Genomic DNA, 57,671 nt, shown 5'->3' on the forward strand with positions numbered 1-57,671 from the left:
CGGCCCATGGCGAAATCGGCCAGACACAATTCATGCCGAAGAACGTCGTCAATTTCGGCGTCGACGGCGATGGCGACGGCAGGGTCGATCTGGTCGGATCCCGCGCCGACGCGCTGGCCTCAACTGCAAACTTCCTGAAGGGCCATGGCTGGCAGCCAGGTCTTGGCTACCAGCCCGGCGAACCCAATTTCGCGGCGATCGGCGGCTGGAACGATGCAGCGGTCTACCAGCAGGCGATCGCCTATATCGGCAAGCAGATCGACGGCCAATAACTACGGCAACAAATCGACAAAAGGCGCTCGGCCAAATGGCCCGGAGCGCCTTTTTCGTTTGTCCTTATCGTAGTCTCAGATTTCCGGCCGGATAAAATCGCGCGTCGTCGGGTCCATCACCCACAGCTCGCCGGTCGAGATATCGAACCATGCGCCGTGCAGGTTCAATTTCCCTTCCTCTTCCAGCGCCTTGATATCGGGAAAGCTGCGTAGATTGTCGAGCGAATTGCGGATGGAGATGCGCTCCAGCGCCGTCTGCCGCTCGGCCGGCGTCATAACGTCATTGCTCTGGATCTGCTCGGCGGCCGGCTTTACGAGGCCCATCCACCGGCCGATGAAATCGCCCGGCGACAGCGGCTCGGCATTCGGATCCAACGCTGCGCGGATGCCGCCGCAGCGACCATGTCCCATGACAACGATATCCGCGACCTTCAGGGACTGCACCGCGAATTCCAGAGCTGCGGACGTCGAGTGAAAATGGCCGTCCGGCTCATAGGGCGGCACCATATTGGCGACGTTGCGGATAACGAAAAGCTCTCCGGGACCAGCGTCGAAAATGGTCTCCGGCGCCGAACGGCTGTCGGAACAGGCAATCACCAGGGTTCCGGGCTTCTGCCCTTCCTCCGCCAAATTGCGATAGCGATCGCGTTCATCGACGTAACGCCCGCTCATGAAGTTGCGATAGCCGTTCAGAAGGGAGGTAGGAAAGCTCATGACATTGAATTACAGCGCACCGCCGCCAATGGCAACTATTGCAACGCAAAAAGCTATCGCATCGGCGACCGCTATTTTTTCCGTCGCTGCGCCGGATGCAGCAGGCGCCGCATCTGCACCATTGCCATGGGGGTCGAGAGGCTGGAAGCATCGGCGGCGAGCGTCAATTCGTCGCTGCCGCGCTTGACCGCCCGCGCCAGGACTTCATAGACGCTGGCCGTGGTCAATTGCAAAGCCCTCTCTTCGTCCATGCCCGACAGAAGCCGCGACAGGAACACGGCCGAGAGCAGGTCGCCAAGCCCGTTCGGCGCGTTGTCGATGCTGCGATGTTCGGCAAACAGCGCATTTCGGCCGCTGAGATAGAGATTGCCGGTGCCACCGGTCATCATCGGCACGGCCGACGTCACCAGCATGCGCGGCGGCCCCAGCGCCAGGGCAGCCTCCATGACGGCATTGTTGTCCTCCAGCGGCGCGCCGGCAAGCCAGGCAAGCTCGTAGCGGTTCGGCGTCGCCAGCGATGCGAGCGGGATGAGCTGATCGCGGATCGCTTCGGCGGTTGCGTCGGGCACATAGAGCCCACCGGCATCGCCGATAACGGGATCGCAGGCATAGAAGAGATCGGGGTTCTTTTCCCTGAGTGCCGTTACCAGCCGCGCGACGGAGCGTGCCTGCGCGGCATTGCCGAAATAACCCGACAGCACCGCCTTCACCTCCGCGAGCCAGGGCGCGGCGATAAGATCGTCGATCGCGTGGTCGAAATCCGCCTCGGCAAAGGTCAGCCGGGTCGAGCGGCCATGGCCGGGATGCCAGGGCAAAACGACTGTTGGCAGCGCCCAAACGGGGTGGCCCAGGGTTTCCAGCGCGAAGACGGCGGCACGATTGCCGACGGAACCTCTGACGACATGGCTGGAGATGACGATAACGGCGCCCGCCGCGATATCCGACATGATGCTTGCTTCCAGTTCCGATCTTCCGGCCTTGATTGCGCCGTTTGATGATCTTTTTATCGTCACTCTGTCAATCGCGCTTCACAGAGTCATGAAAACCTCTGTTGACTACGCAATATCGCCAATTCTGCGCCAATTTTTACACGGATTGCATCAAGATCATCGCAAATCAGCAAGATTCTTCAAAATTTGAGACCGAATTGGTCGAAAAGCGATGAAATTCGCATTCAATTTGCCAGTTTTTTCGATAAACCTTCTGATAAAGTGACCAAACTTGGAATAAGGGAGGAATTTCATGGCACCCAGGACCAATCCGAAACGGGAAAAACAGATCGAAGCGGCCCGCAAGATCGCCGCTGCAACCGGCGAGGCGCATCTCGATCCGGAAATCCTGTTCGGCCGGGCGAGCAATGACGATTTGGAGCGCTACAGCCCGGAAATGCTTGCCCTTGCCGCTGTGCATGCGGCTGGGGAACTGGCAGCCTGGAACGGCGATTCTCCCCGCGTCACCATCGAACAGGTCGCCAATATCGACCCCGAAGGCGTGCCGGTTTCGATCCTCTCGATCACCGATCATAACATGCCGTTCCTCTACGAATCGGCCATGGGCGAGGTGACCAGCAGCTACCGCGATCTTTTCATGGCGGTGCATCCGATCCTCGTCATCAAAGACGGCAAGCAGCCGACGCTTTACTCTGCCGATCATCCGAGCGATCCCGCCGATCGTGTCAGCCATATTCAACTACATCTGTCACCGCTGACCGCGGCGCAGGCGGCGGACCTGATCAAGCGCGTGCAAATCGTGCTCGATCAGACGCATTTGACCGTTTCCGACTGGAAGCCAATGCTGACGCGGCTCGATACAGTGATAACGGAGCTTTCCACTTATGAGACCGCCGCCCGCCGCAAGGCGGATCGTGATGAGGCGCTGGCCTTTCTCGCTTGGCTGCGCGACGGCAATTTCACCTTCCTCGGCATGCGCGAATATGTCTATTCCGGCAAGGGCGCCAGCGCCAAGGTGGAGCGCGACCGTGGCGCCGGCCTCGGCATCCTCTCCAATCCCGACGTCCTCGTCCTGCGCCAGGGAAAAGACGCCGTCACCACCACGCCGGAAATCCTGGCCTTCCTCGACGGGCCGGATTTCCTGATCGTCACCAAAGCCAATGTGAAGTCGGTCGTTCACCGTCGTGCCTATATGGATTATGTTGGCGTCAAGCGTTTCGATGCCGACGGCAATGTCACCGGCGAACTGCGCATCGTCGGCCTCTATACGTCCACAGCGTACACCAGCGCCGCCGGCGAGGTGCCGTTGCTGCGGTCCAAGGTGCAGAAGGTCAAGGACCATTTCGGCTTCGACCCGGCCAGCCATTCCGGGCGCATGCTGGACAATACGCTGGAATCCTATCCGCGCGACGATCTCTTCCAGATCGACACGACGCTGCTCGCAAGCTTTGCCGAACAGATCAACGACCTTGCCGACCGCCCGCGCGTGCGCGCGCTGCCGCGCATCGACCATTTCGACCGCTTCGTCTCGGTGATCGTCTATGTTCCGCGCGAGGAATATGATTCCGTCGTCCGCGAGAGGATCGGCAATTACCTGAAGACCGTCTATGACGGTCGCGTTTCCGCCTACTATCCGGCCTTCCCGGAAGGCGGCGTCGCGCGCGTGCATTTCATCATCGGCCGCAGCGGCGGCAAGACCCCGCATGTTCCGCAGGCGAAGCTTGAAGCGGCGATCCGCGCCATCACCGCCCGCTGGGACGACCGCTTCGAAATGCTGGCCGGACCCAAGGCCCCGCATATCTCCGTCAGCCAGGCCTTCCAGGAGGCCTTTTCGCCGGAGGACGCCGTTGCCGACCTGCCCGATATCACCGCCACCGCTGGCCCCGATCAGATCCGAATCGCCTTCTACATCCGCAAGGAGGAAGCGGGCGATATCCTGTCGTTGAAGATCTTCCACGCCGAAGACAATCTGGCGCTGTCGCGCCGCGTGCCGCTGCTCGAAAATCTCGGCTTCAATGTCCTCAGCGAGCGGACCTTCGACATTTACGTCACCGGCAAGAACGGCGCGAACGGCCGTGTCGTTCTCCACGATATGGAACTCGAAGCCCGCGGCGGCGTGACGATCGATCTCGCGCGCCACGGCGCGGCGCTGGAGGAAGCCTTCCTCGCAGCCTTCGGCGGCACGATCGATAACGATGCTTTCAACCGGCTGATCATCTCCGCCGGTCTTTCGGCTCGCGAAACCAACGTCCTGCGCGCCTATGCCCGCTATCTTCGCCAGGCTGGTATCGCCTATTCGCAGGATTATATCGCCGCGACGCTGGACAAATATCCGCGCATCGCAGCCTCGATCTTCCGCCTGTTCCACGACACGCTCGCCCCCAAGCTCAACGACAAGAACCGCACGAAAAAACTCAGCGAATTGCATGCGACGATCGAGACCGAACTCGCCGATGTTCCAAGCCTCGACGACGACCGGATTCTCCGCCGCTATGTCAACGCCGTCGATGCGACGCTACGCACCAACTATTTCCAGAAAAACCCGGACGGCACACCGAAAGCCATGCTTGCCTTCAAGCTCGATCCGAAACTCCTGGATGGCCTGCCGGAGCCGCGGCCTTTCCGCGAGATCTTCGTCTATGGCGTCGAGGTAGAGGGCGTGCACCTGCGCTTCGGCAAGGTCGCTCGCGGCGGCTTGCGCTGGTCGGATCGCGCCGAAGACTACCGCACCGAGGTTCTGGGCCTTGTGAAGGCGCAGCAGGTTAAAAATGCCGTCATCGTGCCCGTCGGCGCCAAGGGCGGCTTCTATCCGAAGAAACTCCCGGTCGGCGGCAGCCGCGACGAGATCTTCAATGCCGGCCGCGAGGCCTACAAGACCTATATCCGCACCCTGCTGTCGATCACCGACAATATCTCCGGCGCCGATATCATTGCGCCACCGGACACGGTGCGGCAGGATGGAGACGACCCCTATTTCGTCGTCGCCGCCGACAAGGGCACCGCGACGTTCTCCGACACTGCCAATGCCCTGGCGCAGGAAGCCGGCTTCTGGCTCGACGACGCCTTCGCCTCGGGCGGCTCGGCCGGCTATGACCACAAGAAGATGGGTATCACGGCCCGCGGCGCCTGGGAGACCGTCAAGCGGCATTTCCGCGAAATGGACATCGATATCCAGACGACGCCCTTCACTGTCGCCGGCGTCGGCGACATGTCGGGCGACGTCTTCGGCAACGGCATGCTGCTGTCGCCGAAAATCCGCCTTCTCGCCGCCTTCGATCACCGCGACATCTTTATCGATCCCGATCCGGACATGAAAAAGACGCTCGCCGAGCGGCAGCGGCTTTTCAATCTCGCCCGCTCGAGCTGGCAGGATTTCGACAAGAGCGTCCTGTCGAAGGGCGCAATGATCATCTCACGTTCGGCAAAATCGGTGACGCTGACTCATGAGGCCGCTGCCACTATCGGCATCGACAAGACCGTGGCGACACCCTTCGAGATCATGACGGCGATCCTGAAGAGCCCGGTGGACCTGCTCTGGTTCGGCGGTATCGGCACCTATGTGAAGGCACCGGCCGAAACGGATTCGGAAGTCGGCGACCGTGCCAACGATCCGATCCGTATCACCGCGGAAGAGGTTCGTGCCAGAGTGATCGGCGAAGGCGCCAATCTCGGCGTTACCCAGAAGGGCCGCATCGCCTATGGCCTCAAGGGCGGGCGCTGCAATTCCGACGCCATCGACAATTCGGCAGGCGTCAATACCTCCGACGTCGAGGTCAATATCAAGATCGCCCTGGCATCCGCCATGTTCGACGGCCGCCTGACACGCGCCAAACGCGATACGCTGTTGGCCTCGATGACCGACGAGGTGGCGGCGCTGGTGCTGCGCAACAACTATCTGCAGTCTCTGGCGATTTCCCTGACGGAACGCAAAGGCACCAGCAACGGTCTGGAACTCAGCCGTTTCATGAGCGTGCTGGAGGGGGCGAAGCAGCTCAACCGCAAGGTTGAGACGCTGCCCGACGACCAGACCTTTGCCGAACGCTACGCCAATGGCCGGCCCCTCAGCCGCGCCGAGATCGGTGTCCTGCTCTCCTACGCCAAGATCGTCCTGTTCGATGCCCTGGCGGCGAGCGACCTACCGGACGATCCCTATTTTGCCGCGACGCTCAGCCAATATTTCCCGGTAAAAATGCAGCGCTCGCATGCCGCCGATATCGCCGGCCATCGTCTGCGCCGCGAAATCATCGCGACGGTACTGGCAAACGAAGCGATCAACCGCGGCGGACCGGGCTTTGCCGTCAGCATGATGGATGCGACGGCCGCGTCTGCCGCCGAAGTGGTCAAGGCTGCCGTGCTCGCCCGCGACGGCTTCGATCTCGATCGCCTCTGGAACGAGACCGATGCGCTGGATGGTAAGGTCGGCGGCCAGACGCAGAACCGCGTCTATGGCGAAATCACCGAAGTCTATACGGTGCTGACCCGCCTGTTGCTGAAAACCGGAGCGGCGAAGGGCGATATCGAGGAAACCGTTAGCCGGCTTCAGGCGGCATTGAAAAAGCTGAGACCGGTCTTCCTCAGCCAGATCCCGGCGGATTTCGCCGCCGAGATCGCGACCCGCCAGGCGGATTATCAGGCCGCCGGTCTGCCTGAAAAGCTCGCTTCCGAGATCGCGACGATCTACGCGCTCGTCCTCGTGCCGGAAATCATGCAGATCGCCGAACGGACAGGCGATACGCTCAACCGCGCCGCCGAAAGCTACTTCACGGTGTCGCAGACCTTCCGGGTCGGCCGTCTGCTGCTCGCCGGCAGCCGGATCATCACCGGCGATCACTATGAAAGCCTGGCGCTGGCCCGCAGCCTCGACCAGATCGCTGGGGCCCGCCGTGATATCGTCATCTCGGCGCTCAGCAATCATCCGAAGGACAAGCAGCCGATCCTTGCATGGCACGCCGAAGACCGCATCCGCATCAACCGCATTGCCGAAGAGCTTGCGGGCCTCAGCGAAAGCGGCGATCCGAACCTTGCCCGGATCACCGTCGCCGCCGGCCTCCTGACCGACCTTGCGCACGATCGGGCGAGATGAGACAGTCCGCCCCGCGTGATAGACGCACTATCGAATCAGGGGCAGGAATTTGGTGGCCACAGAGATAAGGGACGACGCGCCGGCGAAAGTGCCGGCGCGGGGCATCTGGGGATGGATGTTCTTCGACTGGGCGGCGCAGCCGTTCTTCACCGTCGTCACCACCTTCATCTTCGGTCCTTATTTCGTCGCGCGCCTGACGGCGGATCCGGTGGCCGCGCAGGCAATGTGGAGCAATATGGCGACGATCTCCTCGGTGATCATCGCCGTCTTGTCGCCGGTGCTCGGTTCGATCGCCGATCAGTCCGGCGCCCGTAAACCCTGGATCGCCTTCTTTGCCGTCATCAAGATCGCCAGCCTGTTCTGCCTTTGGGGTGCGGCACCCGGTTCGCCGGTGATCTACCCCGTCATCTTCATGATCCTTGCCTCGATCTCGGCAGAGTTTTCAATCGTCTTCAACGATTCGATGATGCCGCGGCTCGTCAGCAAGGACGATATCGGCCGGTTGTCGAATGCCGCCTGGGGACTCGGCTATCTCGGCGGCATGATCGTGCTTATCGCCGTGGTGGCGCTTTTGGCCGGCAACCCGCAAACTGGCAAGACCATCCTCGGCCTGACACCGCTCTTCGGCCTGGACGCCAGTCTCGGCGAAGATGCGCGCATCACCGGACCGATTTCCGCCGTCTGGTATTTTCTCTTCATTCTGCCGATGTTTTTCTTCACGCCGGATGCCGCCCGCGGTCTGCCGCTCGGTACGGCGGTTCGCTCCGGCCTGCATGAGCTGAGAATGACACTCGGCGAACTGAAACGCCGCCGGGGCATCAGTCTTTTCCTCATTGCCCGCATGGTCTACCAGGACGGCGTTAACGGCCTGCTGATCCTCGGCGGCACCTTCGCCGCGGGAATGTTTGGCTGGGCGACCATCGAGATCGGCATCTACGGCATCATCCTCAACGTCGTCGCTATTTTCGGCTGCTTTATCGCCGGCTATGTCGATCGCTGGCTGGGTTCGAAGATAACCGTCGTCATCAGCCTGACCATGCTGCTCCTCGCGGCCCTCGGCATCATCTCCACCGGACCGGGTTTTACGCTTTTCGGCCTCGTGCCGCTCTCGACCGCCGATTCTGGCGGCCTGTTCGGCACAGCGGCGGAGAAGGCCTATATTGCCTATGGCCTGCTCGTCGGCCTCGCCTTCGGCCCGGTCCAGGCCTCCTCGCGCTCCTATCTCGCCCGCAGTGTCAGCCTCGCCGAAGCAGGCCGCTATTTCGGCATCTACGCACTCTCCGGCCGCGCCACCAGCTTCATGGCGACACTGTTTTTCTCGCTGATGACCTATTGGAGCGGCTCCGCCCGCCTCGGCATGGCGACCTTGATCATCTTCCTTGCAGGCGGATTGCTGCTCCTGCTGCCGACGCCCTATCCGGCCGATAAGGCGAAGTGAGATATCCCTCCATTTAATTAGGGATATACCAGCAAGCGAGAGGATCAGCCCTCATGGTGAGGCGCGGAGGCCTGAAAGGCCGAAGCCTCGAACCACAAGGGCGGGTGGTTGCTTATGGGCCACCCTCGTCCTTCGATAAGCTCAGGATGAGGGTGGACGAAACGACGACGAAGCGAGCTATGGCTCAATGCCGGAAATGACGTACGCCCGTGAAGACCATCGCAACACCATGCTCGTCGGCGGCATCGATGACTTCCTGGTCCCGCATCGAACCGCCCGGCTGGATGACCGCCGTCGCGCCGGCGGCAATCGCCGACAGCAGGCCGTCGGCAAACGGCAGGAAGGCTTCGGAGGCCACGGCAGAGCCGCGCGTCAGCGGCTCGGCGAGCCCCATGGCCTTGGCGGCCTCTTCGGCCTTGATCGCGGCGATGCGGGCCGAATCGACGCGGCTCATCTGGCCGGCGCCGATACCGGCCGTCTGGCCGTCCTTGGCGTAAACAACGGCGTTCGACTTCACATGCTTGGCGACGCGGAAGGCAAACTTCATGTCTTCCAGCTCCTGTGCCGTCGGTGCACGCTTGGTGACGACCTTCAGCTCCATATCTTCGACCAGCGCATTGTCGCGGTTCTGGACGAGCAAACCGCCAGAGACGGTTTTGGCAGTCAGGCCGGCCGCACGCGGATCGGGCAGGGCGCCGACCGACAGCAGGCGAAGGTTCGGCTTGCGGGCGATGATCGCCTTGGCTTCCTCGCTGACCTCTGGCGCGACGATGACCTCGGTAAAGAGCTTGACGATCTCCTCGGCGGTTTCCGCATCGAGCAGGCTGTTCAGCGCAATGATGCCGCCGAAGGCCGAAACGGAATCGCAAGCCAGCGCCCGCTTATAGGCCTCAACCAGGGTAGGGCCGGTGGCAACACCGCACGGGTTGGCATGCTTGATGATCGCGCATGCCGGACCCTTTTCCGGCAGGAACTCGGCAACAAGTTCGTAGGCCGCATCGGTATCGTTGATGTTGTTGTAGGAAAGCTGCTTGCCCTGGATCAGTGTCGCGGTCGAGACACCAGGACGGTTTTCACCGGTGACGTAGAAAGCCGCCTTCTGATGCGGGTTTTCGCCATAGCGCATCTCCTCGCGCAAGACGCCGCCGATGACGCGATGGCGCGGCGTCGCGATATCCAGAGCCTCGGCGAACCAGTTGGAGATCATCGCATCATAGGCCGCGGTGCGGGCGAAAGCCTTGGCGGCCATGCGCTGGCGGAAGGCATAGGCGGTCTGGCCGGCATCGGCCGAAAGCTGCTCTAGCAGCTCCGGATAGTCGGCCGGATCGGTCAGAATCGTGACATAGGCATGGTTCTTGGCCGAAGCGCGGATCATCGCAGGGCCGCCAATGTCGATATTCTCGACCGTCGTCGGATAATCGCCCCCGGCCTTGCGGACATCTTCGAAGGGGTAGAGATTGATGACGACCAGGTCGATACCCTCGATGCCATGCTCCTTCATCGCCGCCTGATGTTCGGCGTCATCGCGAATAGCGAGCAGGCCGCCATGCACCTTCGGATGCAGCGTCTTGACGCGGCCATCCATGATTTCGGGAAACTCCGTCACTTCGGATACATCGGTCACGGCAAGACCCGCCGCCGCAATGGCCTTGTGCGTGCCGCCGGTCGACAGCAGCCGCACGCCCTTTTCGCTGAGCGCACGCGCCAGCTCGACGATGCCGGTCTTGTCGGAGACGGACAGAAGCGCGGTCTTCACCTTCACTTTGTCGGGGGCGGGGATTTTTTTGGAAACGACGGCCATGGCTTTCTCCAATCGAGCGTGAGGAGATGTCCGGCAAAACGGCGCGGGACAATATGCCCGCCCCGTTAACACAGCTTAAGCACTTAGCCTATGGCCGATGGGATAAAAACCAGCGGATTTCCGGCTTTTCGGTGATCGGGAAAACGATCTCGAGCTGGTCGGAGGAGCGCATGCCGGAAGCGTCGGCAAAAAAGATATCCTCAGTCACCAGCACCTCATTGCCCGGCGAGGAGAACACCCAGGTCTCGCCATCCGGCGCGATCAACAGCGCGGCGTCGGTCTCGGTCTGCAATAGGCTGATGGAGGGATGAACATGAAAGCGGGCGGAGGCAAGACCGTCGCTCTTCAGTAGCGATTTCTTGCCCTCCGGCACAAAAAAACGGTCGCGGCCGGCAAGAATGGTGCCGGCGGCATTGAGGCTCACCTCGCGCTCATGGGCATAACCGAAGGTCGAGAGATAGCCGTCATGCACCGCCCGGACATAGTCGCGGCCATCTTCGGTCTCCGCGCGCTCAACAATGACCTTCTTGACGCCGCCGACCATCACAGGCCCGAGCGCTTTGGACCTCGAAAACAGGCTCGACGAAGTGTCATCGAGCGTCACGGTCGAATGCGCCGCGGTGGCGCGCGCCGCCTGGACGTAGCGGTCGCCGGCAAAATTCGGCGAGCCGGAATTGACGATGAAGCGGGATTTGCCCGAAGACATTTCGAAGGACAGGCAGCCGGCATGCGCCGTGCGGCTGAGGTCGGCGGAAGCGGGCGCCCCGGTATCGATGATGACCACGGCCTGTCCGGCCGCCAGCCGATGGTATTTGGTATGCGGCAGCGCCTTGAACACCTGGCCGGCGGTTTCGTCATAACGCAGGACGGACATCAGCTCGTTGGCCAGCGTCGACGTCGCGCCATTGAACAGCGCGAGATCGCCATCCTGATGCCGGAAGAAGCGCAAGGCCGGATACATGCGGTCGATGCCAGGAATCAGACGCGCCGGCGCGTCGTGGCCAAGATTGACGTAGGTCTGGCGCAGCGGCAGCAAGTCGAGCAGCAGTTCCAGCGCCACGCGGGGATTACGCGAGATATGCCCACCGTCGGGGAGAATCTGCCGGTCGATTTCGCGATCGAGCGCCTGGCCGGCACGCTTCAGTGTCGAGCTGCCGTTCGGCATGGCAACCGAGGACATGGCGAGCGCGATCCGCACCCGGAACCGCGTCTCGCCGTCACGCGTCGTTGCCGCCACACGGCGGAGATAGCAGACGTGGAAAACCAGCATGCGCATGAAACGGCGATAAAAGCCGCCATCCGTGCCCTGCAGGACCACGGGCGAATGCGACAACCAGGCGATCAGCCGCTGTGCCGCAATATCGGGCGACCAGGCTATCCCATGCAGCCGACGGCCATGCACGGCCATCCAGTCATTGAGGATGGCGCGCGCCAGCGCCGAAGCCTGATCGCTTTTTTCCGCCCGCAAATGCCGCAGCCAGCGGAAGCTATGCAGGCGGGCCGCAAAGGCCTGCGACGGCAGCTCCAGCGCGAAGGGAGATTTCCCCTCCGTTTCCAGCACCCGGCCTGCCAACAGGATACGGCCGTTCAAAAGCTCTTCGACAAAAAACGGATCGATGCTGCGCAGGTCCGTCGGAGCCACGATCAATCGTTCCGGCACACGCATCGTGTGGCGGGTGAGACGCAATCGCGTCAGTGCCGCGCGGCGCGACATTCGCCGCCATGCTTCCCGCATGTGTAAACTCACCGAACCCTGCCGGAAAACTGCATATTTGCTTATGCTTACTCTCTATATCGGTGGTTAAGAAGAGGTTAGGAATATGCCAAATAAGGACATTGTGCCCGATTTTTGAACAAGTCGAGCGTAACCCCTCGGAGCCGCTACTATCGCGTGCGGCGCAGCACCACTGCGAAGAACCCATCCAGTCCGGATGCGAAACCGCCGGAAAGCGGCAGCATGTCGGGCGTGGTGCGGAAAGCACCGAGAGGCGAGATTGCGGCCTCGAGACCCGGCCAATCCTCAGGCTTGATCGGCACGCGCTCGACCGTCTCCGTCTCGGCCAGAACGCGCGCGACAAGATCCTCGCCCTCTTCCGGATCAAGCGAACAGTTGGAGAAGACCACGAGCCCGCCAGGCTTGACCAGGGTCAAAGCATGGCGAAGCAAACGCTCCTGCAGGCCGGCAAGCTTGGCGATGTCCTCCGGACCCTTGGTCCACAGCACATCGGGATGGCGACGCGTCGTGCCCGTTGACGAGCAGGGAGCATCGAGAAGGGCCGCGTCGAAAAGATCGTCGGGTTGGAACTTTGCCATGTCGGCGGCGATGGTTTCCGCCTCCATCCCAAGTCTTGCCTGATTGGCGGAGAGCCGCTTGAGGCGATTGGCGGATTGGTCGAGCGCGGTCACCTTGCCGCCGGCGAGAATGAGCTGCGCGGTTTTGCCGCCCGGCGCGGCGCAGAGATCCACCACCTTACGGCCAGAAAGCGAACCGAACAATTTTGCCGGAATGCTGGCGGCGGCATCCTGGACCCACCATTCGCCGTCCGAAAACCCATCGAGCGAAGGAATGGAGCCTTCGAAAGCGGCAAGCCGCACGCCGCCGGTCGGCAAGACGACGCCATTCAAGCGTTTCGCCCAGCCCTCGGCATCGGATTTCACCGTAACGTCAATCGCCGCCGGCTCCAGTTGCGTATCGGAAATCCTTGCCGCAGCCTCCGTGCCATAGGCAGCCTCGAGACGCGCCAGGAACCAGGCCGGCATGGCTGGCACATTGGCAACCCGGCTCAGAATCTCTTGCTTCTCCCGCCCTATCCGCCTGAGAATCGCGTTGACCAGCTTGGCGAAGCGGCGGTTGCGCGGGTCTTGGTTGGCCTGCTCGACGGCAATATCGACCGCGGAATGATCCGGCACGTCGAGATAGAGCATCTGTGCCGCACCCACCACCAGGACATGATGCAGGGCGCGGGCGCCCTCCGGCAGTGGTGAGTCCAGCAGGGAAGCGATCGCCGCCTCGATGCGCGGCAAATGCCTAAGCGCCGAATTCAGAATGGCGCGCACCAGCGCCCGGTCGCTCTCGCCAAGCGCTCTATAGGCAGGATTGCCGCCTTCGGCATCCAGCATGCCGTCGAGCGGCGTCTTGCGATCGATGACCGCCGCCAGAATCTTCGTCGCAGCGGCGCGCGCCGCAAATCCTGGCTTGGCGGGAGCCGAATCACGCGGCGGGCGATTGCCCGATTGCCTTCCGTCTTTGTTGAAAGGCTTCTTATTGTTGGAATTCAAGACCAGGGTCCCTTCGGCGGTTGCGAACCACCGCGACCCGTATTCGGTACGGAGCGCGATTTGCGCACCGGATTATCAGTCAAGATCGGTCCCGTCGAGCCAAAGCCGGCCTGCATGTCGGCAGCAGGGCCGCCGTCACCGCCGTAGCGCGCCATCTCGTGAAGTGCGGCGATCCGGTTTTCCGTATCCGGGTGCGTGGAGAACAGATTGTCCATGCGCGCGCCCGAAAGCGGATTGATGATGAACATATGCGCCGTCGCCGGATGCCCTTCGGCCTCTTCATTGGGGATATGCTCCGCCCCGCGGGCGATCTTGCCGAGCGCCGAGGCGAGCCAGAGAGGATTGCCGCAGATTTCAGCGCCGCGACGGTCCGCCGAATATTCACGCGTACGGCTGATCGCCATCTGCACCAGCATGGCGGCGAGAGGGGCGACGATCATCGCCACCAGCACGCCGACGACACCGAGGGGATTGTTATTGTCGCGGCGCCCGCCAAAGAAGAAGGCGAAATTGCCGAGCATGGAGATGGCGCCGGCGAGCGTCGCCGTGATCGTCATCGTGAGCGTGTCGCGGTTTTGCACATGCGCCAGCTCATGCGCCATGACACCAGCCACTTCCTCCGGTGTCAGCGCATTGAGCAGGCCCGTCGATGCCGCGACAGCAGCATTTTCGGGATTGCGGCCGGTGGCAAACGCGTTCGGTTGCGGGCTGTCATAGAGATAGACCTTCGGCATCGGCAGGCCTGCATTCCGGGCAAGGTCGCGGATGATGCGATAGAATTCCGGCGCGCTGCGCTCGTCTACCTCCTGTGCGTGATAGGTGGAAAGCACCATGCGATCGGAATTCCAATAGGAAAAGAAATTCATCCCCGCCGCGACGACAAGCGCGATCATCATGCCGGCTTGACCACCGATCAAATAGCCGACGCCCATGAAAAGGGCGGTCATGAAGGCAAGCAACATGGCAGTGCGCATGAGGTTCATCTGATGTCTCCATCACATCGTCAGTCCGAACCTTTCTCTTTGCGGCCGGACGCTCTATGATTTGGCTATTCACCCGCCTATTTCAACGGTTCCAGGCCGCATCACGCCATGCAGATTGCAGATAACGATAATAAAAATGACATCGACGCCGGCACGGCGCCTCACAAACCGCTCTCGCCAGCCGCCAAACGGGCGCTCGCGGAAGCGGAGGAGCGCCGCAAGGCCCAGGCGCAACCCGATCTCCCCCCCGAAACCGGCGGCCGCGGCGGCGCCGAGCCCTCGCGCTTCGGCGATTGGGAGATCAATGGGCGTGCGATCGATTTTTGAGCCGATACATATTTCGGCAAACTCAATGAGAATCACTTAAATTGGAATCTCTGATTTGAAGGGAGATGCCAATGCCGAAACCTTCGAGCTGGAATAACTCTGTTTGGCCGAAGGCCGCTAAACCGTTTAAGCCGAAGAATTCATCACAAGCGGAATCGAATAAACTGTTAGCCCTATCAGCTTTAGGAGCGGGCGTTTCACTTAGTCTGACTTACGATGGGTTTCCCCGCACAGTTGAGGTTCATACTGTAGGAGTAACTACTGCTGGCCGCCCCGCTATGTGCGTCTACCAAGTAGACGGTCAAAGTAGCACGCCTCCTATACCTGATTGGCGACTCTTTTGTTTTGACGAATGTTTTGACGTAGCTCTTACCACCATTAAGGCGAATTCACCGCGCGCCGGCTACAAAAGGGGCTCAAAGCAATTTCGCAGGATTGACGCCGAAATTTAGATTCCGGCGCCAAAAAAATTCTGCTTCGTTCCGTCGATTGAAGTGAATTATCACTCGGTCATGTGTGGCGGCTTTTTGATCAAGCCGCATCCGCCCTGTTCTGCCGGTTGGCGATCAGATCATCGACAACAGCGGGATCGGCCAGCGTTGAGGTATCGCCGAGTGCGCCGAAATCGTCTTCGGCGATCTTGCGCAGGATGCGGCGCATGATCTTGCCGGAGCGGGTTTTCGGCAGGCCCGGGGCGAACTGGATCTTGTCGGGCGAGGCGATCGGGCCGATTTGGGCACGAACATGTTTGACGAGCTCCTGGCGCAACGCATCCGAACCCTCCTGACCCGCCATCAGCGTCACGTAGCAATAGATGCCCTGACCCTTGATCGCATGCGGATAGCCGACAACGGCGGCCTCCGAGACATGCTGGTGCGAGACGAGGGCCGATTCGACCTCGGCCGTGCCGAGGCGGTGACCGGAGACGTTCAGCACGTCGTCGACGCGGCCGGTGATCCAATAATAGCCGTCCTCGTCGCGCCGGCAGCCGTCGCCGGTGAAATATTTGCCCTTGTAGGTGGAGAAATAGGTCTGGATGAAGCGTTCGTGATCGCCGTAGACCGTGCGCATCTGGCCGGGCCAGCTATCGGCGATGACGAGATTGCCGTCGGCCGCCCCTTCCAGCAGATTGCCCTCATTGTCCACCAATTGCGGCTGGACGCCGAAGAACGGGGTCGTCGCCGAACCCGGCTTCAGGTCGGTCGCACCCGGCAATGGCGTGATCATGTGGCCGCCGGTCTCCGTCTGCCACCAGGTATCGACGATCGGGCAGCGGCCATCGCCGACGACGTTATAGTACCATTCCCAGACTTCCGGATTGATCGGCTCGCCGACCGTGCCGAGCAGGCGCAGGCTGGAGCGCGACGAGCGCTTGACGAACTGATCGCCGGCACCCATCAGCGAGCGGATCGCCGTCGGCGCCGTATAGAAGATATTGACCTTGTGCTTGTCGATGACCTCCCAGAAGCGGCCCTGATCCGGGAAATTCGGCACGCCTTCGAACATCAGCGAGGTCGCGCCGTTCGCCAGCGGCCCGTAGACGATATAGGAATGGCCGGTCACCCAGCCGACATCGGCCGTGCACCAGTAGATGTCGCCGGGATGATAATCGAAGACATATTCATGCGTCATCGCCGCATAGACAAGATAGCCGCCCGTCGTGTGCAGCACGCCCTTCGGCTTGCCGGTCGAACCCGACGTATAGAGGATGAACAGCGGGTCTTCCGCCTTCATCTTCGCCGGCGGGCAGTCCGGTTTCACCTTGGCGACCTCCTCGTGATACCAGAGATCGCGACCCGGCGCCCAACCGGTCTTGCCGCCGGTGCGGCGCACGACCAGCACCTTTTCCACGGTGACATAGTGCCGGCCGGCAATGTGGATCGCCGTATCGGTATTGTCCTTGAGCGGCACCGGCTTGCCACCGCGCAGGCCCTCGTCGCAGGTAATGACGAAGGTCGACTGGCAATCGATGATGCGGCCGGCCAGCGCCTCCGGGGAGAAACCACCGAAGACGACGGAGTGCACGGCGCCAATACGGGCGCAGGCAAGCATCGCATAGGCGGCCTCGGGGATCATCGGCATGTAGATGGTGACGCGATCGCCCTTCTTGACGCCCTGCTTCTTCAGGACATTCGCCAGCCGGCAGACATGCTCGTAGAGCTCGTTATAGGTGATCTTCTTGTCGATATAGGGATTGTCGCCCTCCCAGATGAAGGCCACGTCATCGCCGTGCTTCTTCAGGTGGCGGTCGATGCAATTGTAAGAGACGTTGGTCAGTCCGTCTTCGAACCATTTGATTGAGACCTTGCCCGTGAAAGACGTGTTCTTGACCTTGGTGTAGGGCTTGAACCAGTCGATGCGTTCGCCGTGCTTGCCCCAGAACCTGTCGGGATCCTCGACGCTTTGCTTGTACCATTTCTGATATTTCGCCGCGTCGATCAAAGCGCGCGCTTGAACCGGCTTCGTCACCGGATGAATCTTTTCCGACATCATTTCCTCCTCAACCTTGGCACCCTCTATCGAGACTATGGGTGCTCATTCCGTGCCATCAATAGCAGCTCAAGTTACGACAGCAATTAGACAAAGCGCATTTCATCGGCAAAGAATTGCAATTCTGCAACGCTGCGGTTATATAGGGCCATATTTCCCGGACAATGTGGTGTTACACCCCGGACCGCGACACCGGCGCGGACTGACAGAAGGACTATATCCATGGCTCAACAATTGCTCATGCCGAAGGCAACAGCCATCTGGCTTGTCGACAATACGGCCTTGTCGTTCGACCAGATTGCACAGTTCTGCAAGCTGCATCCGCTCGAAGTCAAGGCTATCGCCGATGGCGAAGCGGCACAGGGCATCAAGGGCCTCGACCCAATCGCCACCGGCCAGCTCTCGCGCGACGAAATTGCCCGCGCCGAAGCCAATCCGAACCACAAGCTGAAAATTTCCGAACCGAAGGTTCGCGTGCCGGAATCCAAGCGTCGTGGCCCGCGCTACACGCCGGTTTCCAAGCGCCAGGATCGCCCGAACGCCATTCTCTGGCTGGTGCGCAACCATCCGGAACTGAAGGACGCACAGATTTCCCGCCTCGTCGGAACCACCAAGTCGACCATCGAGCAGATCCGTGACCGCACGCACTGGAACTCGACGAACTTGACGCCGATGGATCCGGTAACGCTCGGCCTCTGCAGCCAGATCGACCTCGACATGGAAGTCGAAAAGGCCGCCAAGGGCCGTCCGCTGCCGACAGCCGCCGAACTCGGCGCGACGCTGCAGCCGGCGCAGGAAACCGAGAAGCTCGGCTTCAGCTATGATCGCGATGAAGAGAAGGAAAAGGAAATCGACGCCGACGCCGTCTTCGCCAAGTTGAAGTCGCTGAAGTCCACCACGCCGGACGATGACGACGACGACCGTTATTGAGACGCGATCAGCTCTCTAGCGAGTTCGAAGCCCCGGTTTTCACCGGGGCTTTCTTTTGGGCCTCACCGAGCTCCGAAAATCGCCGACCCAATGCGAACGCTCGTAGCGCCGAAAGCCACGGCAATCTCATAGTCGCTCGACATGCCCATGGAGAGTTTCTCGACCCCGCTCTTCTTGGCTAGCTTGGCGAGCAACGCGAAATGCGGCCCAGGATTCTCATCCGCTGGCGGTATGCACATCAGTCCCTCGATCGAAAGTCCAAGCTCCTTCCGGCAGAAATCGACGAAGGCGGTCGTATCGTCCGGCGCAATCCCGGCCTTTTGCGGCTCCAGCCCGGTATTGACCTGCACATAAAGCCTCAGCACCTTGCCCTGCCGTTTCATTTCATCGGCGAGGGCGCGGGCGATCTTTTCGCGATCCACCGTTTCGATGACGTCGAACAAGGCCACGGCATCCGCCGCCTTGTTCGATTGCAGCGGCCCGATCAGATGCAGCTCGATCTCGGGCGTTTCCGCCTTGAGCAGCGGCCACTTGCCTTGGCTTTCCTGCACACGGTTTTCCCCGAACACCCGCTGGCCGGCCGAAATGGCAGGGCGAATCGCTTCGGCATCGAAGGTCTTGGAAACGGCGACGAGCTGCACGGCACCCGCCGGTCGACCGGCTTGATGCTCCGCTGCAGCGATATGGGCACGAACCGCGTTCAACCGCTCTTGAAGTTCCATCTTTTCACCTCGATATTGACGCCTGTTCCTTGAGACTTTGCAGTAATGAGGCAGGCGGCCTTTGCCAAGGGCCGATGCCACAGAATCCGGCTTTGCTTTGCAAGATAAAGCACTTGCCGCACCCGCTAAACTTGACGCTTGGTTGGTTTCGTGATGAAGGTCACGGCCAACTCCCCATGATTTTCTGGAATACAAGATCAGATGGCTACCGAACGTTATAATCCGCGCGATGCCGAGCCTCGCTGGCAGCAGAAATGGAACGAGGAAAAGGTCTTCCTCACTGACAACGCCGATCCGCGCGAGAAATATTACGTCCTCGAGATGTTCCCCTATCCGTCGGGCCGCATCCATATGGGCCATGTGCGCAACTATGCCATGGGTGACGTCGTCGCCCGCTACAAGCGCGCCCGTGGCTACAACGTCTTGCATCCGATGGGCTGGGACGCCTTCGGCATGCCGGCGGAAAACGCCGCCCGCGACAACAAAGTGCATCCGAAGGAATGGACCTACCAGAACATCGCCTCGATGAAGGCGCAGTTGAAGGCCATGGGCCTGTCGCTGGACTGGAGCCGCGAATTCGCCACCTGCGACGTCGACTATTACCATCGCCAGCAGATGCTCTTCATCGACATGATGGAGAAGGGCCTGGTTTACCGCAAGAAGTCCAAGGTCAACTGGGACCCGGTCGACAACACAGTGCTCGCCAACGAGCAGGTCATCGACGGCCGCGGCTGGCGCTCCGGCGCGCTGGTCGAACAGCGCGAGCTGACGCAATGGTTCTTCAAGATCACCGAATTCAGCCAGGACCTGCTGGACGCGCTGGATACGCTCGACCATTGGCCGGAAAAAGTGCGGCTGATGCAGAAGAACTGGATCGGCCGTTCCGAAGGCCTGACGATTCGTTGGGAAATCGTGCTAGAAACCTCGCCCAACTCTGAACGCGAAATTACCGTCTATACCACGCGTCCGGACACCTTGTTCGGCGCCTCATTCCTGGCGATTTCGGCCGACCACCCGCTGGCGAAGGAAGCGGCAGCGGTGAATCCGGCTATCGATGCCTTCTGCGAAGAATGCCGCCGCGCCGGCACCTCGCTTGCCGCATTGGAAACCACCGAGAAGAAGGGCATGGACATGGGTATCCGCGTCCGCCATCCGCTCGACCCGTCCTGGGAGCTGCCGGTCTATATCGCCAATTTCGTGCTGATGGATTATGGCACCGGCGCCATCTTCGGCTGCCCCTCCGGTGACCAGCGCGACCTGGATTTCGCCCGTAAATACGGCCTGCCGGTCGTGCCCGTCGTCATGCCGAGGGATGGTGACGCCGCAAGCTTCAGCATCGACGATGTCGCCTATGATGGCGACGGCGTCATGATCAATTCGCGCTTCCTCGACGGCATGAGCATTGAAGAAGCTTTTGAGACGGTGGCGACGAAATTGTCGGCGACAAGCCTCGGCAATGCGCCGCAGGCCGAGCGCAAGGTGAATTTCCGCCTGCGCGACTGGGGCATCTCGCGCCAGCGCTATTGGGGCTGCCCGATCCCGGTCATCCATTGCGAGGATTGCGGCGTCCTGCCAGTGCCGAAGCAGGATCTGCCGGTGAAGCTGCCGGACGATGTCACCTTCGACCAGCCGGGCAATCCGCTCGACCGCCATCCGACATGGCGGCATGTCGCCTGCCCGCAGTGCGGCAAGGATGCCCGCCGGGAAACCGACACCATGGATACCTTCGTCGATTCTAGCTGGTACTACACTCGCTTCACGGCACCTTGGGAAAATGAGCCCACCGACAAAGCGGCCGCTGATCGCTGGCTGCCCGTCGATCAATATATTGGCGGCATCGAGCATGCGATCCTGCATCTGCTCTATTCCCGCTTCTTCACCCGCGCCATGCGCGAAACCGGTCATGTCGCGGCCAAGGAACCTTTCAAGGGCCTGTTCACCCAGGGTATGGTCGTTCACGAGACCTATAGCCGTGGCAATGGCCTGACGCGCGAATGGGTATCGCCAGCCGACATCCGCATCGAGGAAACCGACGGTCAGCGCCGCGCGACATTGCTGTCGAGCGGCGAAGAGATAACCATCGGCGCAATCGAGAAAATGTCGAAATCGAAGAAGAACGTCGTCGACCCCGACGATATCATCGCCTCCTACGGCGCCGATACGGCTCGTTTCTTCGTGCTGTCCGATTCGCCGCCCGACCGTGACGTTATCTGGTCGGAAGCGGGTGTCGAGGGCGCGCATCGTTTCACGCAGCGCATGTGGCGCTTGGTGTCGGAGGCCGCTGACGCGCTGAAGACCGTCAGCGCGACTCCGGCTAAAGAAGGCAGCGCGCTGGCGATCTCACAGGTCGCCCATCGCACGCTGAAAGCGGTTCAGGGCGATTATGATAAGCTCGCCTTCAACAAGGCCGTCGCGCGCATCTATGAATTCGTCAACACATTGGCTGCTCCGCTGGCCAAGGTCGCCGCTGGCGACACGGATGCCAGCTATCGTTCCGCCGTTCGTGAAGCGGTCGAGATTCTCATCGCATTGGTCGCACCGATCACGCCGCATCTGGCCGAGGAATGCTCGACAGCGCTCGGCAATGCGCATCTGGTCGCCGTGAGCGCTTGGCCGCGCTACGACGAAGTGCTCGTCGTCGAGAATGAGATCGTGTATCCGGTGCAGATTAACGGCAAAAAGCGCGCCGAATTGACAATTGCGCGCGATGCAGATCAGAATGCCGTGCAAGAGGCTGTACTCGCCCTGGATGCCGTCGCAAGCGCATTGAATGGTCAGGCGCCAAAGAAGATCATCGTCGTTCCACAGAGGATCGTGAACATTGTCGTCTGATAGTCTTTTCAAGCTCGCTCGCGCTGCAGGCGTTGCGTCTCTGGTTGCCGTTGCCAGTCTTTTGTCCTCATGCCAGGTCAAGCCGCTTTACGCGGAGAGTACCGGCGTGACGCAGAAGCTCGCGGACGTTGCCTTTTCCGACGCCGGTTCGCGCGTCGGTCAGCAGGTTCGCAATCAATTGATCTTCATCGCCGGCCGCGGCGCCGGCGAAACGAAGACCCCGAAATATACGGTCGATCTGAGCGTTAGCTCCGGCACGGGCGGCGTTCTCTACCTGCCGTCCTCCGATACGTCGGCCGCAGGCCGCACGACGGTGACGGCATCGTTCACCCTCAAGGATGCCAGCGATGGCAAGGTTCTGAAATCCGGTAGCCGCTCAGTCACGTCGCTGGTGGACTTCCCAACTCAGGAATTCGCCAAGGCACGCGCCATCCGCGATTCTGAAGACCGCGCAGCCCGCGAAGTTGCCGAGCTGGTAGGCGCCGACATCGCTGCGGCGCTTAGCCGTTAATATGAGCGCGCGGCATGGCGGAAATCAAATCCCACGAGTTTGACGGATTTCTCCAAAACGCCGCGCGCAGCTACCGCCTCTTTGTCATCTACGGCCCTGACCGCGGCCTTGTCTCCGAGCGGGCAGGGCAGATCGCCGGCAAGACCGGCGTTGATCTGAACGACCCTTTTTCCCTGATCAAGCTCGATGTGAGCGATCTCCAAAACGATGCCGGCCGCCTGCTCGATGAGGTCAATGCTATCGGCCTTTTCGGCGGTGAAAAGCTGGTGTGGATCCGCGGTGCCGCCAACGAAAAGGCTCTCGTCGATTCGCTGCAGATTATTGCCAATAATCCGCCGGATGCCAGTTTTGTCATTGTCGAGGGCGGTGATCTGAAGAAGGGCTCCAGCCTTCGCAAGGTGGCAGAGACTTCCAAAGCTGTCGCAACTATTCCGTGCTATACCGACGACATTCGCGCGCTGAACAGCCTCATCGATGTGGAGCTGGCCAACGAAAATCTGCGCATCACACCGGCGGCGCGTCAAATCCTGTTAGAGTTTCTCGGCGGCGATCGCATCGCTTCGCGCAACGAAGTCCGTAAACTGGCGCTTTATTGCCGCGGGCAGGGGACAATTGAAGAGGATCACGTCACCGATATCATCGGCGATGCCAGCGCCATTTCGGCAGATGACGCGGTGGATGCCATTCTCAAAGGCGATTCCGAAGCTTTTCTGCATGCCATGCAAAAAATCGCGTCTTCCAAAACACCGATGTTTCTCGTGCTTCAGGGTTGTCTGAGACAATTTCAGTTGCTGGACATGATGCGGACGGAAATGGACGAAAAGCGCGTGCCGCCGGCACAGGTCATGCAGACACTCGGCCGGCACCTGCACTTCCGCCGTAAGCCGATCATCGAACAGGCCCTCAAGAGCTGGACGGCGCCGGCAATCGCGCGGGAAATGAACAGATTGCAGGCCGCCATTCTTCAAACGCGGCAACGCGCCAGTCTGGAAGACACAATCGCCACCCAGACGCTGCTGGCAACCACGCTGCAATCGGCCCGCAAGGGCTGACTGACGCGAAACCGCTCAACGCCGCTCCAGCAGCCGGCAAATCTCTTCGAGCTGCTCCAGGGTCTTGTAGGAGATCTTCACCTGACCGCCGCTGCCACGATGATTGATCGCGACGTCCAGCCCCAGCGTGTCGGATAATGTTCTTTCCAACGCCAGCGTATCGGAATCCTTCTCGTCCTTGCGAGCGCTTACGGGGCGGGGATCGTTCTGAGCCTTGATATCGTTCTGCGCCAGCCGCTCGGCATCACGCACCGACATTCCCTTGGAAACAATCGTCCGAGCAAGTGCTGCCGGATCGGAAGTCGAAACCAGCGCGCGTGCATGGCCGGCCGATAGACTACCGCCGGCGAGCATGTCGCGAACCGGTTCCGGCAGCTTCAGCAGGCGCAGCGAATTGGCGACATGACTGCGGCTTTTGCCAATGATCTCGCCAAGGTCATTCTGCGTATAGCCATGTTCGGCTATCAACTGCTCGTAGCCCAGCGCTTCTTCCAAAGGATTGAGATCGGCGCGCTGAACATTTTCAACGATGGCGATTTCCAGAGCGGTTTTGTCATCAACATCGCGCACGATAACGGGAATTTCGATCAGGCCGGCCAGTTGCGCCGCGCGCCAGCGTCTTTCTCCGGCTATGATTTCATAGCGATCGACCGAGACCGTACGCACGACCACGGGCTGAACGATGCCGTGCTGTCGGATTGAGCTGGCAAGATCGTGCAGCTCGGTTTCGTCGAAATAGCGACGCGGATTCTTTGGGTTGCGGCTGATGAATTCGATTGGCACCATGCGATCCGGATTGACGCCCGGCTTGCCGGCGTCCACCGGCGTCGGCTGATCCATCTCTCCGATGAGAGCGGCCAAGCCGCGGCCGAGACGCCGTTTCGAAACATCATCATTCATCGCAATTACTCACTTCAGAACAAACAATAGATCAGGCGGCTGCCTTACGCTGCCGCTCCCGCTGGATCACTTCCGACGCCAGTTGCAGATAGGCTTGACTGCCGGCGCATTTTAGATCGTAAAGGATCGCCGGCTTGCCATAAGAGGGCGCTTCAGATACGCGAACATTGCGCGGTATCAACGTATGGTAGACCTTCTCGCCCAAATGCGTGCGCACATCATTGACGACCTGCTGCGCAAGATTGTTGCGGGAATCAAACATGGTTAAGACAATACCCTGAATATCGAGCAGGGGATTGACGGTGCGGCGCACCTGATCGACGGTTTCCAGCAACTGGCTGAGACCTTCCAGCGCAAAGAATTCGCACTGCAGCGGCACCAGAACCGAATGGGCGGCCGCCATGGCGTTCATGGTCAGCAGGTTGAACGAGGGCGGGCAATCGACCAGGATGTAGGAAAAAGCGGTAGCCGCGCCATTCAGCGCGCGGCGCAGCCGGAAGACACGATCGGACTGTTGAGCGATTTCCATCTCAATCCCAAGCAAATCCATCGTCGAGGGAATGATGTAGAGATTGGGGACAGCCGTTTCCTGAACCGTATCAAGAATCGTATGGGTCCCGACCAGGAGATCATAGGACGACAGTTTTCGATCCCGCCGTTCGATGCCCAGGCCGGTGCTGGCGTTGCCTTGCGGATCGAGGTCGACGATCAAGACCCGCTCGCCGATAGCGGCTAGGGCCGTGGCTAAGTTGATCGCAGTGGTTGTCTTGCCGACGCCACCCTTTTGATTTGCGATAGTAATAATCCGGTTTCGCTCGCCGATCATTGCCGCATATCCAATTATGGTTAAATTCGATGTCGAGGGCGATTTAACTCCAAAATAACAGAATCTCGCTCGACCACACTGTTGTGTTTTACCAGATCGAATTCCCACCGACCACGGGCTTTCTCGACTTCACGCTCGTAATCCCGGCCTTTATGCAGCAGCAAACGGATATTTTCGTTGCGTTCCGCCCAAGGCGCTGCGTAGTCCAGCAACACATCCAGCTCGGCCAGCGCTCTTGCCGAGATCACCTCGCAGTGACGAATGACCTTCGGCGCTTCCTCGATACGGATGGCGTGGACGGCGCCGAGAGCCTCGCATTCCCTGAGGCAAACCCGCAGAAACGCAGCCTTTTTCTGATTGCTCTCCACCAGATCGACATGTCCATCGGCCTGTTCCGCCAGTAGAATGGCGGTAATGATGCCGGGAAAACCGCCGCCGCTACCGAGGTCAACCCATCGGGCTGGTTTCGGATGAAGTTGAAAGATCTGTGCGCTATCGGCAATATGTCTTTGCCAGAGATCGTTGATCGTCGAGGGCGCCACCAGATTAATGGTCTTCGCCCACTTCTGAAACAGCTCAGCAAAATGCTGCAAGCGTCCCTGTGTTTCACGTGAAACACGCACACCGTTTAATTCCATGGCAGGACTCTCACACCTTGCAATATCAGGAAACGAGCTTCTGCTCTTCCGCCTCGACGTGCTTCCGCAGATGGGCCAACAAAAGCGATATGGCCGCCGGCGTCATCCCGTCGACACGCGACGCTTGTGCAATATTCTTCGGGCGCGCAGCCGTCAACTTCTGCTTCAGCTCGTTCGATAGACCGGACAAGACGGAAAAATCGAAGCCCATCGGAATTACGCGCTCTTCTTCGCGTCGCACCTGCACGATGTCCGAAGTCTGGCGATCCATATAGACTGCATAGGCAGCTTCGATCTCGACAGCTTCAACGACGCGGCCCTCGATCGATCGCAACTCCGGCCACAGGCCAGACAGTGAGTCAACGGATTGACCCGGATAGGATAGAAGATCATATGCCGATCGGCGCTGACCATCCTTATTCAGATGCAGCCCGGCTTTTGCCGCTTCCGTCGGCGTGACACTCAAACTCTTCAATTGAGCCCGAGCTTGCTCGAGCTTCTCCATATAGATTTTGAACCGCTCGCCGCGATTCACATCGACGCAACCAATAGACATCCCCAGCGGTGTCAGCCGAACATCAGCGTTATCGGCTCGCAGGGACAAACGATATTCTGCGCGAGAGGTGAACATGCGATAGGGTTCGGCCACTCCACGAGAGGTGAGGTCGTCGATCATTACTCCAATATAGGATTCCGTGCGGCTGAGCTTCACAGCCTCTCCGCCGGAGGCTAAGCGAGCGGCGTTCAGGCCGGCAATCAAGCCCTGTGCTCCAGCTTCCTCGTAACCCGTGGTTCCATTGATTTGCCCAGCCAAAAACAGACCGGGAATCTTCATGACTTCGAGCGATGGCTTCAATTCGCGGGGATCGACATGATCATATTCGATCGCGTAGCCGCACTGCAGAATTCGGACTCGTTCCAGACCCGGAATGGTTCTGATAAATGCATCCTGTACGTCCTCGGGAAGCGAGGTCGATATGCCGTTGGGATAGACGGTCGTATCGTCGAGCCCCTCCGGCTCCAGAAAAATCTGGTGACCGTCGCGCTCGCCGAACTTAACGATCTTGTCTTCGATCGATGGACAATAACGCGGACCCACACCCTCGATCTGGCCGGAATACATCGCCGACCGCAGGAGGTTGTCCGCAATGATCTTGTGCGTTGCCGGCGTTGTCCGCGTCACCCCGCATTCGATTTGCGGAGTCGTAATGGCATCCGTCATGAAAGAGAAGGGCACGGGCTCGTCATCAGCGCCTTGGCGGCCCACGGAATCCCAGTCAATGGTCGTGCTATCCAAGCGCGCCGGCGTCCCGGTCTTCAAACGGCCGAGCGCCAGACCATAACGATGAAGCGTGGCGGATAGGCCCATCGAGGGTTCCTCGCCAACTCGGCCGGCCGGGATCTTTCTATCACCAATATGGATCAAGCCACGGAGAAAGGTCCCGGTCGTCAGAACGACAGCACCACATCGAAGGATGCGGCCATTCTTTAGAATCACCGCGGAAACGCGGTCACTTTCTATGGCGAGATCAAAGGCATCCCCTTCGATCACGTCCAGGTTTTCGATCGCGTCGATCTCACGCTGCATGGCGAGACGATAGAGCTTCCGGTCTGCCTGGGTGCGCGGACCGCGAACGGCCGGACCCTTCTTCCGGTTCAGCATGCGGAACTGAATACCTGCCGCATCCGCGACGCGGCCCATTAGACCATCGAGGGCGTCGATCTCGCGAACCAGGTGACCCTTGCCCAGGCCGCCGATCGCGGGATTGCACGACATCACACCAATCGTATCGCGTTTATGGGTGACGAGCCCGGTCTGCGCGCCCAGACGGGCGGCTGCGGCCGCAGCTTCACTGCCCGCATGTCCACCACCAACAATAATCACATCATATATTTTATCGAGCATCGTAAAGCCCTCGGTATTGCCGTCTGTTTGGCACACCAAAATCAGGAGTCAAGAAGGTTTCACGTGAAACGTTTTCCACAGCGTACCTAACGCCGTGTTTCACGTGAATCATTTGCCGATACAGAATTCGGAAAAGATAACATCAAGCAAATCCTCGACATCTACCCTTCCGGTGATGCGGCCTAAACTGTGCGCAGCCTGCCGCAGGAACTCCGCGCGTATATCCAAGCCTGCAGCATTGAAGGTCACGGCCTGGTTCAGTGCCTCCAGACTTTCCGCTAACAGCGTCCGATGCCGCAAGCGGCTTGGCAAAGCCAATGAAAGTGCTGATGACCGCGTTAGCAAATCGTTAACCAACAATTGATGCAGTTCGGCCAAGCCTGCGCCAGTCGTGGAAGAAATGCGAAGATCGTAATCTTCACCACCAATCGGATGTATGTCCGATTTAGTGCCTATTCGAAAGACTTTTCCGTCAAATCCGTCGAATTTGGTTTGCGGGGCAGACCCTATCTCAGCCAACGACAGAATAATATCCGCCTCCGACGCTGTCTTCAGCGCCCGCCGGATCCCCTCGCGTTCAATGACTTCCTCCGTGTCCCGCAAGCCGGCAGTGTCATAGAGCCTGACCGCATATCCCTCGATATTGAGATCGACATGGAGAACGTCACGCGTGGTTCCAGCAATATCCGTCACGATCGCCACCTCGCGGCGCGCCAGTGCGTTCATCAAGCTCGACTTGCCGGCGTTCGGCGCGCCGGCGATAACGACTTTTAACCCATCCCGGACAATCTCGCCCAAATCGGCCCCAGCAAGATGTGTTGACAATTCGGATTGCAGCTTTGCCATATCCGTCCAGACCAGATCGGATACCGAACCTGGCACATCATCCTCATCCGCAAAATCCAGCTCCGCCTCGATAAGAGCCCGAGCGCGTGTCAAACGATCCGCCCATCCCTCATAAAGCTTTGAAAGACCGCCCGCCGCGTGTTCCACAGCCAACCGGCGCTGCATTTCCGTCTCGGCTGCGATGAGATCGGCCAAGCCTTCGATTTCCACCAGATCCATCTTGCCATTTTCAAGGGCGCGACGCGAAAATTCGCCATGTTCCGCCAAGCGGCAGCCTTTAATGCCGGCGAGCTCCTTGAGAAGCGCAGCCACAACCGCTTTGCCGCCATGAACGTGAATCTCGGCACAATCCTCCCCGGTAAAGGAAGCTGGAGCGGGGAAAATAAGGACTAAGCCTCGGTCAATCACGAGACCATTTCGAGTCCGAATCGTTTTCAGCGCCGCTTGCCGCGGCTTCGGCAACGCTCCGACGAGCGCCTTGGTCGCCGCCAGAGCCTCCGAACCGCTGATGCGGACGACTCCGACGCCCGCCGGGAGACCGCCGCTGGAAAGCGCAAAGATCGTATCGCTGGAGTGCTGCATAGAATTGATCCGCATCCGAATCGAATTGGCCGAGATCGACTTTCAAAGCCTACGGCACATGCTTACAAACAAAATCGGGCCGCATAAAGCGACCCGATCAAATTCACAGGATACCCGGCGCTCAGATGAACGATGAATCCGGCTAAGGATTACGTGTTCATTGAATCGAAGAAGTCCGGATTGTTCTTCGTCTGCTTCAGCTTGTCGATCAAGAATTCGATCGCATCCGTAGTGCCCATAGGCGCAAGGATACGGCGGAGAACAAAGATCTTCTGCAGATCCTGGCGCGGAACCAGCAAGTCTTCCTTACGGGTGCCGGACTTCAGAATATCCATCGCCGGGAAGATGCGCTTATCGGCAACCTTGCGGTCGAGGACGATTTCCGAGTTGCCGGTTCCCTTGAATTCTTCGAAGATCACTTCGTCCATGCGGCTGCCGGTGTCGATCAGCGCCGTCGCAATGATCGTCAGCGAACCACCCTCTTCGATGTTACGGGCGGCACCAAAGAAACGCTTCGGACGCTGCAGGGCGTTGGCGTCAACACCACCGGTCAGAACCTTACCGGATGAGGGGACGACCGTGTTATAAGCGCGGCCAAGACGGGTGATCGAATCGAGCAGGATGACGACGTCGCGACCATGTTCGACAAGGCGCTTAGCCTTTTCGATGACCATTTCGGCGACCTGTACGTGGCGAACGGCGGGTTCATCGAAGGTCGACGAAATGACTTCGCCGCGCACGGAACGCTGCATATCCGTCACTTCTTCCGGACGTTCGTCGATCAGAAGAACGATCAGATAGCAATCCGGATGATTGGCGGTGATCGAATGCGCGATGTTCTGCAGCAGCACCGTCTTACCGGTGCGCGGCGGTGCTACGATCAGGCCGCGCTGACCCTTGCCGAGCGGCGCCACGAGATCGATGACGCGCGGCGACAAGTCCTTCGAGGTCGGAACGTCGAGCTCCATGCGGAAGCGCTCGTTCGGATAAAGCGGCGTCAGGTTATCGAAATGCACCTTGTGACGAATCTTTTCCGGATCGTCGAAATTGATGGTGTTGACCTTGAGCAGCGCGAAATAGCGCTCGCCTTCCTTCGGTCCGCGGATCGGCCCCTCGACCGTATCGCCCGTCTTCAGCGAGAAGCGGCGGATCTGCGATGGAGAGATATAGATATCGTCCGGACCCGGCAAATAATTGGCATTGGCGGAACGCAGGAAGCCGAACCCGTCCTGCAGGACCTCGACAACGCCTTCGCCGATAATTTCCACGTCCTGGCTGGCAAGCACCTTCAAAATGGCAAACATCAGTTCCTGTTTGCGCATCGTGCTTGCATTTTCGACCTCGAGCGATTCGGCAAAGGCCAAGAGATCGGTCGGGGATTTGTTCTTAAGTTCTTGAAGCTTCATTTCAGCCATGAAGGGATTTACTCTGTTTTAGAAGGGGAAAGGCAATGTTGGTCGTATTCAGAACCGCGATGAGGGTGTTCGCGGGCGACAGAACTGATACATGCCACGAAGAAGAGATGGCGGGAAAATAGCGATTCACTTTCGGCCCCGCAAGGGGGGCTGGCAAAATGAAGGAAATTTAAGTTTCGCGTTAAGTTCTGCGTCTTATATCACGCAAACGGCTTCACCACGACCAGAATGACGATCAGGATCATCAGCACCGTCGGCGCCTCGTTCATGAACCGCCAATAGCGAGCCGAATGCCGGTTTTCATCGCGCGCAAAGGCGCGAACGGCGCGGCTGAAGAACATATGGACGATGGTCAGCAGCACGACAAGGCCAATCTTGGCATGCAGCCAACCGCCGTGGAAATCGTAAACCGACCAGGCGAGATAGAGCCCGAAAATCCAGGTCAGCATCATTGCCGGCGTCATGATCACCCGCAAAAGCCGGCGCTCCATCACCTTGAAGGTTTCCGACTGCTGCGAACCGGGCTCGGCATCGGTGTGATAGATGAAAAGCCTCGGCATATAGAAGAGCCCGGCCATCCACGAGATCACCGCGATGATATGAAAGGCCTTGATCCAGAGATAGAGATTGTCCGGATGCCAGGCAAACAGGCCGATCGCCAATGCCGCGAACAGCAGGATCATGAAATAGGCGCGCCGGCTGGCGTATGCGCCGGCGCGAGGATCTATCTGCTTTTCTCCCGATTGCTCGTTCATCTCGTCAGCCCTTCCATCCACGCACGCGCTCGACCAAGGCGGCGACATCGGATGGATCGGCCTGCGGCGTGATGCCGTGGCCAAGATTGAAGATCAGCGGACCATGGCCGAGATGCTGCAGAATATCGTCAATCCCATCGCTAAGAGCCTTACCGCCGGCAACGACACGCATCGGATCGAGATTGCCCTGCACCGGTCCTTCCTGTTGCAGCTCCCTCGCAAAGCTTAGCGGCACCGACCAGTCGAGACCGATCGCATCGGCTCCTGTCTTCTGCCGGTAGGTTTTCAGCAGATAGCCCGCGCCCTTGGCAAAGGCGATGATCCGCGCCTGCGGCCGCCGTGCCTTGACCGAAGCGATCATTCTGGCAACCGGCTTGATGGCAAAAGCCTCGAACTCCGTTTCACCGAGCACGCCCGCCCAGGAATCAAAGATCTGCACCGCATCCGCGCCAGCATCGATCTGCGCCACCAGGTAGTCAGCGGAAATATCGGCAAGCAGCATCAACAGATGCTCGAATGCCTTTGGATGCCGGTAGGCGAAAAGCCGGGCAGGGGCCTGATCCGGTGTGCCATGGCCGGCGATCATGTAGGTCGCGACCGTCCAGGGCGCACCGCAGAACCCGAGCAGCGTCGTCTCCTCGGGCAGTTCGCTCCGCAGCCGCCGTACCGTCTCCATCACCGGAGCCAGATGATCAATGACGCCGTCGGTCTTCAACGCCGCAATACCGGCTTCGTCGATCGGATCCATCTCGGGACCATGCCCCTCGGTAAAACGCACATTGCGTTTCAGCGCATCAGGGATCACCAAGATATCGGAGAACAGGATTGCAGCGTCAAAGCCATACCGCCGGATCGGCTGCAACGTCACTTCGACCGCATGTTCAGGGGTATAACAGAGCTCGAGAAAGCTCCCGGCCTTTGCCCTTGTCTCCCGATACTCCGGAAGATAGCGGCCAGCTTGGCGCATCAGCCAGAGAGGGGGAGGGGTCAGCGTTTCACCACTGAGCACTCTCATGATCTTCCGGCGTTCATCGCTCAAAGACGTCATCCCATTTAAAAACCAAACATATATCTAAGGTTTCTATTTCTTAGAGTCGGTGACTATCAAGGATTAAAATCCATCCACGGCCGATCCAAAATGTCGCGCATCCATCAAGATCCGGCAAAGAGATCGGCTGGAGCGCCGGATATGTGGAAAAAGTAAAACTTAGATCAATCTTTTGAAGGGTTTGGCTTGCCTTTTATTTCAGGCCTGTCTGGGGATAAAATGGGGAGGCTGGCTGAAAGCCGCAAATTATCCACATTGCCCACAATCTCCGGCGAAGCGTCCCCGGCCAAATTCGAAATGTGGAAAAGTCGGCGGTTTTCCACTTGCCCCCGACCGGCCGCTTCCCGTACCTCTCTTCTCTCCCGACATATCAACAGGCAATGGAAAGTAGCGTGGAAAACCGGACAAGCTTCTTTCATCTGCATCTGATTTCTGACTCAACCGGCGAGACTCTGATCTCCGCGGGCCGCGCCGCCTCGGTGCAATTCCATGCCAGCCAGCCGATCGAACATGTCTATCCCCTGATCAGGAACCGCAAGCAGCTCCTGCCGGTTCTGGAAGCGATCGACCATAGTCCCGGGATAGTCCTTTATACGATCGTCGACCGTGAACTTGCCGATTTCATCGCCGAGCGCTGCCGCGAGATGGGTGTGCCCTGCGTCAATGTCCTCGAGCCGGTAATGAATGTCTTCCAGACCTATCTCGGAGCGGCGTCCCGTCGCCGGGTCGGTGCCCAGCATGTGATGAATGCCGATTATTTCGCCCGCATCGAAGCGCTGAACTTCACTATGGATCATGATGATGGACAGATGCAGGATGATTATAATGACGCCGATGTCGTCATCATCGGCATCAGCCGGACATCGAAGACGCCGACCAGCATCTATCTTGCCAATAGAGGCATCAAGACGGCCAATATTCCGATCGTCCATGGTGTGCCTCTGCCCGAGAGTTTGATCCGGGCGACCAAACCGCTGATCGTCGGGCTGGTGGCGACCACTGATCGTATTTCGCAGGTTCGCGAAAACCGTATCCTCGGGGCGACGGCCGGTTTCGATCGTGGCGACTATGTCGATCGCGCGGCGATCTCCGAGGAGCTGAAATATGCCCGCTCGCTCTGCGCCCGGCACAATTGGCCTGTCATCGATGTCACCCGCCGCTCGATCGAAGAGACCGCGGCCGCCATTGTTGCCCTGCGCCCGAAGCTGCGCTAAGCGCTGGATACCAAGATTCCCCGAGGTTTATCCGATATGACAGCACCGCTCATTCTTGCCTCTTCCAGCCCGTTCCGGCGGATGCTGATGCAAAATGCCGGTCTGCATTTCCAGGCGGTGGCGGCTCAGATCGATGAACGCGCAATCGAAGCACCGCTGGAGAAGGATGGCGCCGGGCCGGATGCCGTGGCCCTGGTGCTGGCCAAAGCCAAGGCGAAAGAGGTGAGCGATCGTTTCCCCGACTCGCTCGTCATTGGTTCGGACCAGACGATGTCGCTCGGCGATGAAGTTTTTCATAAACCGAAAACGATGGCGGACGCCGAGAACCATCTGCGAAAACTGTCTGGCAAGACTCATCGTTTGAACAGTGCCATCGCACTGGCGCGCAATGGAGACATCATCTGGGAACATGTGTCCCATGCGGAATTGACCATGCGCGATCTTTCGGCCGATTTTGTCCACCGTCATCTGAGCCGTGTCGGCGACAAGGCGCTGTCGAGCGTCGGCGCCTATCAGCTTGAGGCTGAGGGGATACAGCTTTTCTCGAAAATCGACGGCGATTACTTTACCATCGTCGGATTGCCGATGCTGCCGCTCCTTCAGCAGCTTCGCGAATTGGGAGTGATCGATGGGTGATTCACGTGAAACATTCGGCCCCAACGCCTTCGTTACGGGCTATCCCATCAAGCATTCTCGCTCGCCTTTGATCCATGGCCATTGGCTTCGCACACTCGGTCTCGCCGGCAATTATCGTGCGCACGAGGTCTCGCCGGATGATTTCCCGGCCTTCATCGCTTCCTTGAAGGACGGTTCGAGCGGCTTTGTCGGCGGCAATGTGACGATCCCGCACAAGGAGACGGCATTCAAGCTGGCGGATCGCCCGGATGAATTGTCCGAGGAGCTCGGTGCTTCGAACACGCTCTGGCTTCAGGATGGCTTGCTGCATGCGACCAACACGGACGGCCGCGGTTTCACGGCCAATCTGGATGAGCGCCATCCCGGTTGGGATCGTACCGGACGAGTGGTGATCCTGGGTGCGGGCGGCGCGAGCCGCGCCGTCATCCAGGCGGTGCGCAATCGCGGCATTCCGGAAATTCACGTCGTTAATCGCACTGTCGAGCGGGCAAGGGAACTGGCCGATCGCTTCGGCGAGTGTGTCCATGCCCATCCGATGGCGGCGCTGGATGAGGTGATGCGAGGTGCCGGTCTTCTTGTCAATACCACCTCGCTTGGCATGGACGGTGAGGCGGCGCCGCAGATTGATTTTTCGCCGCTGGCCGAAAATGCCGTTGTCACCGATATTGTTTATGTGCCGCTGAAAACGCCGTTGCTTGCCCAGGCGGAAGAACAAGGCTTCGCCACAGTCGACGGGCTTGGCATGTTGCTGCATCAGGCTGTGCCGGGTTTTGAAAAATGGTTCGGCGAGCGTCCGGTGGTCGATGAGGCGCTCCGGGCGCTGATCATCGCCGATATGGAAAAACACTGATGATCCGCATTGGACTGACCGGATCGATCGGTATGGGAAAATCGACGTCGGGCAAGCTCTTCGCCGAAGCGGGCATCCCCGTGAATGATGCCGACGCAGTCGTGCATGATCTCTATAGTGGCGAAGCCGTTCCCCTGGTCGAAGCCGCTTTCCCCGGAACGACGAAGGATGGGGCCGTCGACCGGCAGGAGCTTGGCCGCAAACTCGCCTCCGATCCCTCCGGGTTCAAGCGACTTGAGGCCATTGTTCATCCGCTGGTGCGGCAGCGCGAACGAACGTTTCTCAAACGTCAGCGTGCCGCCGGTGCCGATATCGTCGTGCTCGATATCCCCCTGCTGTTCGAGACCGGCGCCAATGAACGGGTGGACAAGATCGTCGTCGTCAGTTGCGATCCACAGATTCAACGGGAAAGAGTGCTTGCCAGGCCGGGCATGACTGAGGAAAAATTCGCCATGATTCTCTCCCGCCAGACGCCGGATGCGGAGAAGCGGGCGCGGGCGGATTATGTCATCGACACCGGCGGCAGCATCGATGCGGCGCGGGAGCAGATAAAAGACATCATAGCCGACCTGCGGCAGCGATCGGCAGACAACGGATCTGCAGGCGGAGAGCCCTAATATGCGCGAAATTATTTTCGATACGGAAACGACCGGCCTCGACAACAGGGCCGACCGGGTCATCGAAATCGGTGGTATCGAGCTCTTCAATCACTTTCCGACCGGCAAGACCCTCCATCTCTATATCAATCCCGGCGACCGCAAGGTCCATCCGGACGCGCTTGCCGTGCACGGCATCACCGACGAATTCCTGAAGGACAAGCCGTCCTTTGCCGATGTCGCCGATGAAATCCTTGCCTTTTTCGGCGAAGCCAAGTGGATCGCCCACAATGCGACTTTCGATATGGGTTTCGTCAATGCCGAATTCGCGCGGCTTGGTCGGCCGCCGATCCTACCCGATACAGTGATCGACACGCTCGCCATGGCCCGGCGCAAACATCCGATGGGGCCGAACTCACTGGATGCACTCTGCCGGCGCTATGGCATCGACAATTCCCACCGCACCAAACACGGCGCGCTTCTCGACTCCGAATTGCTGGCTGAAGTCTATATCGAGATGATCGGCGGCCGGCAGACAGCCCTTGGTCTCGGCAGCATCAACGGTTCATCCGCACGCTCCCGTCAGGCCGACGATGCCGACGAGATCGTTGCGGATATCCTGGTGCGACCGACGCCGCTGGCGAGCAGATTGAGCGAGGCCGAGCTGGAAGATCACGCAGCGCTGATCGCCAAGCTTGGCGAAAAAGGCATCTGGTCGAAATACCGCGCCGCGAATTGAAGACATACTCTAAGCCCAAAAGAAAATGCCCGGATCGAAATCCGGGCATTTTTGTTTCTATCGATGGAATGGACCGAAGGCTTAGTTCGGAACCGCTTCGACCTGGGCGCGGGCCTGTTCTTCGGCGACACGCTGGGTGAACATCTGCGCGAAATCGATCGGGTCGATCATCAGCGGCGGGAAGCCGCCGTTGCGGGTGACGTCGGCGATGATCTGACGGGCGAAGGGGAAGAGCAGGCGCGGGCACTCGATGAAGAGCAGCGGCAGCATGTGTTCCTGCGGGAAACCGGTGACGCGGAAGACGCCGCCATAGACCAGCTCGGTGTGGAAGAGAACCCGTTCGCCATCCTTGGCTTCGGCATTCAGCGTCAGCACGACGTCGAAATCCGATTCCGACAGCGGATTGGCGTTGACGTTGACATTGATGTTGATATCGGGGGCGTTTTCCCGGGCCTGCAGCGAGCGCGGAGCACCAGGATTTTCGAAGGAAAGATCCTTGGTGTATTGAGCAAGGATGGAAAGGCTCGGGCTGGCTGCGCCGTTGCCGCTGTTCTCGTTGGCCATGGGGGTTTCCTCTGACGTCAATGGGTGTCGCCATCTAGCATTTCGAATAAGGGCTTACAACCCTTGAGGCTTCGGCCATCTTTGGCCGCTGTTGCCTACTCTTCAAGGCGCTTTTTGTCAGACCAAGGCGAGTTGCGGTTGGGCTCTCGATGAAAATCGGTCTCGTCCAGATCGACGACATGCCCGGGGCCGCGCGGCCCTGTTTGCGGGCCGGAAGCCGAACTCGGGCCTTGGCCGGTGCCGCGCCTGAAGGCACGCGAACTGCCCAGAACGACGATGCGTTTACGCAGGACCGTCCAGGCGAACTCACGCACGGCCGGAATGAAGAGCAGCAAACCGATAATATCAGAGATGAAGCCGGGTAGCATCAGCAGGAATGCGGCAACGACGATCATGGCTCCATGCACCATTTCGCGTCCCGGATCGCCGCCATTGCGGCTCTCGGCGGAGATGCGCTGCAGGATACCGATGCCCTGGATTCTGAGAAGAGCGGCACCCAGGAGGGCGCTGAGGATCACCAGCCCCAATGTCGCCCAGACGCCGACCATCTTGCCGACGATGATGAAGCCAGCGATTTCGGCAAGCGGCATCAGAAAGACGAAGACAGGTACGAGGGATAGGCGCATGTTAATGTGTCCTGGAAGCGGTGCTTATACGCTTAGCGTTAGTCCATCGCGCATAATAAAGATACCGGTCCGCTATTTGAATGATAGATCGATGCGGACTATATGGGGATTGAAACTCTCAATTTTAACGGCGGTTCCGATACGAGATGGGTGCAAACGACTTTGTGACGATCTTTTTCCTGGTGGCAGCGGTGCTGATCTTCTTTCAGCTCCGTAGCGTCCTTGGCCGCCGTACGGGGAACGAGAAGCCGCCGCGCGATCTCTACGGTTCCCCCGATTCGGCTACGGGTCCGACCGTACCGGATGCCGGCAAGGTAGTGACCCTGCCGCGCCGCGATGCAGCCGAGGATGAAGATCGTTTTGCGGCCATCGACGCCTTTGCGGCAGCCGGCACGCCGCTCAACGATTCGCTGCGCGAATTGAGCAAGGCCGATCCCAGCTTCAATCCGAAGGAATTCGTCAATGGCGCCCGCATGGCCTATGAGATGATCGTCATGGCCTTTGCCGATGGCGATCGCAAGGCGCTGAAGGGCCTGTTGTCGCGCGAGGTCTATGAAGGCTTCGATGCCGCCATTACAGAGCGCGAAACCAGGGGCGAAAAGGTAAAGTCCACCTTTGTCGGCATCGACAAGGCCGATATCGTCACCGCCGAGATGAAGGGGACGGAAGCCTTCGTGACGATGCGCATCGTCAGCCAGATGATTTCGGCGACCTACGATAAGGCCGGCACGCTGATTGACGGAGACGCCGAGGCGGTTGCCGAGATCAGCGATCTCTGGACCTTTGCCCGCGACAGCCGTTCGCGCGACCCGAACTGGAAACTCGTGGCGACCGAATCCGAACAATGACGACCCCATCGCAGGATTTCAGGCTTGAGCCGGCAACCTTCGCCGATCTGAAGGGCTGGAAGGACGACGATCCTTCCAGCCTTTTTCGTGCCATGAAGGACTGTCGGGACCATATCAGAGATGTAAAGCCCTACCGCACCGGTGCCGCCGGGCTGACCGCGAACGACCTCCTGACCCTGCTTGACGATGCAGAAGGCTACGCGCCCACGGACGTTGCCGAGGCCCGCGCCTTCTTCGAAGAACGCTGCCAGCCCTTTTTTATTCGCCGCGGCGACGGCGCCAGAGGTTTCGTAACAGCCTTCTATGAGCCGGAGATTGCAGTCTCCGCAACACCGGACGAGACCTATCGCTATCCGTTCTATCGCCGGCCGGACGATCTGATCGATCTCGACGATACCAACCGGCCCGCGAATCTCGATCCATCCTATATGTTCGGTCGTCTCAAGGATGGGAACATCTCCGCCTATCCGGACCGCGGCGAGATTGATCGGGGTTATCTGGAGGGCAGGGGCTTGGAGATCGCCTGGGCAAAGTCCAAGGTCGATGTCTTCTTTGTGCATGTGCAGGGCGCGGCGCGATTGCTCTATCCCGATGGACGCATGGGCCGCATCACCTATGCCGCCAAGGCCGGCCATCCCTTCTCGGCCGTCGGCCGCCTGCTGATTGACCGCGGCGTGCTCGATCGCGCGACGATTTCGATGCAGACGATCCGCGATTGGCTCTATGCCCATCCGCAGGAAGTCGATGAGGTCCTGTGGCACAACAGGTCCTACATCTTTTTCCGCGAGGCCGATGTCAGCGATCCGACGCTTGGTCCGATCGCAGCGGCGAAAGTGCCGCTGGTCGCCGGGCGCTCGCTGGCGGTCGACCGGCTGATCCACACCTTCGGCTTTCCTTTCTTCATCCAGTCGGAAAGCTTGACGCATCTCGACGGCGGCAAACCTTTCGGGCGGCTGATGCTGGCGCTCGATACCGGCTCAGCGATCGTCGGCCCGGCGCGTGGGGATATTTTTACCGGTTCCGGCTACGATGCGGGAGAGCTTGCCGGTACCGTGCGCAACGATGCGGATTTTTATATATTGGTTCCGAAGGCGGCAGCTCAGAGGTTCGGCTGATGGCTTCAGAACGACAGACCAAGGAACGAAAGCTCAGCACGGACGAGCGCATTCTCTGGGGCAAGGTGGCGAAAAGCACTCGGCCAATGCCGGAACGGCTCGCCGATATCGAAGCTTTCGACGAGGTTCTGGCGGCAGAGGCACGGGCGGAGGAGACCGCACGTGCCGAGAAGGAGAAAGCTTCGGCAGCGTCCCGAGATTCGCAAATTCCGCCGCCACCGGCCAAACCGCCTTCCGGCGCGCACCATCCGCTGGAGCGGCCGGTCAAGCGTAAGATCGCCAAGGGCCGGCTGGCGCTGGAAGCGCGGATCGACCTTCACGGGCTGATCCAGAGCGAGGCGCATGCGATGCTCCTCGATTTTCTTCTCCGCGCGCATCAGCGCGGCCTTCGCCATGTGCTAGTCATCACCGGCAAGGGCAGTTCCATGGGCAGCGAGGGTGCCTTGAAGCGTGCCGTGCCGATGTGGTTCTCCAAGCCGGAATTCCGGTTCCTGATTTCGTCCTATGAGACGGCGGCGCAGCATCATGGCGGCGACGGCGCCCTCTATATCCGCCTGTCGCGACTGAAAGGCGAGAAGCTGTGACCCCCTTTGGCGAAGCGGTAAGAAAGCTGAGAGCGCGCAAGGGTGTCTCGCAGAAGGAAATGGCCGCGGCGCTGAACGTGACTCCGGCTTATTTATCCGCTTTAGAACACGGAAAGCGCGGCACGCCGACTTTCGATCTGCTGCAGCGCATTGCCGGATATTTCAACATCATCTGGGACGAGGCGGAGGAATTGTTCCTCGTGGCACGCTTTTCCGACCCGCGCGTCGTCATCGACACCTCGGGCCTGGCGCCGGAATATACGGCCTTTGTCAATCGGTTGGCGGGCCGGATTCGCAGCCTCGATGCGGCAACGATTGGGGAGCTGTCCGAGCTTCTCGAAAATGCCGGCAAAAGCGGCTGAAAACCGCCTTAATCCCCTGCTTTATGCCTGATATGAGGGGCCTTCCATTTGGAAGTTCGGGGCGAAACATCCTATATTCAGGGAAAGAAAAACCGCTGATTCGGTAGAGATCGGCAGGGTTCTCTAAAACACTGGAAAGACTTCAATATATGACCGATACATCCGTAACCGAAAACGGCGGCAATGCCGAGTATGGCGCAGATTCCATCAAGGTTCTGAAGGGCCTTGATGCCGTGCGCAAGCGCCCCGGCATGTACATCGGCGACACGGATGACGGTTCGGGCCTGCACCACATGGTCTATGAGGTTGTCGACAACGCCATCGACGAGGCGCTGGCCGGCCATGCGGACATCGTTACGGTGACGCTCAATCCCGATGGTTCGGTGACCGTCACCGACAACGGCCGCGGCATCCCGACGGATATTCACACTGGCGAAGGCGTTTCCGCAGCCGAGGTCATCATGACCCAGCTCCACGCCGGCGGTAAATTCGACCAGAACTCCTACAAGGTCTCCGGCGGCCTGCACGGCGTCGGCGTTTCTGTCGTCAATGCCTTGTCCGTCTGGCTGAAACTGAAGATCCGCCGTCAAGGCAAGATCCATGAAATGAGCTTCACCCACGGCGTCGCCGACGCGCCGCTCAAGGAGACGGGTGATGCCGGCGCCGAGACCGGCACCGAAGTCAGCTTCATGCCGAGCTCGCAGACCTTTACCATGACGGAATTCGACTATGCGACGCTGGAACATCGCCTGCGCGAGCTTGCGTTCCTGAACTCCGGCGTCCGCATTCTTCTGACCGATAAGCGTCATTCCGACATCAGGCAGGAAGAGATGATCTATGACGGAGGCCTTGAGGCTTTCGTCGCCTTTCTCGATCGCGCCAAGAAGCCGCTGGTCGAAAAGCCGGTATCCATCCGTGGTGAAAAGGATGGCATCACCGTCGAAGTGGCGATGTGGTGGAACGACAGCTACCATGAAAACGTGCTCTGCTTCACCAACAACATCCCGCAGCGCGACGGTGGCACGCATATGGCGGGCTTCCGTGGCGCGCTGACACGCCAGATCACCTCCTATGCTGATACTTCCGGCATTACCAAGAAGGAAAAGGTGACGCTGACGGGCGATGATTGCCGCGAAGGCCTGACGGCGGTGCTTTCGGTCAAGGTTCCGGACCCGAAATTCTCCTCGCAGACTAAGGACAAGCTGGTGTCGTCGGAAGTGCGGCCGGTGGTCGAAAGCCTTGTCAACGAGGCGCTGAACACCTGGCTCGAAGAACATCCCGCCGATGCGAAGGTGCTGGTCGGCAAGGTCGTCGAAGCCGCCGCCGCCCGCGAAGCTGCCCGCAAGGCGCGCGAACTGACCCGGCGGAAGGGCGCGCTGGATATCGCTTCTCTCCCCGGTAAGCTTGCCGACTGCTCCGAACGCGATCCGGCCAAGTCCGAAGTCTTTCTGGTCGAGGGTGACTCGGCAGGCGGTTCGGCCAAGCAGGGCCGCTCGCGCGAAAACCAGGCGATCCTGCCGCTGCGCGGTAAGATCCTCAATGTCGAGCGCGCCCGCTTCGACAAGATGCTGTCGAGCCAGGAAATCGGCACGCTGATCACCGCACTCGGCACCGGCATCGGCAAGGACGAATTCAACGCCGACAAGCTGCGCTATCATAAGATCATCATCATGACGGACGCTGACGTAGACGGCGCCCATATTCGCACGCTGCTGCTCACCTTCTTCTTCCGGCAGATGCCTGATCTTATCGAGCGCGGCCATCTCTATATCGCTCAGCCGCCGCTCTATAAGGTGACGCGCGGCAAGTCGGTGCAATATGTGAAGGACGAGAAGGCGCTGGAGGAATATCTGATCGGCCAGGGTCTCGATGATGCCAGCCTGCGTCTCGGCACCGGTGAGGTTCGCGCCGGCCAGGATCTGCGGGAGGTCATTTCGGACGCCCTGCGTCTGCGCACGCTACTCGACAATCTGCATTCGCGTTATAACCGTTCCGTCATCGAACAAGCGGCGATTGCCGGCGCTCTGAATGCCGAACTCGTCAGCAACCAGGCACGTGCCGAAAGCCTGGTAAATGATGTCGCCAACCGGCTCGACATCATTGCCGAAGAAACTGAACGCGGCTGGACCGGCGGGCTCACCAGCGAAGGCGGCTTGCGTTTCGAGCGCATGGTGCGGGGCGTCAAGGAAGTCGTCGTTCTCGATATGGCGCTGATCGGCTCGCAGGACGCGCGCCTTATCGATCAGCTCGCCTCGCGCCTCAAGGAGATCTATAATCTGCCGCCGAAGCTCGTTCGCCGCGACGGCGAAACCGAGATTTCCGGTCCGCGCATGCTGCTGGAAACCATCTTTGCCAGTGGCCGCAAGGGTCTCACCATGCAGCGCTACAAGGGTCTTGGCGAAATGAATGCCGAGCAGCTTTGGGAAACGACACTCGATCCGAACGTCCGTTCGCTGCTGCAGGTCAAGGTCGCCGATGCGACCGATGCCGACGGTTTGTTTGCCCGGCTCATGGGCGACGAGGTGGAACCCCGGCGCGAATTCATTCAGGACAACGCCCTCAGCGTCGCCAATCTCGATATTTGACCGCCAATTTCAGAAATCAAAAAAGGCCCGCCTGAAGATCAGGCGGGCCTTTCCGTTTTAATATCAATTACTTGGCGATGAAGGTGCCGTTAAAGGCGACTTCGGAAAGCGGCTTGCGGTGGTTCGGCACTTCGCGTTCCCTCAGCTTCTCCGGAAGCTGATCCCTGTCGCCAACCTTGCCGATCGCAACGGCCGCCTCGACGCGGAAGCCTTCCGGAATGCCGAGAACTTCATAGGATTTCTCGACATGGAAACCGCCCATGCCGTGCGCTGCGTAGCCGGCTAGGTGCGCCTGCAGCGCCAGGAAGCCCCAGGCCGTACCAGTGTCGAAGGAGTGGCTGTAGTTGGGCTTCTGCTCGGCGGAGCCGAGTTCGCCGTTATGAGTGCGCGAAACGACGAAAAGCAGCGCCGCGGCGGATTTCGCCCAGCTCTGGTTGAACTCGATCAGCAGATCGAGGAATTTCTCCCAGTTTTCCGAGCCGCGCAGTGCGTAGACAAAGCGCCAGGGCTGCAGATTGGAGGCGGACGGCGCCCAGTGGGCGGCTTCCAGAATGGTCAGGAGATCGGCCTCCGGCATGGTTTCGTCGGAGAAGGCACGCGGCGACCAACGGTCGAGAAAGAGCTTGTCGATCGGATATTGCGATTCGCGGGTGTTGCTGGACGTCATGGGATTCTTTCCATCTGAGGGAGGCAGTCGCGGACCGTTGGGAGCGGACGAAGCGACTGGCTTTGGAGGATGCGAAGCGAACCTATACCCCGCTTGCGTCCGCAGTCCAGACCACGTCGAGCTCTTCGCGGAAGGCAAATCGCTTGAGGTGATCGGCCACCACATTCTGCATGCGCTCGAGGTCCTGCGGATTTTCGACGTGCAGGGTCATCAGCAAAGCGGAAGCATCGGCCGAAAACTCGACGGAGGTTTCGGGGCTGAACGGCACTTTGCCGGCGGTTTCGTTGAATTCGACGATGAATTTGTGACTCCAGTGCTTGCAAAGCTGCTGCAGATAGCGACTGGCATGGTCGGTTTTCACGGAAGAAACGGAAGTAGGCATAGGGGGCTCCGATAACTGGAATATAGGAGGCAAGTTTATAGTCGTATCCGGCGCTGCCCGGTAGACAGTCTGTTTCAACATTACGTTATTTCGGTGAAATCCGATTTCGCTATGATCGCGCCCAACAGAACGCGCGCGAATTGGAGACAGAACCTTGCTGGTGAACGGAAAGTGGATGGAAGACTGGCAGCCCGTCCAGGCCAAGGATGAAAAGGGCGGCTTCGTTCGCCAGACATCGAGCTTCCGCAATTGGGTGACATCGGATGGGCGACCAGGCCCGACGGGTGAGGGTGGTTTTGCAGCCGAAGCCGGCCGTTACCATCTCTATGTCGCGCTGATCTGCCCCTGGGCTTCGCGCACGCTCATCGGCCGCAAGCTGAAGGGTTTGGAAGAGGTCATTTCCGTATCGGTGGTCGAGCCGGCCTTGAGCAAGCAAGGCTGGCGGTTCGGCGATTACCCCGGCGCGACCGACGATCCGGTCAACGGCGCCAGCTATGTGCACGAAATCTATACGAAGGCCGATCCGCTCTTCTCCGGCCGCGCCACCGTGCCGGTGCTTTGGGACAAGCGGAAGGGCACGATCGTCAACAACGAATCCGCTGATATTCTGCGCATGTTGAACGACGGTTTCGGCGATCTCGCCAGCCATGCGATCGATCTTTATCCGGCCGGCCGGCGCGAAGATATCGATGCTTTCAGCGCCCGCATCTATCCGGTCCTCAACAATGGCGTCTACCGCACCGGTTTCGCGACGACACAGATCGCCTATGAAGAAGCCTTCCGCGATGTGTTCGATTGCCTCGATTGGGTTGAAGGCGAACTGGAGGGCAAGGACTTCCTCTTCGCCGAGCACCCGACCGAGAGCGACATCAGGCTTTTCGTGACCCTCGTTCGCTTCGATCTTGCCTATCACGGCCTGTTCAAATGCAATCTCCGCCGCCTGTCGGACTATGCCAACCTCCAGGCCTTCTGCCGTCGCATGCTCGATTGGCCCGGCATCGCCGAGACCGTCAGCTTCGACCATATCAAGCGCGGCTATTACTCCATCGCGGCACTCAATCCGACTGGAATTGTGCCGGCTGGCCCTGCGCTCGACGAGCTTTTCTGATACTCGACCGCCTCAGAAAACCGGTCTAAGGTCGCCTCGTTCTGACGAAGTGTGGAGGCGGTCATGGATTGGGAGGAGTTTCGGCGCTGGTCGGAAAAGGCGGCGGATTGGGGGGCGGACTATCGCGCATCGCTCCGCGACCGGCCGGTGCGGGCCCAGACGAAGCCCGGCGAAATCGCAGCGCATATCGCGGATTCTCCGCCCGAATCCGGCGAAGCGATGGAGGATATCTTCAAGGATTTTGAGGATATCCTCGTTCCCGGCATGACGCACTGGCAGCACCCGCGCTTCTTCGCCTATTTCCCCGCCAATGCCGCCCCGGTCTCGGTCGTCGCCGAATATCTCGTCAGCGCGATCGCCGCCCAATGCATGCTCTGGCAGACCTCGCCTTCCGCCACCGAGCTGGAAACCAAGGTAGTCGACTGGCTGCGCCAGGCACTTGGATTGCCCGAGGGCTTCACCGGCGTCATCCAGGATTCCGCCTCGACGGCGACGCTGGCAGCGGTTCTGGTCATGCGCGAACGAGCGCTCGGCTGGCAGGGCAACAGTCAAGGGCTTGCGGCGAACAAAACCATCCGCATCTATTCCACCGATCAGGTCCATACGTCGATCGATCGCGCCATCTGGATATCCGGCATCGGCTCGGAGAACCTGGTCCGTATCCCTTCCATCGGCCCGAACCACGCTATGGATACCGAGGCGCTCGCTGCTGCGATCGAACAGGATCGCGCGGCGGGCCTGCTGCCGGCCGGCGTCATCGCGTGTGTTGGCGGCACGAGTATCGGCGGCTGCGATGATATTGCAGCGGTCGCCGAAGTCGCACACGCCCAAGGGCTCTATGTGCATGTCGACGCAGCCTGGGCCGGCTCGGCCATGATCTGCCCCGAATTCCGGGCGTTGTGGCAGGGCGTCGAACAGGCCGATTCCATCGTCTTCAATCCGCATAAATGGCTTGGTGCGCAGTTCGATTGCTCCGTGCAGTTCATCCGCGAGCCGGAATCCCTTGTGCGGACGCTGGCAATTCATCCGGAATTTCTGCGCACCCATGGTCACGATGGTATCATCAATTATTCCGAATGGTCCGTGCCGCTCGGTCGCCGCTTCCGCGCGCTGAAACTCTGGTTCCTGTTGCGCTATCACGGTCTCGAAGGCCTGCGCACGATGATCCGCAACCATGTTGCCTGGTCCGAGACCCTGGCAAAACGTCTGGCCGCCGAGCCGGATTTCGAGATCGTCACCAAGCCGTTCCTGTCGCTCTTCTCCTTCGATCACAAGGCACCCGCCGGCATCGAGCAGGAAAGCCATACCCAGCGCCTGATTGCCGCCATCAACAATGATGGCCGCATCTATCTGACGCAGACGCGGGTCGATGGCAGGCTGGTCATTCGCTTTCAGGCCGGACAGTTCGAGACGACGGCGGAAGATGTCGATATCGCCTTTGCCACCATTGTCGAAATCGCGCGCTCCTTGCCATCGTCATAGGAACGCCGTTGTTCCGGTGCAGGCGGGCGAGACATGTTAGGCCAGAAATCGATGGGTGACACTGATGAATAATTCGTTCATATATGGTGAAACCAATCTCATCTTTGAAAATGCAGGGAAGGAAGACCTATGAAATTGTTGCGTGTTGGCGATGCCGGCAAGGAAAAGCCGGCGCTTCTGGATAGCGACGGCAAGATCCGCGATCTCTCCGCTCACGTCGCCGATATCGGCGGCGAGGCGATTTCGCCTGCCGGCCTGGCGAAGATCGCCGCGCTCGATCCGAAGAGCCTGCCGGAATTGGCGGAAGGCCGTATCGGCGCTTGCGTCGCCGGCACCGGCAAGTTCATCTGCATCGGCCTGAACTTCTCCGACCATGCCGCCGAAACCGGCGCCACCGTGCCGCCGGAGCCGATCATCTTCATGAAGGCAACTTCTGCCATCGTCGGCCCGAACGACAACGTGCTGATCCCACGCGGCTCGGAAAAGACCGATTGGGAAGTCGAGCTCGGCGTGGTCATCGGCAAGACCGCGAAATACGTCAGCGAGGCCGACGCATTGGATTATGTCGCCGGTTACTGCGTTTCCCACGACGTCTCCGAACGCGGCTTCCAGACTGAGCGTTCGGGACAGTGGACCAAGGGCAAGTCCTGCGACACCTTCGGCCCGATCGGCCCCTGGCTCGTCACCAAGGACGAAGTCGCCGATCCGCAGAAGCTTGGCATGTGGCTGAAGGTCAACGGCCAGATGATGCAGAACGGCTCGACCAAGACCATGGTCTATGGCGTCGCCTACCTCGTCTCGTATCTCAGCCAGTTCATGTCGCTGCATCCGGGCGATGTCATCTCCACGGGCACGCCTCCGGGCGTCGGCATGGGCATGAAGCCGCCGCAATATCTGAAGCCCGGCGACGTCGTCGAGCTCGGCATGGAAGGTCTCGGCACGCAGCGTCAAACCTTCCTGGCTGACGCTTGATGAACGTGCACGATCAGGAACTTTAACGTTTTGAGACCATTATTGATGCCGGAGAGACGATTCTCCGGCATTTTTACATGCGCAAGATTCCGAAAGGGTTATGTTGCCCTGCAACAAAAACTGATAGTCTCAACAGAAAGAGCTTCATGGACGAGGCGCGCGCTGGGGGTAGCGTTCTCGTCTGATCACCTCGAAAGGTAATGATTTTATGTTTTATCAGCTTTATGAACTCAATCATGCCGCCCTCGCACCCTTCCGCGCCGCTGCCGACATGATGCGCCTGGCCTATGCCAATCCGCTAAACCCTCTGTCCCATACGATGCTTGGCCGCACGTTGACGGCAAGTCTCGAAGTCTTCGAGCGCACCACCCGCCGCTACGGCAAGCCGGAATTCGGCCTGCCTGAAACCTCGATCGAAGGAAAGCCGGTCTCGGTCTACGAAAAGATCGTCTGGAACAAGCCCTTCTGCAATCTCATCCATTTCGAGCGCAGCCTGCCCGCCGGCCATGGCAGCGATCCGCGCATCCTGATTGTCGCGCCGATGTCGGGTCACTATGCGACGCTGCTGCGCGGGACGGTAGAAGCGCTGCTACCTAATGCCGATATCTACATCACCGATTGGATCGATGCCCGCATGGTGCCGATGACCGAAGGCACCTTCGATCTGGAAGATTACATCGATTACGTCATCGAGATGCTGCATCATCTCGGGCCGGACACCCATGTCATTGCCGTCTGTCAGCCCTCCGTGCCGGTCCTGGCCGCAGCCGCGGTGATGGAAGCGGCCGGCGATCCGCTGTCGCCCTCGTCGATGACGCTGATGGGTGGTCCGATCGACACGCGCATCAACCCGACGGCAGTAAACCAGCTTGCCAAGGACAGGCCGCTCGAATGGTTCGCCGACAATGTCGTCATGAACGTGCCCTGGCCGCAGCCGGGCTTCATGCGCCCGGTCTATCCCGGTTTCCTGCAGCTCTCCGGCTTCATGTCGATGAACCTCGACCGGCACATGATCGCGCATAAGGACTTCTTCATGCACCTCGTCAAGAACGACGGCGAGCCGGAGAAGCACCGCGATTTCTATGACGAATATCTGGCGGTCATGGATCTGACGGCGGAATTCTACCTGCAGACCGTCGATCAGGTGTTCATGAAGCACGCGCTGCCGAAGGGTGAGCTGACGCACCGCGGCCAGCGCGTCGATCCGACGGCGATCCGTAATGTCGCCCTGCTGACAGTCGAAGGCGAAAACGACGACATTTCCGGTGTCGGTCAAACCAAGGCGGCGCAGACCATCTGCACCAACATTCCCGACGATATGCGGATGCACTACCTGCAGCCGGATGTCGGCCATTACGGCGTCTTCAACGGTTCGCGTTTCCGTCGCGAAATCGCGCCGCGCATCGTCGCTTTCACCCGCGAACATAGCCGCACCGGAAAGCCAGTGGTCAAGCGTGTGATCAAGGGCGGCAAATCTGCCTGAAATTGCAAATAATTAGCTTTTGTTGAATTATTGGGCCGGATTCAAGGGCTTGTCCGATTTTCCCGGCAAAAGCCATTGAAGGCTCACGAAGAGGTTACCATCTCGATTCCAGCGGTTCGGCATGTGGCCGGGCCGCCTTACTGCGAGGATACCTCACGATGAACCACCAGTCAGCATTGCTTCGCCCGGATTGGACTCCGGCTACCATTGCCCTGATGATACTTGGCTTCGTGGTCTTCTGGCCTCTGGGTCTCGCCATGCTTGCCTATATTCTCTTCGGCGAACGCCTGAGAGATTTCAAACGGGATGTGAACCAGAAGGCCGACGGCATGTTTGCCGGCTGCGGCCGCCACCGCGGCCGTTATCGCCAGCATTTTTCCACCGGCAATGTCGCCTTCGACGATTGGCGCCGGGCAGAGCTGGAGCGCCTCGAAGAGGAGCGCCGCAAACTCGATGAAATGCGTGCCGAGTTCGACACCTACGTCCGCGAACTGCGCCGCGCCAAGGATCAGGAAGAGTTCGACCGTTTCATGCGCGACCGTAACAACGTCAAGCGCAACGATGACAACGGCCCGGCTTCCGAATTTAAAACGCCGTAATTACAACAGCTTTTCCAGTCAGAACCGGCATCCGGCGATGCCGGTTTTTCTTTGCCAGAAACCCCAGCGAATCGTATAAAACTGCTTTTCATGTTTCCGCTTTCGTCCAGATCCCGCCGACCTGTTCCCAAGCCGCCCGCGCCGGAAACGCGCACCTTGGACGTGGCCGGGCGGCTGATGCCCCTGACGATCCGTCAGCATGAGCGCGCAACGCGGATCACGCTCAGGATCGAGCCCGGCGGACGGGCGCTGAAGATGACCATTCCGCGCGGCCTCGCCGCCCGCGAGGTCAATGCCTTCCTCGACCGGCATCAGGGCTGGCTGCTGACCAAGCTTGCGAAATTCTCCACCCAGGCAAATCTTCAGAGCGGCAGCGAAATCCTCCTGCGCGGTATCCGCCATCGCATCGAGCATACCGGCAGCCTGCGCGGCCTGACCGAGGCTGTCAACGCCGATGGTTTGCCAGTGCTGCGTGTCAGCGGCCTGCCGGAACATGCCGGCCGGCGCATCGCCACCTTCCTCAAGAAGGAGGCCCGCGCCGATCTGGAAAAGCTGGTGGCGTTGCACGCGAAAGCGATCCGCGCCACGGTCTCCTCCATCAGCATGAAGGATACCCGCAGCCGCTGGGGTTCCTGCTCCTCGGGCGGAAATCTGAGCTTCTCCTGGCGCATCGTCATGGCGCCGCCGCTGGTGATCGACTATCTCGCCGCCCACGAGGTCGCGCACCTACGCGAAATGAACCACGGCCCGCGCTTCTGGGCCCTCTGCCGCAAGCTCTGCCCCGACATGGACGAAGCCAAGGCCTGGCTGAAGCGTCATGGCAGCCAGCTGCACGCGATCGATTTTGATTGAGCAGGCCGCGGAAGGCGGCTGAACTTCCTCATTCGACGGCGTTGTCAGGCGCAGCAATGCGGATGGGACGTGTTCCAATCTGCGCGCCGGTTGCCCGGTCGATGGTGACGGGATCGATTTCGGTACCCGTCTCGGCGTCGAAAAACCGGGTCACATCATTGCAGGGGCGATGCTTCCGTCCCCATGCTCCAATCGCAAACAGCACGGGAAGGAAGTCCTGGCCCGCCTCTGTCAGCACGTATTCATCGCGCGGAGGCCGCTCCGAGTAGCGTCGCTTTTCCAGCAGACCATCTTCCGTAAGCGCGGCCAGTCGGGCAGTCAGCATTGTCGGCGCGATGCCAAGGCTCTTGCGGAATTCGTCAAAGCGAGTGAGCCCCGTATGGGCGTCCCGCATGATCAGCATGCTCCACGCATCGCCTACCAATGCAAGGCTGCGGGCGATGAGGCATGGCTGGTTCGAAAGATTCTTCATGTCGATATCTTTTTGATAGTGACTTACTACTGAATTGATAGTAACAGGTTGTTCGTTGATGTTCCATGCCAAAATGAAAGCAGAGACAGATGAGCAAGATAGAAAGCGGCGTCGCCCTGGTTACGGGCGCTTCCTCCGGTATCGGGTTGGTGACTGCGCAAGCGTTGCGACGCGCTGGATACAGAGTGTTTGGAACCAGCCGCAAGCCCATGCCGGATACTCCGGACGGAGTTGCCATGCTGGTATGCGACGTTACCGACGAGGAATCGGTGCAAAGGGCGGTAGATGAGATATTCGCCCGCGCAGGACGGATCGATCTTCTCGTCAACAATGCCGGGATCGGATTGCTTGGCGGAGCCGAGGAATCCTCTGCCGCGCAGGCGAAGGCTCTGTTCGAGGTGAACTTTTTCGGCGTCCTGCGGATGACGAATGCAATCCTTCCAGTGATGAGACGTCAGCGCAAAGGCAGGATCATCAACATGAGTTCCATCCTTGGGCTGATCCCCGCTCCCTATAACGCGCTTTACGCATCGACCAAGCACGCGATCGAGGGCTATTCCGAATCCCTTGACCACGAGGTCCGAACACAAGGCATCCGTGTCGTGCTCGTGGAGCCCGGTGTCACCCGTACGTCCTTCGAGGAGAACCTGACGCGACCGGATCATCCGCTTCCGTTATACGATACGGCTCGCACCAATGCAGAGAAACTGATGCGCGAGATTATTGGGACGGGTGATGCGCCGGAGGTCGTCGCCGGCATGGTGCTGAAAGCCGCGAGCGCCGCATCGCCGAAGAGACGCTACACTGCAGGCAAGGCAGCGGGACAGATCCGTTTCATACGCCGCTTCCTGCCGGAGTCTTTCGTCGACAAGAACCTTCGCAAGTTTAGCAGACTTCCCGCCTGATCACTTGATCGTCGGGCGGCACTCAAGGTCCGACGGTCATTATTTGGAAACGAAAGCTAGTTCTCATGAAGCATTGCTTGGGTGCGCCCTACGCCGATGAGCCCATGCTGCCCATTGCTTCCGAACAGCGTAAAATTCCCCGCGCGTCGCCTTTAGGCTCGACTCTTTTGCAATTTCATGTCACTTCGCTGCCATGAACCCCGATGTCAAAATTTGTGGCCTGAAGACGCCGGAAGCGGTGGACCGCGCTCTGGAGCGCGGGGCTACCCATATCGGTTTTATTTTCTTCGAAAAGAGCCCGCGCTATATCGAGCCCGATCTGGCCGGACAACTGGCGGAACGCGCGCGCGGCAAGGCGAAGATCGTTGCCGTCACGGTCAATCCCACGAATGACGATCTCGACGAGATCATGTCGCTGGTGAAGCCGGATATGCTGCAGCTCCATGGCAGTGAAAGCCCGGAGCGTGTGCTGACGATCAAAGCGGTCTATAATGTCCCCGTCATGAAGGCCATGGCGGTGCGCGATGCCGGCGATCTGAAGCGGGTGGAATCCTATATCGGCATTGCCGACCGGTTCCTGTTCGATGCTAAGCCGCCGGCCGGTTCGGAGCTGCCGGGCGGAAACGGCGTGTCCTTCGATTGGAGCCTGATGAGCTGGCTCGACGATCGGGTGGATTACATGCTGTCTGGCGGTGTGAACAAGGACAATGTCGCTGAGGCGCTGGCATCCACCAAGGCCACGGGTATCGATCTTTCCTCCGCCCTCGAAAGTGCGCCGGGCGTGAAGGATCTCGGGAAGATCGACCAGTTTTTCGACGCTTTTACAGAAGCATGTCTGCCGGAACCGGCAGCAGGGAGTAGAGAGTGAACCAGACGCCCAAACCCAATTCCTTCCGTGCCGGCCCCGATGAGGACGGCCGTTTCGGCATTTATGGCGGCCGTTTCGTAGCCGAAACGCTCATGCCACTGATCCTGGATCTGCAGGAGGAATGGAACAAGGCGAAGAACGATCCGGCCTTCCAGGCAGAGCTGAAGTCGCTCGGCGCCCATTATATCGGCCGCCCGAGCCCGCTCTACTTCGCTGAGCGCCTGACGGCCGAGCTTGGCGGCGCCAAGATCTATTTCAAGCGCGAAGAGCTGAACCACACCGGCTCGCATAAGATCAACAATTGTATCGGCCAGATCCTGCTCGCCAAGCGCATGGGCAAGACCCGCATCATCGCCGAAACCGGCGCCGGCCAGCATGGCGTCGCCTCCGCAACGGTGGCCGCCCGCTTCGGATTTCCCTGCGTCGTCTACATGGGCGCAACCGACGTCGAGCGCCAGGCGCCGAACGTTTTCCGCATGAAGCTGCTCGGCGCCGAGGTGATTCCGGTCACCGCCGGTAGCGGCACGCTGAAGGACGCCATGAACGAGGCCCTTCGCGACTGGGTCACCAATGTCGACGACACCTATTACCTGATCGGCACGGCCGCCGGCCCGCATCCCTATCCGGAAATGGTCCGCGACTTCCAGTCGGTCATCGGCACGGAAGCCAAGCAGCAGATGCTTGAGGCTGAAGGCCGCTTGCCGGATCTCGTCATCGCTGCCGTCGGCGGCGGTTCGAACGCCATCGGCATCTTCCATCCCTTCCTCGATGACGAGGACGTCAAGATCGTCGGCGTCGAAGCCGGCGGCAAGGGTCTGCAGGGCGACGAGCATTGCGCCTCGATCACCGCTGGCTCGCCCGGCGTGCTGCATGGCAACCGCACCTACCTGCTGCAGGATGGCGACGGCCAGATCAAGGAAGGACATTCGATATCGGCCGGCCTCGACTATCCCGGCATCGGCCCGGAACATTCCTGGCTGAATGATATCGGCCGCGTCGAATACGTGCCGATCATGGACCATGAGGCGCTGGAAGCCTTCCAGACGCTGACGCGCCTCGAGGGCATCATTCCGGCACTCGAGCCGAGCCATGCGCTTGCCGAAGTCATCAAGCGCGCGCCGAAGATGGGCAAGGACGAGATCATCCTGATGAACCTCTCCGGCCGCGGCGACAAGGACATCTTCACCGTCGGCAAGATTCTGGGAATGTGAGTTAGACGCCATGACCGCACGTATGGACAAACGCTTCGCCGCTTTGAAGGCTGAAGGCCGCCCGGCACTCGTCACCTATTTCATGGGTGGTGATCCCGACTATGAGACCTCGCTCGGCATCATGAAGGCGCTGCCGGAAGCCGGCGCCGACGTCATCGAACTCGGCATGCCCTTTTCCGATCCCATGGCCGATGGCCCGGCGATCCAGCTTGCCGGCCAGCGCGCCCTGAAGGCCGGCCAGACGCTGAAGAAGACGCTGCAGCTCGCTGCCGATTTCCGCAAGACGGATGCCGATACGCCGATCGTGATGATGGGCTACTACAATCCGATCTATATCTACGGTGTCGAGAAGTTCCTCGACGACGCGATTGCCGCTGGGATCGACGGCCTCATCGTCGTCGATCTGCCGCCGGAAATGGATGACGAGCTCTGCATCCCGGCGATCCGCAAGGGCATCAATTTCATCCGTCTCGCGACGCCGACCACCGATGACAAGCGCCTGCCGACCGTGCTGAACAATACGTCCGGCTTCGTCTACTACGTTTCGATGAACGGCATCACCGGCTCTGCTTTGCCGGACCCGTCGCTGGTCTCCGGCGCCGTCAAGCGCATCAAGCAGCATACGGACCTGCCGGTTTGCGTCGGCTTCGGTGTCAAGACGGCCGAGCATGCCAAGCTGATCGGCGCTTCCGCCGATGGCGTCGTCGTCGGTACGGCCATCGTCAACCAGATCGCCACCAGCCTGACCAAGGACGGCAAGGCGACATCAGACACCATCCAGGCCGTTGCCACGCTGGTGCGCGGTCTGTCGACGGGGACGCGTTCGGCGCGCCTTGTTGCTGCCGAATAGTTTTCCCACATAGGCGGAAAGCTTCAATCGGATTCGGTTGAAGAAACGGCCTGTGCGCATTAGAGCAATTCCAGGAAAAGTGCGAAGCGGTTTTCCGTCCGGAATTGCGTAAAAACAGAGGGATAGAGCGGGAAAGCGATTCCGTGAGACGCTGAACCGCTCTGTGTCGACTACGATATCGGTTAATTCAGTCGATCAGGAGTTTTCGAATTGAACTGGATCACGAATTACGTCCGCCCGCGGATCAATTCCATGCTGGGCCGCCGCGAAGTGCCGGAAAATCTCTGGATCAAGTGCCCGGAGACCGGCGAAATGGTCTTCCACAAGGATCTGGAAGACAACAAGTGGGTCATTCCCGCTTCCGGTTTCCATATGAAGATGCCGGCCAAGGCCCGCCTTGCCGATCTCTTCGACAATGGTGAGTACGAAGCTCTGCCGCAGCCGAAGGTCGCGCAGGACCCGCTGAAGTTCCGCGATTCGAAGAAATATACCGACCGCCTGAAGGACAGCCGCGTCAAGACCGAGCAGGAAGACACGATTCTCGTCGGCGTCGGCAAGGTTCGTGGCCTGAAGCTCGTTGCCGTCGTGCATGAATTCAATTTCATGGGCGGTTCGCTCGGCATCGCCGCTGGCGAAGCGATCGTCAAGGCGTTCGAACGCGCCATCGCCGAAAAGTGCCCGCTGGTAATGTTCCCGGCATCGGGCGGTGCGCGCATGCAGGAGGGCATTCTATCCCTCATGCAATTGCCGCGCACGACGGTTGCCGTCGACATGCTGAAGGAAGCCGGCCAGCCCTATATCGTCGTGTTGACCAATCCGACGACCGGCGGCGTCACCGCCTCCTACGCCATGCTCGGCGATGTCCATCTTGCGGAGCCGGGTGCGGAAATCTGCTTTGCCGGCAAGCGCGTCATCGAACAGACGATCCGCGAAAAGCTGCCGGAAGGCTTCCAGACCTCGGAATATCTGCTCGAGCACGGCATGGTCGACATGGTTGTCAAGCGTCACGACATCCCCGACACACTGGCAACGCTTCTGAAGATACTGACCAAGAAGCCGGCGAATGATGTGTCTGCGAAGGACCTGAATGGCGCGGCGTTGCCGATGGTGGCGCGCGCCTGATCTAAAACGGATGGCCAAAGGCGGAGGTGCGGGATGACGGCTATGGATCAATCCGCAATGAGCGAGGCGGCACGGGAGATCGACAAGCTGATGGGGCTGCACCCCAAAGGCTTCGATCTATCGCTTGATAGAATCACCCGGCTGCTCGACATCCTCGGCAATCCGCATAAAAAGTTGCCGCCGGTGATCCATGTCGCCGGCACCAACGGCAAGGGCTCGGTGACGGCCTTCTGCCGAGCGCTTCTCGAGGCCGGCGGCCTGAGCGTGCATGTCCATACCTCGCCACATCTCGTCAATTGGCACGAGCGCTACCGCCTGGGCATCAAGGGCGGCCGCGGCAAGCTCGTCGACGATGCGGTTTTCGCCGATGTGCTCCGGCGGATTGCCGACGCCAATGGCGGCGAGAAGATCACGGTCTTCGAAATCCTGACCGCGGCGACTTTCATGCTGTTTTCCGAGCAGCCGGCCGATGTCGCGATCATCGAAGTCGGCCTCGGCGGCCGTTTCGACGCCACCAACGTCATTTCCGATCCGGCCGCCTCCGTGATCATGCCGATCTCGCTCGACCACCAGCCCTATCTCGGCGACCGCGTCGAGCTGATCGCGGCCGAAAAGGCGGGGATCATGAAACCCGGCCGTCCCGTGGTCATCGGTCATCAGGAATATGATGCCGCCTTGGACGTGCTGATATCGACTGCCGAGCGGCTGCGTTGCCCGACGGCGGTTTTCGGCCAGGATTTTTCCGCTCACGAGGAATATGGCCGGCTGGTTTATCAGGACGAGTTCGGTCTCGCCGACCTGCCGCTGCCCCGCCTGCCGGGCCGGCATCAATATGCCAACGCCGCCGCTGCCATCCGTGCCGTCAAGGCCGCGGGCTTTGTCGTCACCGAAGCGATGATGGAAAAGGCGATGGCCTCGGTCGAATGGGCGGGCCGCCTGCAGCGTCTGACGGAAGGCGATTTGTTGGTGCACGCACCCGAAGGCGCGGAAATCTGGGTCGACGGCGGCCACAATCCCGGCGCCGGCGAGGTCATTGCCGAAGCCATGGCCAATTTCGAGGAGCGCCAGCCGCGACCGTTGTTCCTGATTACCGGCATGATCAATACCAAGGATCCTGTCGGCTATTTCAAGGCATTCACCGGCCTGGCGGAAAAGGTCTATTGCGTGCCGATCCGCGGCAGCGATTCGATGATCGACCCCGTGGTTTTGGCCGGCGCGGCTTACGATGCTGGTCTGGTGGCCGAACCGATGTCGAGCGTCGGCCAAGCGCTGGATGCGATCAAGGAACTGGCCGTACCCGATTTGCCGGCGCCGCGCATTCTGATCGGCGGCTCGCTATATCTCGTCGGTGATGTCCTTGCCGATAACGGCACGCCGCCGAAGTGATTCCGGTGCCTTGATCAACAACCCGCTCTCGTGCTTCGAGACGGCCCTGCGGGCCTCCTCGGCATGAGGGCTGACCTTTTCGCCCAGCCGCGCCACGGGCTCATCATTCATCTCTGCGTTGCCGTGGCGACGAGCCTGCTTCATCCTCGCCCTGATGGTACGAAGCCTCGAAGAGCGAGGATGGCCCGTGTTCTCCGACCAACAAAAAGCCCGCACGAAGCGGGCTTTTTCATTCTCTCAGTCGATACCGATTAGGCAGCGCTGGAAATCCAGCTCTGCAGGGCGGTCTTGGG

At 59.8% G+C, this 57,671-nt stretch carries 53 protein-coding genes (2 of these 53 only partly in view); 31 read left to right on the top strand and 22 right to left on the bottom strand.

Annotated elements, in window-relative coordinates; genetic code table 11:
- Positions 1–272 carry the end of a lytic murein transglycosylase gene (locus tag N2601_RS17255; protein WP_260303243.1) on the top strand. The gene continues 550 nt to the left of window position 1, outside the view, so the window shows 272 of its 822 coding nt (coding positions 551–822); its start codon lies off the left edge, out of view; its stop codon occupies positions 270–272.
- Positions 273–347: 75 nt separating this feature from the next.
- Here N2601_RS17255 and N2601_RS17260 read toward each other — a convergent pair whose 3' ends face one another.
- Together N2601_RS17260 and pdxY are read right to left on the bottom strand one after the other, a co-directional pair.
- A complete protein-coding gene (locus N2601_RS17260) occupies positions 348–986 on the bottom strand; it encodes a carbonic anhydrase (protein WP_104824907.1) in 639 nt (212 codons plus the stop codon).
- A 71-nt stretch (positions 987–1,057) separates the two neighbouring features.
- Positions 1,058–1,933, bottom strand: coding sequence for a pyridoxal kinase PdxY (pdxY, locus tag N2601_RS17265; RefSeq protein WP_104824908.1), 876 nt, complete (start codon positions 1,931–1,933; stop codon positions 1,058–1,060).
- Between pdxY and N2601_RS17270 the strand changes: the two genes are divergently transcribed.
- The 3 genes from N2601_RS17270 to N2601_RS17280 all read left to right on the top strand — a co-directional run bounded on the left by N2601_RS17270 (position 1,932) and on the right by N2601_RS17280 (position 8,457).
- Entirely contained in the window at positions 1,932–2,126 is a 195-nt protein-coding gene (locus N2601_RS17270; protein ID WP_158704502.1) for a hypothetical protein, read from the top strand. The genes pdxY and N2601_RS17270 overlap by 2 nt on opposite strands.
- Positions 2,127–2,228: 102 nt before the next feature.
- Positions 2,229–7,019, top strand: coding sequence for an NAD-glutamate dehydrogenase (locus N2601_RS17275; RefSeq protein WP_104824909.1), 4,791 nt, complete (start codon positions 2,229–2,231; stop codon positions 7,017–7,019).
- Positions 7,020–7,068: 49 nt separating this feature from the next.
- Entirely contained in the window at positions 7,069–8,457 is a 1,389-nt protein-coding gene (locus N2601_RS17280) for an MFS transporter (RefSeq protein ID WP_104824910.1), read from the top strand.
- A 184-nt stretch (positions 8,458–8,641) separates the two neighbouring features.
- On the opposite strand, the gene purH is transcribed toward N2601_RS17280, so the two are convergent.
- The 4 genes from purH to htpX all read right to left on the bottom strand — a co-directional run bounded on the left by purH (position 8,642) and on the right by htpX (position 14,520).
- Positions 8,642–10,258, bottom strand: a complete 1,617-nt coding sequence (gene purH / locus N2601_RS17285; RefSeq protein WP_260303244.1) for a bifunctional phosphoribosylaminoimidazolecarboxamide formyltransferase/IMP cyclohydrolase — start codon at positions 10,256–10,258, stop codon at positions 8,642–8,644.
- Between the two features lie 88 nt (positions 10,259–10,346).
- Positions 10,347–11,993 carry a heparinase II/III family protein gene (locus N2601_RS17290; RefSeq protein ID WP_104824912.1) on the bottom strand — a complete coding sequence of 549 codons (1,647 nt, stop codon included), beginning with the start codon at positions 11,991–11,993 and terminating at the stop codon, positions 10,347–10,349.
- Between the two features lie 149 nt (positions 11,994–12,142).
- On the bottom strand, positions 12,143–13,543 hold the full coding sequence (locus tag N2601_RS17295) for an RsmB/NOP family class I SAM-dependent RNA methyltransferase (protein WP_260303988.1): 1,401 nt from the start codon (positions 13,541–13,543) through the stop codon (positions 12,143–12,145).
- Positions 13,534–14,520 (bottom strand): zinc metalloprotease HtpX, encoded by a 987-nt coding sequence (gene htpX, locus N2601_RS17300; protein ID WP_104824914.1) that lies wholly within the window; start codon positions 14,518–14,520, stop codon positions 13,534–13,536. Before htpX ends, N2601_RS17295 begins: the two co-directional genes overlap by 10 nt.
- A gap of 108 nt (positions 14,521–14,628) precedes the next feature.
- On the opposite strand from htpX, the gene N2601_RS17305 reads away from it, so the two are divergent.
- Positions 14,629–14,847: a DUF1674 domain-containing protein gene (locus N2601_RS17305; RefSeq protein ID WP_104824915.1), complete on the top strand. Its 219-nt coding sequence runs from the start codon at positions 14,629–14,631 to the stop codon at positions 14,845–14,847.
- A 531-nt stretch (positions 14,848–15,378) separates the two neighbouring features.
- On the opposite strand, the gene acs is transcribed toward N2601_RS17305, so the two are convergent.
- Positions 15,379–17,337 carry an acetate--CoA ligase gene (acs, locus tag N2601_RS17310; protein ID WP_260303245.1) on the bottom strand — a complete coding sequence of 653 codons (1,959 nt, stop codon included), beginning with the start codon at positions 17,335–17,337 and terminating at the stop codon, positions 15,379–15,381.
- Positions 17,338–17,559: 222 nt separating this feature from the next.
- On the opposite strand from acs, the gene N2601_RS17315 reads away from it, so the two are divergent.
- Positions 17,560–18,267 (top strand): DUF1013 domain-containing protein, encoded by a 708-nt coding sequence (locus N2601_RS17315; protein WP_104824917.1) that lies wholly within the window; start codon positions 17,560–17,562, stop codon positions 18,265–18,267.
- Positions 18,268–18,329: 62 nt separating this feature from the next.
- Here N2601_RS17315 and N2601_RS17320 read toward each other — a convergent pair whose 3' ends face one another.
- Positions 18,330–18,989 carry a YggS family pyridoxal phosphate-dependent enzyme gene (locus tag N2601_RS17320; RefSeq protein ID WP_104824918.1) on the bottom strand — a complete coding sequence of 220 codons (660 nt, stop codon included), beginning with the start codon at positions 18,987–18,989 and terminating at the stop codon, positions 18,330–18,332.
- Positions 18,990–19,190: 201 nt separating this feature from the next.
- Between N2601_RS17320 and leuS the strand changes: the two genes are divergently transcribed.
- From leuS to holA, 3 genes are read left to right on the top strand one after another with little or no spacing between them, the layout of a single operon-like run.
- Positions 19,191–21,821 carry a leucine--tRNA ligase gene (gene leuS, locus N2601_RS17325; RefSeq protein WP_104824919.1) on the top strand — a complete coding sequence of 877 codons (2,631 nt, stop codon included), beginning with the start codon at positions 19,191–19,193 and terminating at the stop codon, positions 21,819–21,821.
- The gene (gene lptE / locus N2601_RS17330) at positions 21,811–22,332 is read left to right on the top strand and encodes an LPS assembly lipoprotein LptE (protein WP_104824920.1); all 522 of its coding nucleotides are present in this window, start codon (positions 21,811–21,813) and stop codon (positions 22,330–22,332) included. The genes leuS and lptE overlap by 11 nt, the downstream gene beginning before the upstream one ends.
- A 14-nt stretch (positions 22,333–22,346) precedes the next feature.
- A complete protein-coding gene (gene holA, locus N2601_RS17335) occupies positions 22,347–23,384 on the top strand; it encodes a DNA polymerase III subunit delta (protein ID WP_104824921.1) in 1,038 nt (345 codons plus the stop codon).
- A gap of 15 nt (positions 23,385–23,399) precedes the next feature.
- Here holA and N2601_RS17340 read toward each other — a convergent pair whose 3' ends face one another.
- The 8 genes from N2601_RS17340 to hemE form a co-directional block, all read right to left on the bottom strand.
- Complete coding sequence (locus N2601_RS17340) at positions 23,400–24,284, bottom strand: ParB/RepB/Spo0J family partition protein (protein WP_104824922.1); 885 nt, start codon at positions 24,282–24,284, stop codon at positions 23,400–23,402.
- Between the two features lie 31 nt (positions 24,285–24,315).
- On the bottom strand, positions 24,316–25,110 hold the full coding sequence (locus N2601_RS17345) for a ParA family protein (protein WP_104824923.1): 795 nt from the start codon (positions 25,108–25,110) through the stop codon (positions 24,316–24,318).
- 20 nt (positions 25,111–25,130) lie between these two features.
- Positions 25,131–25,748: a 16S rRNA (guanine(527)-N(7))-methyltransferase RsmG gene (rsmG, locus tag N2601_RS17350; RefSeq protein WP_260303246.1), complete on the bottom strand. Its 618-nt coding sequence runs from the start codon at positions 25,746–25,748 to the stop codon at positions 25,131–25,133.
- A 25-nt stretch (positions 25,749–25,773) separates the two neighbouring features.
- A complete protein-coding gene (gene mnmG, locus N2601_RS17355) occupies positions 25,774–27,654 on the bottom strand; it encodes a tRNA uridine-5-carboxymethylaminomethyl(34) synthesis enzyme MnmG (RefSeq protein WP_104825281.1) in 1,881 nt (626 codons plus the stop codon).
- 108 nt (positions 27,655–27,762) lie between these two features.
- Positions 27,763–29,082, bottom strand: a complete 1,320-nt coding sequence (gene mnmE, locus N2601_RS17360; RefSeq protein ID WP_260303247.1) for a tRNA uridine-5-carboxymethylaminomethyl(34) synthesis GTPase MnmE — start codon at positions 29,080–29,082, stop codon at positions 27,763–27,765.
- 149 nt (positions 29,083–29,231) lie between these two features.
- The gene (rho, locus tag N2601_RS17365) at positions 29,232–30,497 is read right to left on the bottom strand and encodes a transcription termination factor Rho (RefSeq protein WP_004127423.1); all 1,266 of its coding nucleotides are present in this window, start codon (positions 30,495–30,497) and stop codon (positions 29,232–29,234) included.
- Between the two features lie 200 nt (positions 30,498–30,697).
- Positions 30,698–31,252 carry a protoporphyrinogen oxidase HemJ gene (hemJ, locus tag N2601_RS17370; protein WP_104824926.1) on the bottom strand — a complete coding sequence of 185 codons (555 nt, stop codon included), beginning with the start codon at positions 31,250–31,252 and terminating at the stop codon, positions 30,698–30,700.
- Between the two features lie 4 nt (positions 31,253–31,256).
- A complete protein-coding gene (gene hemE / locus N2601_RS17375; RefSeq protein ID WP_104824927.1) occupies positions 31,257–32,291 on the bottom strand; it encodes a uroporphyrinogen decarboxylase in 1,035 nt (344 codons plus the stop codon).
- A 401-nt stretch (positions 32,292–32,692) separates the two neighbouring features.
- On the opposite strand from hemE, the gene N2601_RS17380 reads away from it, so the two are divergent.
- From N2601_RS17380 to dnaQ, 5 genes are read left to right on the top strand one after another with little or no spacing between them, the layout of a single operon-like run.
- Positions 32,693–33,514, top strand: a complete 822-nt coding sequence (locus tag N2601_RS17380) for a pyruvate, water dikinase regulatory protein (RefSeq protein ID WP_104821430.1) — start codon at positions 32,693–32,695, stop codon at positions 33,512–33,514.
- A gap of 36 nt (positions 33,515–33,550) precedes the next feature.
- Positions 33,551–34,150, top strand: coding sequence for a Maf-like protein (locus N2601_RS17385; RefSeq protein WP_104821431.1), 600 nt, complete (start codon positions 33,551–33,553; stop codon positions 34,148–34,150).
- Positions 34,143–35,000 (top strand): shikimate dehydrogenase, encoded by an 858-nt coding sequence (locus tag N2601_RS17390; RefSeq protein WP_104821432.1) that lies wholly within the window; start codon positions 34,143–34,145, stop codon positions 34,998–35,000. The genes N2601_RS17385 and N2601_RS17390 overlap by 8 nt, the downstream gene beginning before the upstream one ends.
- Complete coding sequence (gene coaE, locus N2601_RS17395) at positions 35,000–35,617, top strand: dephospho-CoA kinase (RefSeq protein ID WP_104821433.1); 618 nt, start codon at positions 35,000–35,002, stop codon at positions 35,615–35,617. The genes N2601_RS17390 and coaE overlap by 1 nt, the downstream gene beginning before the upstream one ends.
- Before the next feature lies 1 nt (position 35,618).
- On the top strand, positions 35,619–36,335 hold the full coding sequence (gene dnaQ / locus N2601_RS17400; protein ID WP_104821434.1) for a DNA polymerase III subunit epsilon: 717 nt from the start codon (positions 35,619–35,621) through the stop codon (positions 36,333–36,335).
- Positions 36,336–36,416: 81 nt separating this feature from the next.
- Here the strand turns inward: dnaQ and secB are convergent, their stop codons facing one another.
- Both secB and N2601_RS17410 read right to left on the bottom strand, forming a co-directional pair.
- Positions 36,417–36,899, bottom strand: a complete 483-nt coding sequence (secB, locus tag N2601_RS17405; protein ID WP_104821435.1) for a protein-export chaperone SecB — start codon at positions 36,897–36,899, stop codon at positions 36,417–36,419.
- A gap of 95 nt (positions 36,900–36,994) precedes the next feature.
- On the bottom strand, positions 36,995–37,525 hold the full coding sequence (locus tag N2601_RS17410) for an FxsA family protein (RefSeq protein ID WP_104821436.1): 531 nt from the start codon (positions 37,523–37,525) through the stop codon (positions 36,995–36,997).
- 146 nt (positions 37,526–37,671) lie between these two features.
- On the opposite strand from N2601_RS17410, the gene N2601_RS17415 reads away from it, so the two are divergent.
- The 5 genes from N2601_RS17415 to gyrB all read left to right on the top strand — a co-directional run bounded on the left by N2601_RS17415 (position 37,672) and on the right by gyrB (position 43,019).
- Positions 37,672–38,373, top strand: coding sequence for a Tim44/TimA family putative adaptor protein (locus tag N2601_RS17415; RefSeq protein ID WP_104821437.1), 702 nt, complete (start codon positions 37,672–37,674; stop codon positions 38,371–38,373).
- Positions 38,370–39,488 carry a murein transglycosylase A gene (gene mltA, locus N2601_RS17420; RefSeq protein ID WP_104821438.1) on the top strand — a complete coding sequence of 373 codons (1,119 nt, stop codon included), beginning with the start codon at positions 38,370–38,372 and terminating at the stop codon, positions 39,486–39,488. The genes N2601_RS17415 and mltA overlap by 4 nt, the downstream gene beginning before the upstream one ends.
- Positions 39,488–40,072 carry a Smr/MutS family protein gene (locus tag N2601_RS17425; protein ID WP_104821439.1) on the top strand — a complete coding sequence of 195 codons (585 nt, stop codon included), beginning with the start codon at positions 39,488–39,490 and terminating at the stop codon, positions 40,070–40,072. Before mltA ends, N2601_RS17425 begins: the two co-directional genes overlap by 1 nt.
- Positions 40,069–40,434, top strand: coding sequence for a helix-turn-helix domain-containing protein (locus N2601_RS17430; RefSeq protein ID WP_104821440.1), 366 nt, complete (start codon positions 40,069–40,071; stop codon positions 40,432–40,434). The genes N2601_RS17425 and N2601_RS17430 overlap by 4 nt, the downstream gene beginning before the upstream one ends.
- 149 nt (positions 40,435–40,583) lie before the next feature.
- Positions 40,584–43,019: a DNA topoisomerase (ATP-hydrolyzing) subunit B gene (gene gyrB, locus N2601_RS17435; protein ID WP_104821441.1), complete on the top strand. Its 2,436-nt coding sequence runs from the start codon at positions 40,584–40,586 to the stop codon at positions 43,017–43,019.
- A gap of 67 nt (positions 43,020–43,086) precedes the next feature.
- On the opposite strand, the gene N2601_RS17440 is transcribed toward gyrB, so the two are convergent.
- Together N2601_RS17440 and N2601_RS17445 are read right to left on the bottom strand one after the other, a co-directional pair.
- Complete coding sequence (locus N2601_RS17440) at positions 43,087–43,686, bottom strand: nitroreductase family protein (protein ID WP_104821442.1); 600 nt, start codon at positions 43,684–43,686, stop codon at positions 43,087–43,089.
- Between the two features lie 82 nt (positions 43,687–43,768).
- Positions 43,769–44,068 (bottom strand): DUF2218 domain-containing protein, encoded by a 300-nt coding sequence (locus tag N2601_RS17445; RefSeq protein WP_104821443.1) that lies wholly within the window; start codon positions 44,066–44,068, stop codon positions 43,769–43,771.
- A 154-nt stretch (positions 44,069–44,222) separates the two neighbouring features.
- Between N2601_RS17445 and N2601_RS17450 the strand changes: the two genes are divergently transcribed.
- The 6 genes from N2601_RS17450 (at position 44,223) to N2601_RS17475 (ending at position 50,564) form a co-directional block, all read left to right on the top strand.
- On the top strand, positions 44,223–45,176 hold the full coding sequence (locus tag N2601_RS17450; protein ID WP_104821444.1) for a glutathione S-transferase family protein: 954 nt from the start codon (positions 44,223–44,225) through the stop codon (positions 45,174–45,176).
- Between the two features lie 63 nt (positions 45,177–45,239).
- Positions 45,240–46,658, top strand: coding sequence for a pyridoxal phosphate-dependent decarboxylase family protein (locus N2601_RS17455; protein WP_104821445.1), 1,419 nt, complete (start codon positions 45,240–45,242; stop codon positions 46,656–46,658).
- Between the two features lie 129 nt (positions 46,659–46,787).
- Positions 46,788–47,630 carry a fumarylacetoacetate hydrolase family protein gene (locus N2601_RS17460; protein WP_104821446.1) on the top strand — a complete coding sequence of 281 codons (843 nt, stop codon included), beginning with the start codon at positions 46,788–46,790 and terminating at the stop codon, positions 47,628–47,630.
- A gap of 208 nt (positions 47,631–47,838) precedes the next feature.
- Complete coding sequence (gene phaZ, locus N2601_RS17465) at positions 47,839–49,113, top strand: polyhydroxyalkanoate depolymerase (protein ID WP_104821447.1); 1,275 nt, start codon at positions 47,839–47,841, stop codon at positions 49,111–49,113.
- Positions 49,114–49,271: 158 nt separating this feature from the next.
- Positions 49,272–49,712, top strand: a complete 441-nt coding sequence (locus N2601_RS17470; RefSeq protein ID WP_104821448.1) for a DUF2852 domain-containing protein — start codon at positions 49,272–49,274, stop codon at positions 49,710–49,712.
- A 90-nt stretch (positions 49,713–49,802) separates the two neighbouring features.
- Positions 49,803–50,564 carry a M48 family metallopeptidase gene (locus N2601_RS17475; protein WP_104821449.1) on the top strand — a complete coding sequence of 254 codons (762 nt, stop codon included), beginning with the start codon at positions 49,803–49,805 and terminating at the stop codon, positions 50,562–50,564.
- A 28-nt stretch (positions 50,565–50,592) separates the two neighbouring features.
- On the opposite strand, the gene N2601_RS17480 is transcribed toward N2601_RS17475, so the two are convergent.
- Positions 50,593–51,036: a winged helix-turn-helix transcriptional regulator gene (locus N2601_RS17480; protein ID WP_104821450.1), complete on the bottom strand. Its 444-nt coding sequence runs from the start codon at positions 51,034–51,036 to the stop codon at positions 50,593–50,595.
- 89 nt (positions 51,037–51,125) lie between these two features.
- Between N2601_RS17480 and N2601_RS17485 the strand changes: the two genes are divergently transcribed.
- The 6 genes from N2601_RS17485 to N2601_RS17510 all read left to right on the top strand — a co-directional run bounded on the left by N2601_RS17485 (position 51,126) and on the right by N2601_RS17510 (position 57,378).
- On the top strand, positions 51,126–51,941 hold the full coding sequence (locus N2601_RS17485; protein WP_104821451.1) for an oxidoreductase: 816 nt from the start codon (positions 51,126–51,128) through the stop codon (positions 51,939–51,941).
- A gap of 193 nt (positions 51,942–52,134) precedes the next feature.
- Positions 52,135–52,809, top strand: coding sequence for a phosphoribosylanthranilate isomerase (locus N2601_RS17490; RefSeq protein ID WP_104821452.1), 675 nt, complete (start codon positions 52,135–52,137; stop codon positions 52,807–52,809).
- Entirely contained in the window at positions 52,806–54,020 is a 1,215-nt protein-coding gene (trpB, locus tag N2601_RS17495; protein ID WP_104821453.1) for a tryptophan synthase subunit beta, read from the top strand. Before N2601_RS17490 ends, trpB begins: the two co-directional genes overlap by 4 nt.
- Positions 54,021–54,030: 10 nt before the next feature.
- Positions 54,031–54,870, top strand: coding sequence for a tryptophan synthase subunit alpha (gene trpA / locus N2601_RS17500; protein WP_104821454.1), 840 nt, complete (start codon positions 54,031–54,033; stop codon positions 54,868–54,870).
- A gap of 210 nt (positions 54,871–55,080) precedes the next feature.
- Complete coding sequence (gene accD / locus N2601_RS17505; protein WP_104821455.1) at positions 55,081–55,992, top strand: acetyl-CoA carboxylase, carboxyltransferase subunit beta; 912 nt, start codon at positions 55,081–55,083, stop codon at positions 55,990–55,992.
- Between the two features lie 57 nt (positions 55,993–56,049).
- Entirely contained in the window at positions 56,050–57,378 is a 1,329-nt protein-coding gene (locus N2601_RS17510) for a bifunctional folylpolyglutamate synthase/dihydrofolate synthase (RefSeq protein ID WP_199773553.1), read from the top strand.
- 251 nt (positions 57,379–57,629) lie between these two features.
- Here N2601_RS17510 and trxA read toward each other — a convergent pair whose 3' ends face one another.
- Positions 57,630–57,671, bottom strand: partial view of a thioredoxin gene (trxA, locus tag N2601_RS17515; protein WP_028753820.1) — the 3' portion only. It continues 279 nt past the right edge of the window; the window shows 42 of its 321 coding nt (coding positions 280–321); the start codon falls outside the window, past its right edge — the gene reads right to left on this strand; its stop codon occupies positions 57,630–57,632.

It is taken from the genome of Rhizobium sp. CB3060 (assembly GCF_025200735.1).
In the GTDB taxonomy this organism is placed as follows: Bacteria; Pseudomonadota; Alphaproteobacteria; order Rhizobiales; family Rhizobiaceae; genus Rhizobium.

Bases quoted from the DNA above. Each gene is read 5' to 3' on its own strand.
- N2601_RS17260 (WP_104824907.1), bottom strand. From the start codon at position 986: ATGAGCTTTCCTACCTCCCTTCTGAACGGCTATCGCAACTTCATGAGC.
- N2601_RS17270 (WP_158704502.1), top strand. From the start codon at position 1,932: ATGATGCTTGCTTCCAGTTCCGATCTTCCGGCCTTGATTGCGCCGTTT.
- pdxY (WP_104824908.1), bottom strand. From the start codon at position 1,933: ATGTCGGATATCGCGGCGGGCGCCGTTATCGTCATCTCCAGCCATGTC.
- N2601_RS17275 (WP_104824909.1), top strand. From the start codon at position 2,229: ATGGCACCCAGGACCAATCCGAAACGGGAAAAACAGATCGAAGCGGCC.
- purH (WP_260303244.1), bottom strand. From the start codon at position 10,258: ATGGCCGTCGTTTCCAAAAAAATCCCCGCCCCCGACAAAGTGAAGGTG.
- N2601_RS17290 (WP_104824912.1), bottom strand. From the start codon at position 11,993: ATGCGGGAAGCATGGCGGCGAATGTCGCGCCGCGCGGCACTGACGCGA.
- htpX (WP_104824914.1), bottom strand. From the start codon at position 14,520: ATGAACCTCATGCGCACTGCCATGTTGCTTGCCTTCATGACCGCCCTT.
- N2601_RS17305 (WP_104824915.1), top strand. From the start codon at position 14,629: ATGCAGATTGCAGATAACGATAATAAAAATGACATCGACGCCGGCACG.
- acs (WP_260303245.1), bottom strand. From the start codon at position 17,337: ATGTCGGAAAAGATTCATCCGGTGACGAAGCCGGTTCAAGCGCGCGCT.
- N2601_RS17315 (WP_104824917.1), top strand. From the start codon at position 17,560: ATGGCTCAACAATTGCTCATGCCGAAGGCAACAGCCATCTGGCTTGTC.
- N2601_RS17320 (WP_104824918.1), bottom strand. From the start codon at position 18,989: ATGGAACTTCAAGAGCGGTTGAACGCGGTTCGTGCCCATATCGCTGCA.
- leuS (WP_104824919.1), top strand. From the start codon at position 19,191: ATGGCTACCGAACGTTATAATCCGCGCGATGCCGAGCCTCGCTGGCAG.
- holA (WP_104824921.1), top strand. From the start codon at position 22,347: ATGGCGGAAATCAAATCCCACGAGTTTGACGGATTTCTCCAAAACGCC.
- N2601_RS17340 (WP_104824922.1), bottom strand. From the start codon at position 24,284: ATGAATGATGATGTTTCGAAACGGCGTCTCGGCCGCGGCTTGGCCGCT.
- N2601_RS17345 (WP_104824923.1), bottom strand. From the start codon at position 25,110: ATGATCGGCGAGCGAAACCGGATTATTACTATCGCAAATCAAAAGGGT.
- rsmG (WP_260303246.1), bottom strand. From the start codon at position 25,748: ATGGAATTAAACGGTGTGCGTGTTTCACGTGAAACACAGGGACGCTTG.
- mnmG (WP_104825281.1), bottom strand. From the start codon at position 27,654: ATGCTCGATAAAATATATGATGTGATTATTGTTGGTGGTGGACATGCG.
- mnmE (WP_260303247.1), bottom strand. From the start codon at position 29,082: ATGCAGCACTCCAGCGATACGATCTTTGCGCTTTCCAGCGGCGGTCTC.
- rho (WP_004127423.1), bottom strand. From the start codon at position 30,497: ATGGCTGAAATGAAGCTTCAAGAACTTAAGAACAAATCCCCGACCGAT.
- hemJ (WP_104824926.1), bottom strand. From the start codon at position 31,252: ATGAACGAGCAATCGGGAGAAAAGCAGATAGATCCTCGCGCCGGCGCA.
- N2601_RS17385 (WP_104821431.1), top strand. From the start codon at position 33,551: ATGACAGCACCGCTCATTCTTGCCTCTTCCAGCCCGTTCCGGCGGATG.
- N2601_RS17390 (WP_104821432.1), top strand. From the start codon at position 34,143: ATGGGTGATTCACGTGAAACATTCGGCCCCAACGCCTTCGTTACGGGC.
- coaE (WP_104821433.1), top strand. From the start codon at position 35,000: ATGATCCGCATTGGACTGACCGGATCGATCGGTATGGGAAAATCGACG.
- dnaQ (WP_104821434.1), top strand. From the start codon at position 35,619: ATGCGCGAAATTATTTTCGATACGGAAACGACCGGCCTCGACAACAGG.
- secB (WP_104821435.1), bottom strand. From the start codon at position 36,899: ATGGCCAACGAGAACAGCGGCAACGGCGCAGCCAGCCCGAGCCTTTCC.
- N2601_RS17410 (WP_104821436.1), bottom strand. From the start codon at position 37,525: ATGCGCCTATCCCTCGTACCTGTCTTCGTCTTTCTGATGCCGCTTGCC.
- N2601_RS17415 (WP_104821437.1), top strand. From the start codon at position 37,672: ATGGGTGCAAACGACTTTGTGACGATCTTTTTCCTGGTGGCAGCGGTG.
- mltA (WP_104821438.1), top strand. From the start codon at position 38,370: ATGACGACCCCATCGCAGGATTTCAGGCTTGAGCCGGCAACCTTCGCC.
- N2601_RS17425 (WP_104821439.1), top strand. From the start codon at position 39,488: ATGGCTTCAGAACGACAGACCAAGGAACGAAAGCTCAGCACGGACGAG.
- gyrB (WP_104821441.1), top strand. From the start codon at position 40,584: ATGACCGATACATCCGTAACCGAAAACGGCGGCAATGCCGAGTATGGC.
- N2601_RS17440 (WP_104821442.1), bottom strand. From the start codon at position 43,686: ATGACGTCCAGCAACACCCGCGAATCGCAATATCCGATCGACAAGCTC.
- N2601_RS17445 (WP_104821443.1), bottom strand. From the start codon at position 44,068: ATGCCTACTTCCGTTTCTTCCGTGAAAACCGACCATGCCAGTCGCTAT.
- N2601_RS17455 (WP_104821445.1), top strand. From the start codon at position 45,240: ATGGATTGGGAGGAGTTTCGGCGCTGGTCGGAAAAGGCGGCGGATTGG.
- N2601_RS17460 (WP_104821446.1), top strand. From the start codon at position 46,788: ATGAAATTGTTGCGTGTTGGCGATGCCGGCAAGGAAAAGCCGGCGCTT.
- phaZ (WP_104821447.1), top strand. From the start codon at position 47,839: ATGTTTTATCAGCTTTATGAACTCAATCATGCCGCCCTCGCACCCTTC.
- N2601_RS17470 (WP_104821448.1), top strand. From the start codon at position 49,272: ATGAACCACCAGTCAGCATTGCTTCGCCCGGATTGGACTCCGGCTACC.
- N2601_RS17475 (WP_104821449.1), top strand. From the start codon at position 49,803: ATGTTTCCGCTTTCGTCCAGATCCCGCCGACCTGTTCCCAAGCCGCCC.
- N2601_RS17480 (WP_104821450.1), bottom strand. From the start codon at position 51,036: ATGAAGAATCTTTCGAACCAGCCATGCCTCATCGCCCGCAGCCTTGCA.
- N2601_RS17485 (WP_104821451.1), top strand. From the start codon at position 51,126: ATGAGCAAGATAGAAAGCGGCGTCGCCCTGGTTACGGGCGCTTCCTCC.
- N2601_RS17490 (WP_104821452.1), top strand. From the start codon at position 52,135: ATGAACCCCGATGTCAAAATTTGTGGCCTGAAGACGCCGGAAGCGGTG.
- trpA (WP_104821454.1), top strand. From the start codon at position 54,031: ATGACCGCACGTATGGACAAACGCTTCGCCGCTTTGAAGGCTGAAGGC.
- N2601_RS17510 (WP_199773553.1), top strand. From the start codon at position 56,050: ATGAGCGAGGCGGCACGGGAGATCGACAAGCTGATGGGGCTGCACCCC.